Origin of the sequence: Delftia sp. JD2 (assembly GCF_001682645.1) — a bacterium.
GTDB classification, from domain to species: domain Bacteria; phylum Pseudomonadota; class Gammaproteobacteria; order Burkholderiales; family Burkholderiaceae_C; genus Comamonas; species Comamonas acidovorans.
In genome coordinates this window covers 57016-114130 of the sequence record NZ_LFJT01000015.1, presented here as the reverse complement: position 1 = coordinate 114130, position 57115 = coordinate 57016, and the positions used below count along the sequence as shown (strand labels likewise).

General features: G+C 67.2%; 49 protein-coding genes and 1 tRNA gene (2 of these 50 running past the window's edge). 27 read left to right on the top strand and 23 right to left on the bottom strand.

Going from position 1 to position 57115, the window contains the following annotated elements:
* The 3 genes from ACM14_RS10850 to ACM14_RS10840 form a co-directional block, all read left to right on the top strand.
* Positions 1-423 carry the 3' end of a M61 family metallopeptidase gene (locus ACM14_RS10850; RefSeq protein ID WP_065346138.1) on the top strand. 1509 nt of this gene lie to the left of the window's left edge, so only the last 423 of its 1932 coding nucleotides appear in the window; the start codon falls outside the window, past its left edge; the stop codon is at positions 421-423.
* A gap of 74 nt (positions 424-497) precedes the next feature.
* Positions 498-1277 (top strand): enoyl-CoA hydratase, encoded by a 780-nt coding sequence (locus ACM14_RS10845; RefSeq protein ID WP_012203459.1) that lies wholly within the window; start codon positions 498-500, stop codon positions 1275-1277.
* Positions 1278-1407: 130 nt separating this feature from the next.
* A tRNA-Met gene (locus tag ACM14_RS10840) sits at positions 1408-1484 on the top strand.
* A 94-nt stretch (positions 1485-1578) separates the two neighbouring features.
* On the opposite strand, the gene ACM14_RS10835 is transcribed toward ACM14_RS10840, so the two are convergent.
* The 5 genes from ACM14_RS10835 to ACM14_RS10815 all read right to left on the bottom strand — a co-directional run bounded on the left by ACM14_RS10835 (position 1579) and on the right by ACM14_RS10815 (position 9080).
* Complete coding sequence (locus ACM14_RS10835) at positions 1579-2781, bottom strand: DUF1513 domain-containing protein (RefSeq protein ID WP_065346137.1); 1203 nt, start codon at positions 2779-2781, stop codon at positions 1579-1581.
* Complete coding sequence (locus tag ACM14_RS10830; protein WP_254662031.1) at positions 2765-3835, bottom strand: imelysin family protein; 1071 nt, start codon at positions 3833-3835, stop codon at positions 2765-2767. The genes ACM14_RS10835 and ACM14_RS10830 overlap by 17 nt, the downstream gene beginning before the upstream one ends.
* A gap of 14 nt (positions 3836-3849) precedes the next feature.
* Entirely contained in the window at positions 3850-5361 is a 1512-nt protein-coding gene (locus ACM14_RS10825) for a di-heme oxidoredictase family protein (protein ID WP_065346135.1), read from the bottom strand.
* A 104-nt stretch (positions 5362-5465) separates the two neighbouring features.
* Positions 5466-6662, bottom strand: coding sequence for an imelysin family protein (locus ACM14_RS10820; RefSeq protein WP_013804069.1), 1197 nt, complete (start codon positions 6660-6662; stop codon positions 5466-5468).
* A 249-nt stretch (positions 6663-6911) separates the two neighbouring features.
* On the bottom strand, positions 6912-9080 hold the full coding sequence (locus ACM14_RS10815) for a TonB-dependent siderophore receptor (RefSeq protein ID WP_065346134.1): 2169 nt from the start codon (positions 9078-9080) through the stop codon (positions 6912-6914).
* Between the two features lie 712 nt (positions 9081-9792).
* On the opposite strand from ACM14_RS10815, the gene ACM14_RS10810 reads away from it, so the two are divergent.
* Positions 9793-10977 (top strand): MFS transporter, encoded by a 1185-nt coding sequence (locus ACM14_RS10810; RefSeq protein ID WP_170962147.1) that lies wholly within the window; start codon positions 9793-9795, stop codon positions 10975-10977.
* A 94-nt stretch (positions 10978-11071) separates the two neighbouring features.
* Here the strand turns inward: ACM14_RS10810 and ACM14_RS10805 are convergent, their stop codons facing one another.
* The 3 genes from ACM14_RS10805 to ACM14_RS10795 all read right to left on the bottom strand — a co-directional run bounded on the left by ACM14_RS10805 (position 11072) and on the right by ACM14_RS10795 (position 12884).
* Positions 11072-11482, bottom strand: coding sequence for a hypothetical protein (locus ACM14_RS10805; RefSeq protein ID WP_065346145.1), 411 nt, complete (start codon positions 11480-11482; stop codon positions 11072-11074).
* A 99-nt stretch (positions 11483-11581) separates the two neighbouring features.
* The gene (locus ACM14_RS10800) at positions 11582-11857 is read right to left on the bottom strand and encodes a hypothetical protein (protein WP_013804073.1); all 276 of its coding nucleotides are present in this window, start codon (positions 11855-11857) and stop codon (positions 11582-11584) included.
* A gap of 199 nt (positions 11858-12056) precedes the next feature.
* Positions 12057-12884, bottom strand: coding sequence for a TOBE domain-containing protein (locus ACM14_RS10795; RefSeq protein WP_063327199.1), 828 nt, complete (start codon positions 12882-12884; stop codon positions 12057-12059).
* Between the two features lie 103 nt (positions 12885-12987).
* On the opposite strand from ACM14_RS10795, the gene modA reads away from it, so the two are divergent.
* The 9 genes from modA to ACM14_RS10750 all read left to right on the top strand — a co-directional run bounded on the left by modA (position 12988) and on the right by ACM14_RS10750 (position 23063).
* Positions 12988-13749 carry a molybdate ABC transporter substrate-binding protein gene (gene modA, locus ACM14_RS10790; protein ID WP_063327200.1) on the top strand — a complete coding sequence of 254 codons (762 nt, stop codon included), beginning with the start codon at positions 12988-12990 and terminating at the stop codon, positions 13747-13749.
* 151 nt (positions 13750-13900) lie between these two features.
* A complete protein-coding gene (gene modB, locus ACM14_RS10785; RefSeq protein WP_013804076.1) occupies positions 13901-14581 on the top strand; it encodes a molybdate ABC transporter permease subunit in 681 nt (226 codons plus the stop codon).
* Positions 14578-15708: a molybdenum ABC transporter ATP-binding protein gene (gene modC / locus ACM14_RS10780; protein WP_065346132.1), complete on the top strand. Its 1131-nt coding sequence runs from the start codon at positions 14578-14580 to the stop codon at positions 15706-15708. The genes modB and modC overlap by 4 nt, the downstream gene beginning before the upstream one ends.
* A 52-nt stretch (positions 15709-15760) precedes the next feature.
* Positions 15761-16693, top strand: coding sequence for a formate dehydrogenase accessory sulfurtransferase FdhD (gene fdhD, locus ACM14_RS10775; protein ID WP_065346131.1), 933 nt, complete (start codon positions 15761-15763; stop codon positions 16691-16693).
* A gap of 73 nt (positions 16694-16766) precedes the next feature.
* Entirely contained in the window at positions 16767-17165 is a 399-nt protein-coding gene (locus tag ACM14_RS10770) for a hypothetical protein (RefSeq protein WP_065346144.1), read from the top strand.
* A 144-nt stretch (positions 17166-17309) separates the two neighbouring features.
* Positions 17310-18638 carry a tRNA (N6-isopentenyl adenosine(37)-C2)-methylthiotransferase MiaB gene (miaB, locus tag ACM14_RS10765; RefSeq protein WP_012203445.1) on the top strand — a complete coding sequence of 443 codons (1329 nt, stop codon included), beginning with the start codon at positions 17310-17312 and terminating at the stop codon, positions 18636-18638.
* Between the two features lie 221 nt (positions 18639-18859).
* Positions 18860-21148: a tetratricopeptide repeat protein gene (locus ACM14_RS10760; protein ID WP_065346130.1), complete on the top strand. Its 2289-nt coding sequence runs from the start codon at positions 18860-18862 to the stop codon at positions 21146-21148.
* A complete protein-coding gene (locus ACM14_RS10755; RefSeq protein ID WP_084027348.1) occupies positions 21145-22392 on the top strand; it encodes a collagen alpha-1(I) chain in 1248 nt (415 codons plus the stop codon). Before ACM14_RS10760 ends, ACM14_RS10755 begins: the two co-directional genes overlap by 4 nt.
* The gene (locus tag ACM14_RS10750; RefSeq protein ID WP_012203442.1) at positions 22389-23063 is read left to right on the top strand and encodes a DUF1266 domain-containing protein; all 675 of its coding nucleotides are present in this window, start codon (positions 22389-22391) and stop codon (positions 23061-23063) included. Before ACM14_RS10755 ends, ACM14_RS10750 begins: the two co-directional genes overlap by 4 nt.
* Before the next feature lie 48 nt (positions 23064-23111).
* Here ACM14_RS10750 and ACM14_RS10745 read toward each other — a convergent pair whose 3' ends face one another.
* The 3 genes from ACM14_RS10745 to ffh all read right to left on the bottom strand — a co-directional run bounded on the left by ACM14_RS10745 (position 23112) and on the right by ffh (position 25634).
* Positions 23112-23516: a helix-turn-helix domain-containing protein gene (locus tag ACM14_RS10745; protein ID WP_065346129.1), complete on the bottom strand. Its 405-nt coding sequence runs from the start codon at positions 23514-23516 to the stop codon at positions 23112-23114.
* Positions 23517-23578: 62 nt separating this feature from the next.
* Positions 23579-24133, bottom strand: coding sequence for a C40 family peptidase (locus tag ACM14_RS10740; RefSeq protein ID WP_012203440.1), 555 nt, complete (start codon positions 24131-24133; stop codon positions 23579-23581).
* 106 nt (positions 24134-24239) lie between these two features.
* A complete protein-coding gene (gene ffh / locus ACM14_RS10735; protein WP_012203439.1) occupies positions 24240-25634 on the bottom strand; it encodes a signal recognition particle protein in 1395 nt (464 codons plus the stop codon).
* A 257-nt stretch (positions 25635-25891) separates the two neighbouring features.
* Between ffh and ACM14_RS10730 the strand changes: the two genes are divergently transcribed.
* From ACM14_RS10730 to ACM14_RS10685, 10 genes are all read left to right on the top strand, one after another.
* Complete coding sequence (locus ACM14_RS10730) at positions 25892-29797, top strand: response regulator (RefSeq protein ID WP_065346142.1); 3906 nt, start codon at positions 25892-25894, stop codon at positions 29795-29797.
* The gene (locus tag ACM14_RS10725; RefSeq protein ID WP_065346128.1) at positions 29790-30716 is read left to right on the top strand and encodes a diguanylate cyclase; all 927 of its coding nucleotides are present in this window, start codon (positions 29790-29792) and stop codon (positions 30714-30716) included. The genes ACM14_RS10730 and ACM14_RS10725 overlap by 8 nt, the downstream gene beginning before the upstream one ends.
* Before the next feature lie 83 nt (positions 30717-30799).
* Entirely contained in the window at positions 30800-31615 is an 816-nt protein-coding gene (gene ccsA, locus ACM14_RS10720; RefSeq protein ID WP_013804087.1) for an inner membrane protein YpjD, read from the top strand.
* Positions 31612-31863, top strand: a complete 252-nt coding sequence (locus ACM14_RS10715) for a PP0621 family protein (RefSeq protein WP_013804088.1) — start codon at positions 31612-31614, stop codon at positions 31861-31863. Before ccsA ends, ACM14_RS10715 begins: the two co-directional genes overlap by 4 nt.
* A 2-nt stretch (positions 31864-31865) precedes the next feature.
* On the top strand, positions 31866-33629 hold the full coding sequence (locus ACM14_RS10710) for a PAS domain-containing sensor histidine kinase (RefSeq protein WP_065346127.1): 1764 nt from the start codon (positions 31866-31868) through the stop codon (positions 33627-33629).
* Positions 33629-35185, top strand: a complete 1557-nt coding sequence (locus ACM14_RS10705) for a sigma-54 dependent transcriptional regulator (RefSeq protein ID WP_065346126.1) — start codon at positions 33629-33631, stop codon at positions 35183-35185. The genes ACM14_RS10710 and ACM14_RS10705 overlap by 1 nt, the downstream gene beginning before the upstream one ends.
* On the top strand, positions 35172-35807 hold the full coding sequence (gene ampD, locus ACM14_RS10700; RefSeq protein ID WP_013804091.1) for a 1,6-anhydro-N-acetylmuramyl-L-alanine amidase AmpD: 636 nt from the start codon (positions 35172-35174) through the stop codon (positions 35805-35807). The genes ACM14_RS10705 and ampD overlap by 14 nt, the downstream gene beginning before the upstream one ends.
* A 529-nt stretch (positions 35808-36336) precedes the next feature.
* Entirely contained in the window at positions 36337-39258 is a 2922-nt protein-coding gene (locus ACM14_RS10695; protein WP_065346125.1) for a ribonucleoside-diphosphate reductase subunit alpha, read from the top strand.
* Positions 39259-39464: 206 nt separating this feature from the next.
* The gene (locus ACM14_RS10690) at positions 39465-40556 is read left to right on the top strand and encodes a ribonucleotide-diphosphate reductase subunit beta (RefSeq protein ID WP_063328010.1); all 1092 of its coding nucleotides are present in this window, start codon (positions 39465-39467) and stop codon (positions 40554-40556) included.
* 177 nt (positions 40557-40733) lie between these two features.
* A complete protein-coding gene (locus ACM14_RS10685) occupies positions 40734-41420 on the top strand; it encodes a histone (protein WP_065346141.1) in 687 nt (228 codons plus the stop codon).
* Between the two features lie 97 nt (positions 41421-41517).
* Here ACM14_RS10685 and ACM14_RS10680 read toward each other — a convergent pair whose 3' ends face one another.
* The 7 genes from ACM14_RS10680 to ACM14_RS10650 all read right to left on the bottom strand — a co-directional run bounded on the left by ACM14_RS10680 (position 41518) and on the right by ACM14_RS10650 (position 48142).
* Positions 41518-42420, bottom strand: a complete 903-nt coding sequence (locus ACM14_RS10680; protein ID WP_012203428.1) for a carbohydrate kinase family protein — start codon at positions 42418-42420, stop codon at positions 41518-41520.
* Positions 42421-42455: 35 nt separating this feature from the next.
* Positions 42456-43829, bottom strand: coding sequence for a zinc-ribbon and DUF3426 domain-containing protein (locus ACM14_RS10675; RefSeq protein ID WP_065346124.1), 1374 nt, complete (start codon positions 43827-43829; stop codon positions 42456-42458).
* A gap of 75 nt (positions 43830-43904) precedes the next feature.
* Positions 43905-44795 (bottom strand): 50S ribosomal protein L11 methyltransferase, encoded by an 891-nt coding sequence (gene prmA, locus ACM14_RS10670; protein ID WP_012203426.1) that lies wholly within the window; start codon positions 44793-44795, stop codon positions 43905-43907.
* Between the two features lie 84 nt (positions 44796-44879).
* The gene (gene accC, locus ACM14_RS10665; protein ID WP_012203425.1) at positions 44880-46244 is read right to left on the bottom strand and encodes an acetyl-CoA carboxylase biotin carboxylase subunit; all 1365 of its coding nucleotides are present in this window, start codon (positions 46242-46244) and stop codon (positions 44880-44882) included.
* A 132-nt stretch (positions 46245-46376) separates the two neighbouring features.
* Positions 46377-46841: an acetyl-CoA carboxylase biotin carboxyl carrier protein gene (accB, locus tag ACM14_RS10660; protein WP_012203424.1), complete on the bottom strand. Its 465-nt coding sequence runs from the start codon at positions 46839-46841 to the stop codon at positions 46377-46379.
* A gap of 145 nt (positions 46842-46986) precedes the next feature.
* Positions 46987-47487 carry a TlpA disulfide reductase family protein gene (locus ACM14_RS10655; protein ID WP_013804095.1) on the bottom strand — a complete coding sequence of 167 codons (501 nt, stop codon included), beginning with the start codon at positions 47485-47487 and terminating at the stop codon, positions 46987-46989.
* A gap of 46 nt (positions 47488-47533) precedes the next feature.
* Positions 47534-48142: a hypothetical protein gene (locus tag ACM14_RS10650; protein ID WP_013804096.1), complete on the bottom strand. Its 609-nt coding sequence runs from the start codon at positions 48140-48142 to the stop codon at positions 47534-47536.
* A 244-nt stretch (positions 48143-48386) separates the two neighbouring features.
* Between ACM14_RS10650 and mpl the strand changes: the two genes are divergently transcribed.
* The gene (gene mpl / locus ACM14_RS10645; RefSeq protein ID WP_065346123.1) at positions 48387-49826 is read left to right on the top strand and encodes a UDP-N-acetylmuramate:L-alanyl-gamma-D-glutamyl-meso-diaminopimelate ligase; all 1440 of its coding nucleotides are present in this window, start codon (positions 48387-48389) and stop codon (positions 49824-49826) included.
* Between the two features lie 74 nt (positions 49827-49900).
* Here mpl and ACM14_RS10640 read toward each other — a convergent pair whose 3' ends face one another.
* Complete coding sequence (locus ACM14_RS10640) at positions 49901-50218, bottom strand: hypothetical protein (protein WP_012203420.1); 318 nt, start codon at positions 50216-50218, stop codon at positions 49901-49903.
* Positions 50219-50477: 259 nt separating this feature from the next.
* Here ACM14_RS10640 and ACM14_RS10635 point away from each other — a divergent pair, with 259 nt between their 5' ends.
* Complete coding sequence (locus tag ACM14_RS10635; protein ID WP_065346122.1) at positions 50478-50846, top strand: YqcC family protein; 369 nt, start codon at positions 50478-50480, stop codon at positions 50844-50846.
* Positions 50847-50904: 58 nt separating this feature from the next.
* On the opposite strand, the gene ACM14_RS10630 is transcribed toward ACM14_RS10635, so the two are convergent.
* The 4 genes from ACM14_RS10630 to rodA all read right to left on the bottom strand — a co-directional run bounded on the left by ACM14_RS10630 (position 50905) and on the right by rodA (position 56200).
* Positions 50905-52062: a 3-deoxy-7-phosphoheptulonate synthase gene (locus tag ACM14_RS10630; protein WP_012203418.1), complete on the bottom strand. Its 1158-nt coding sequence runs from the start codon at positions 52060-52062 to the stop codon at positions 50905-50907.
* A gap of 441 nt (positions 52063-52503) precedes the next feature.
* Positions 52504-53124 (bottom strand): hypothetical protein, encoded by a 621-nt coding sequence (locus ACM14_RS10625; protein ID WP_013804100.1) that lies wholly within the window; start codon positions 53122-53124, stop codon positions 52504-52506.
* 93 nt (positions 53125-53217) lie between these two features.
* A complete protein-coding gene (gene tldD, locus ACM14_RS10620) occupies positions 53218-54678 on the bottom strand; it encodes a metalloprotease TldD (RefSeq protein WP_012203417.1) in 1461 nt (486 codons plus the stop codon).
* A gap of 352 nt (positions 54679-55030) precedes the next feature.
* Positions 55031-56200 (bottom strand): rod shape-determining protein RodA, encoded by a 1170-nt coding sequence (rodA, locus tag ACM14_RS10615; RefSeq protein ID WP_013804102.1) that lies wholly within the window; start codon positions 56198-56200, stop codon positions 55031-55033.
* A 212-nt stretch (positions 56201-56412) separates the two neighbouring features.
* Between rodA and ACM14_RS10610 the strand changes: the two genes are divergently transcribed.
* Positions 56413-56997, top strand: coding sequence for a YqiA/YcfP family alpha/beta fold hydrolase (locus tag ACM14_RS10610; RefSeq protein WP_012203415.1), 585 nt, complete (start codon positions 56413-56415; stop codon positions 56995-56997).
* A 55-nt stretch (positions 56998-57052) separates the two neighbouring features.
* Positions 57053-57115, top strand: the 5' portion of a protein-coding gene (locus ACM14_RS10605) for a ribonuclease catalytic domain-containing protein (RefSeq protein WP_012203414.1). 2016 nt of this gene lie beyond the right edge of the window; the window shows 63 of its 2079 coding nt (coding positions 1-63); its start codon is at positions 57053-57055; its stop codon lies off the right edge, out of view.

The following is a 57115-nucleotide window of genomic DNA, read 5'->3' as shown; positions in this document are numbered from 1 at the left end:
CAGGGCATCACCATCAAGACCGTGCTGCGCGGCAGCCTGGCCGAGCGCGCCGGCTTCATGGCGGGCGACGAATGGCTGGCCATCGAGCTGCCCACCGGCGCCGAGGATTCACAGCCCGCGCGCTGGCGCATCACCCGGCTGGACGACGTGGCGCTTTATGCAGGCACGGCCCTGGACATCGTCGCCTGGGTGGCCCGCGACCGGCAGATCCTGGCCTTGACCCTGCCCTGGGGCTCGGGCCTGCTGTCCGAGGCCGCCGCCATGGTGGAGAAAACGGACAACGGCGATGCAAAAGCTGCCACATCCGGCACCCTGGCGGCGCCCGCCCCCAGCAATCTCGGACTGGAAATCACGGACGAGGAGACCGCTGGACGCTGGCTGGCCGGGCACACGGGCAGCGCGCAGGCGCCTGCCACACCCTGAACGGCGCATGCCGTCCCGCGCCGCCGGCCGGTTATTCTTGAGGATCACGACGACAACCCCAGCAGGAGACTCCCTTGGCCTACGAAATGATTGAAGTTCGCGTCGAAGCCGACAAGGTCGGCATCATCACGCTCAACCGCCCCAAGCAGCTCAACGCGCTCAATGACCAGCTCATGGACGAGCTGGGCCAGGCCCTGCAGGCCTTCGATGCCGATGAGGCCATCGGCTGCATGATCATCACCGGCAGCGAGAAAGCCTTTGCGGCCGGCGCCGACATCGGCGCCATGGCCAAGTACAGCTTTGCCGATGCCTACAAGGGCGACTACATCACGCGCAACTGGGAAGCCATCCGCTCCATCCGCAAGCCCGTGATCGCCGCCGTCAGCGGCTTTGCCCTCGGCGGCGGCTGCGAGCTGGCCATGATGTGCGACTTCATCATCGCCGCCGACAACGCGAAGTTCGGCCAGCCGGAAATCAAGCTGGGCGTGATCCCCGGCGCCGGCGGCACGCAGCGCCTGCCGCGCGCCGTGGGCAAGTCCAAGGCCATGGACATGGCCCTCACGGCCCGCATGATGGACGCCACCGAGGCCGAGCGCGCCGGCCTGGTCAGCCGTGTCGTGCCCTTCGACAAGCTCATGGACGAGGCGCTGGGCGCCGCCATCATCATCAGCGGCTTCTCGCAGATTGCCGTCATGGCGGCCAAGGAATCGGTGAACCGCGCCTTCGAGGGCTCGCTGGCCGACGGCGTCATGTTCGAGCGCCGCCTGTTCCACGCGCTGTTCGCCACCCAGGACCAGAAGGAAGGCATGGACGCCTTCGTCAACAAGCGTCCCGCCAGCTTCAAGCATCTCTGAGCCGGGCTGAAAGTCGCGCTACAATGCGCGTCTTCCGGCAAGGCGCAGCAAGCCTCTCGCAAAGAAATTTCGAGAAATTTGCACAACTTGCCGGAGGGGCCGAAAATTCTGCATATAATTTAGGTCTTACGGCGCTTTAGCTCAGTCGGTTAGAGCGATGGAATCATAATCCACAGGTCCGCGGTTCGAATCCGTGAAGCGCCACCAAACAAAGAAAAGGGTCTACGTGCAAACGTAGACCCTTTTTCCGTTGGTGCTGCACTCCGCCAGAGCGCGCCGTTTGCGGCGCCGCCTCCGGCTGCTAGCTGCCGCGCTCCAACGCAATCCAGTGGTTGTCCAGCGCCATGCCGGGAACCGGCACCGTGCGCAGCACCTGGCCGCCCTGGCGCAATTGGGCCTGGCGTGCGCCGCCCATCCACAGCGCAGGCTCGGCAGGCAGGGGCCGACCCTTGGCATCCAGCGAGACACTTGCGTTGGCCACGCAGTACACGCCCGGCATGGCATCGCCACGCAGCCAGCGGCCGCTGGCCTGGCTGCTGTCGGGCACCTGCCACCAGGTGACGGTGTTCACGCGCGGACAGCTGACGGCGAAGAGCTGGCCGTCGTAGCCTATGTCGCCGCCATAGCCGGCCAGGGGCTCGCGCCCTTCGGGCAGGGGCACGGCATGCAAACGGTGGCCATCGAACAGCGCGAGCACGGGCGCAGCGGCGCGCGCTTCGGTGTCGCGGTGCTCGGCCTGCAGCGCAATGCCCAGCCAGCGGCGCGCGGGCGCGTGGGCGACCTGCGGGCCCCAGGCCAGGTGGCGCAGGCTCAGGCGGTTGTCGTCCAGCTTCCACAGGCCGGCACGGGCGCCGCCTTCAGCCGGCAGCAGCCGCGCGATGGACGAATCCATGTGGTCCAGCTGCAGCTTGCGCCGGCCGGTTTCGGACTGCGTGGGAATGCCGCCGTTGGCGACCATCAGCGTGCCATCGGCGTCCAGCAGCAACTGGTGCGGGTCCATGCCGCTCGTGCGCCATTCGGCGATCTTCTCCAAGGTGATGGCATCGCGCACGCCGATCAGTCCCTGGGCATCTTCCAGGTCGGTCTCGGTGGTGTAGAGATGGCGGCCATCGGCGCTTTCGATGATATGGCCGTTGAAGAAGCGGTCGGGCTCGATCCACTGCCACTGCGCATCCTCGGCGGCCTGTCCCGGCTTCAGGCGCACCAGCCAGTCACCGGGGCGGCGGCTGGCGAAGACCACGGAGCCGTCGCGCAGCGCGGCCATACCATGGGCGCGCGTGGGCACATCCAGGGCCTGCAGCACCTGCAGCGGCCTGTCCACCTGCGCACTGGCCTGCACGATGCCGACACGCATCTGCTCGCCCTGCATCCAGGCCGCAGCCAGCGACCGTGCCGAGCCAGACGGCCTGGCCGCATGGGAGGTTGCCAGCGGCATGGCAGCCAGCAGCCCCATGCCCTGCAGCCAGCGGCGGCGATTCAGCGCCTGCTCAATCCCCGTCGGCATCCGAGAACCCGATGTTGACTTCCAGCGCAGGCGCCACCTCGCCTTCCATGAGGCGCTTGAGGCGCGACAGTGGCTTGGTCGCGGCATCGACGGCCTTGGCGCTCGGCTCGGTCAGGGCGCGCATGCCGGCATCGGCCTCGTTGATTGCCTTGAGCCAGCGGTCGGCCAGCGGGTTGAGGCCACGGCCGCGCAGGTAGGACTCGATGGGCACGATGTCCACGCCGGGCTGGGGCACCTTGCGGTCCACGCTCACGGCCAGCGTGCGCAGGCCCTGCCAGTGCGCGCGCCAGATCTCAACGGTGCTGCCGCTGGCCAGGTGCTCCCAGGCGGGGGGCTTGCTGCCTGCACTGCCCGCACTGCGCAAGGGCTTTTCCATGTCCGCCCAACGCAGGCGCTCCAGGCCGCCCACCCACTGGTTGATGAACTCGGCCATGGCTTCGGTGGTGGCATCGCCGTCCTCGGACCAATCCTGGGCCGCGAGCTTGGCAAAGCCGTTGCTGAGGATGCCCATCTCGGCGCCGATTTCTTCGGCCACCAGGGTGGCATAGGCGCAGGCCGGCGTCTGCGGCTCCACGGGCTGGGTCCACAGCAGGTTCTCGAGCGCCGGGTATCCCTTGGCGGGCGAGCCGATGCGCTCCATGGCAGCCAGATCGGCGGGGGCCGACTGTATGGCCTTCTTGAGCAGGGCCGGGCGCATGGGGCGGAAGTCCACCAGACGTGCCGAGCGGCGCTCCACCAGCGGCCCCAGGGCCACGGCCGAGAGGCTGCTCCACTGCCGCGACGATTGCACATAGGCCTGGCGCGCCGTCTGCAGCGTGGCGGCAGCCGATCCCGCAGGTGCCGCGCAGTGTGCGCGCAGCGCCTGGCTCAGCGCCTGGGCGGATGCCTGCGCGGCCTTGGCCTGTGGCGAGAACCATTGGCCGTACAGCCCCTGCACGGCGTGGGCCGTGTTGTAGAAGGGAATGGCCATGTTGGCATCCACTTCCTGGGCATGGACCGGGGCGGCGGCCAGCAGCGCCAGGGCGGCGGCACAAAGGATTTGGCGAGGGGTCATGCGCATGTCTTGCATCAGAGGGACTCCACAAATTTGACCAGGGCTTCACGGTCTTCGGCGCTGAACTGGCGCACCTGTTCGCGCGCGGCTTCGGCCTCGCCGCCGTGCCAGAGGATGGCTTCGAGCACGCCGCGCGCACGGCCGTCGTGCAGCAGGCGCTGGTGGTTGTTGACATCGGGCAGCAGGCCTATGCCCCACAGCGGCGGCGTGCGCCACTGGCGGCCTGAGGCCTTGAAGTCGGGCCGGCCATCGGCCAGCGCCTCGCCCATGTCGTGCAGCAGCAGGTCGGTGTAGGGCGCAATGGTCTGGCCCGACAACCCCTTGCTGCTGAGTGCCGGCGACAGCGCGGGAAACAGCTCCCCGCCGGTCTTGTACGAGGGCCGGTGGCACTGCGCGCACTGGGCCTGGTGGAACAGTGCCTCGCCACGGCGCACGGCCGGGTCGCTGGCGTTGCGCCGTGCAGGCGGCGCCAGCGTGGCCTGGTAGAAGATCACGTCGTCCAGCACGCGGTCCTCGATCTCCACGCCCTCGGCGCCGTTGCCGTTGGGCGCGGCCAGGCAGTCCTTTTGTGCGGGCGTGCAGGCCTGGTGCGGGAAACGCTTCGATGTGATGCCGATATCGCCCAGGAAGGCCGAGGCCGTCTGATGGGCAATGGAGGCCACGTTGGCCTTCCAGCCGAAGCGGCCCAGCATCATGCGTTCGCCGTAGGCATCCCAGACATAGTTGGGCTGGCCCTTGATGGGGCCGCCCAGGGCTGCCTGGGCGGCAGCGTTGGCCAGGATCTCGGACTCGGGGATGTGCTCCAGCAGGCCCAGGCCGATGACCTGGGGCGCAATGCGCGGGCTGGTCATCAGGTTGGAAGCCAGGGGGCCGTAGTTGAGCGCAGCCAGCTCGTAGACCGGCTTTTCCAGCGTGTAGGCCGTGCCGTCGGCAAAGCGGCCATGCACCTGTTCATAGCGGATGCGCAGCTGGCCCTCGCCCTTGACGCCCAGCACGCCCTCGGTATTGAACTGGTCGCCATAGACCGGGTCCGGCACCGGGCTGCCGTGCGGGCCTTCGCCCGGAATGGACAGCCGCATGAGCAGGCCCGCGAAGGGCTGGGGCTTGAGCGGGTTGTGGAAGTCGGGCGGCTGGGCGCGGCCGTCCTGCACATGGCAGCCGCCGCAGGAGCGCGCCAGGAAGTGCGGGCCCAGGCCATCGCGCGCCGTGGTGGAGGCCGGCGCCTGCACCCAGTTGCGCTTGAAGAAGGAGTTGCCGATGACGAAGCGCGTGCGCTCTGCATCCTCCAGGTTGGCGGCGGGCAGCGAGAAGGCGTTGCGGCCCGTGGCGTGGACCGTGGTCTGGCCGCCCGGGGGCAGGGGCTCGCCGGGTGCCGCGAACAAAAGAGCTGGATCGGAAGCTGGATCGGGAGCAGGCTGCGGTGCTGGCGCGCGCGCTGGAGCGGCAGCCACCGTGTCCTGCTGTTGGGCCGAGCAGCCCATCAGGACCAGGGAGGCAGCGACCAGCAGCGAGGGGGAGAGATTCATGGGTGGGGACGTCCCTGGAAAAGCCAGGGCCGCCGAACCCTTTCGGGGGCGGCGGCCTTGGCACATGGGCGCAGGAATGGATGGACGCTGGCGTGGATGTTCTTTTAGTTGGCCTTGGGGTCCACCAGGTTGAGCTGGGTGATGCCGACGGCATTGGCCGCCTCCACCAAGTCCTTGCTCTGCTGGACCAGGCTGTCGATGGTGGCCTGGATCTTGGCGCGCGAGGCCGAGTCGCGCGCGCCCTGTATGGCCTGGTCGAACGGCGCGGGAATGGCCTGGGCCGCCTGCACCGACTGCGTGATCTGGCGCGTGGTCCTGTCGGCCAGCGCGCTGTCCTTGGAGGCCACCCAGTCCTTGATGCCCGGGCCTTGCAGCTCGCTGCCATCCAGGCGCTTGTAGCTGCCCTGCCAGACGTTGAGGATGCCCTGGGCATTGGTCACCGCATCGCGGTGCGTGTTGTCCGAGAAGCAGGAGTGCTCGTCTTCCTGGTCGCGGCTGGCCAGGGCCACCTCCAGGCGCTCGCCGGCCAGCTCGCCGCGCGACAGCGAACCCAGGCCCACGAAGATGCGGCGCAGCGCATCGTCGGGCTTTTTCTCGAACTGGGCGCGGAAGTTCTTGGGCGAGCCGGGCTTCCACTGGTCGGCCACGGACTGCAGGTCCTCGATCAGCAGCGCGGTCACCACCTTCAGGTACTCGCGGCGGCGGTCGGCATTGGACTTCTTGCCATCGACAAAGTCGGTGTACGGACGCGCGCCCGGTCCCTTGTCGTTCAGGTCCTGGCCCCAGAGCATGAACTCGATGGCGTGCCAGCCGGTGGAAACGTTCTCCTCGCCGTCATGCTCGTTGAGCTCGGCCAGGCGCTTCTTGGTGATGGCTTCCTTGCGGTTGTTGATGATGCCGGCGTTGGGATTGCCTTCCACATAGTCCACATAGGACTCGTCCATGGGCCAGGCGTTGATCTGGCCTTCGGGTCCTTCATCGTTGTCGATGGGACCGGCGTAGAAGCGGAAGGCCTCGGTCTGGCCGTAGTACTCCCGGGCATCCAGCCAGGCCTTGCGTGCCTGGTTCAGGCCCTGCTCGCTGGGCGCCGCCAGAAAGGCCGCAATGGCTTTCTGCATGGTCTTGGCGGAGCTGATGGAGTCCGAGTAATTGGCGTGCACCAGGGTGCCGTAATGCTTGACCACCTCCGCAACGGAGAGGCTCTTCTTCACGGGCTGTTGAACGGTGCCGGCGGCTGCGGCCTGGCTCATCGGGGCGGCCGCGCCCAGGGCCAGGGCGGCTGCAATCAGGATGGGATGCATGGCAGAAAGGATCGGAGGTTGGAGAACTCGGAATGCCAAACTGTAATGAGAATTGTTTTTATTGGCAAAACCTGCGAGATATCGCCGCACTGCACCGCAAGGTCATAGACGGACCCGGGTGGCCAACGGGCAGTGAACGGACGGCAATGGGAGCGCTTGCGGCGCACGGGCCGCAGCGGGCGCCAGCCTAGCACGGCGCCCTTGGCGCCAGGGCCAAAGACCCCGCGCTGGCGCAGCGCCGGCCGGGCCTCAGAACTTGTAGTTCAGGCTGACATTCACCGAGCGCGGCTCGCCCCAGGTGTAGGTGCTGTAGTAGCTGAAGATGGTGTAGTACTTCTTGTCCAGCAGGTTGCGCACGTTGACGGTGGCCGACAGCTGTTTGCTGAACTCGTAGCGCGCCATCATGTCCAGCAGCCAGTAGCCCTTGACGGTGTGAACGGCCGTGCCGCCCGACGGCGTGGAGATGTCGCCCCAGGTCTTGTCCTGCCAGCGCGCGCCGCCGCCCACCGTCAGGCCGGAAAGCGGGCCGTCCAGCCTGTAGCTGGTGTGCAGGCTGAACTGGTTGGAGGGCGTGAGCGTGGCCACGCGCTTGCCTTGGTCGCGCGAAATGGCATGCGAGAAACCGGCCTGCAGTTGCCAGGCGGGCGTGATCTGGCCGGATATCTCCGCCTCGAAGCCGCGCGTCCTGACGCCATCGACGGCCCGGTAGGCCGTGGCGCCGCCGGGCGTCAGGCCGCCGGTCTCGATACCGAAGTTGTCTTGCTGAAGCTGGAACAGCGCCGCCGTTGCATTGAGGCGGCCGTCCATGAAGGCCGCCTTGACGCCTACCTCGGCGTTGTTGCCGCGCAGCGGGTCCAGCGCCTTGCCGCTCTCGTTTTGCTTGGACTGCGGGCTGAAGATGCTGGTGTAGCTGGCGTAGACCGAATAGTTGCCATTGAGGTCGTAGATCGCGCCCACATAGGGCACGAAAACGCCGGTCTCGCGCTGACCCTGCACCTGGTTGCGATAGTTGGACCAGCGCCCGCCCGTGATCAGCTTGAGGTCGGCCGACAGGTTCCAGCGCGCCGCCGTGTAGAAGCCCTGCTCCTTGGTCACTTCGCTGTTCACGTAGTCGGGTGAGGCGCCCCACACCGGCAGGCGCGAATCGCCATTCCAGTGGTAGTAGTCATTGACCGTGGACACATAGTCGGCGGGCAGTTGCCAGTAGCCATCGTTCTTCCAGTGGCGCCTTGCTACGCTGGCGCCCAGCACCAGTTCGTGCTCGCGCCCGCCCAGCGAGAAGGGCCCGCTGGCATAGGCATCGAGCGCATTGCTGGTGGTGCGGCCTATGTACTGGCCGCGCCACAGCGACACGCCGGAGCCGTCGGCCGGGTTGGGGAAGCCCGCAGCCGCCGCGCCCAGGTTGGCGTTGTAGCCGTTGATCTGGTGGTTGAACTGCGCCTTGGCCACCCAGCCGTTGCTGAAGCTGTGCTCCAGCGTGGCAAAGGCCGTGCGCGTGTACTGGTCCCAGCGGCTCCAGCGCGTGCCGTTGTTGTGCGAGCGCGGCATGTCATTGAATTGGCCATCGGCATTGAGCAGGGGAATGCCGCCCCAGGTGGAGTTGACCGGACGGTTGTTCTGCGCATCGCCGCCCAGCGTCAGCAAAGTGCGTGGCGTCAGGTCCATTTCCACAATGCCGTAGAGCGTCGCGGTCTTGCGCGAATAGCGGTCCATGAACGAGTCCTTGTCCTGGTAGGCCGCCACGCCACGCGCGCGCACGCTGCCGCTTGCATTGAGTGCGCCGCCCACATCCACCTCGGTGCGGTAGTTGCTCCAGCTGCCCGCAGAGATGGACGCATGCCCGCGGAAATCGCGCGTGGGCTTCTTGCGGATCAGGTTGATGGTCGCGCCCGGAGTGCCGCTGCCCGTGAGCAGGCCGGTTGCGCCCTTGAGCACCTCGACGCGGTCATAGATCGCCATGTCGCTGAGGGTGTTGCCGGCCGAGTACGCGGAGTCGCGCATCATCGGAATGCCGTCGTACTGGAAGTTCTGGATGGCGAAGCCGCGGGCGTAGTACTCGGTGCGCTCGCTGTCATAGGTGACGATGCTGATGCCGGGCGTGTGCTCCATCACCTGGTCGATGGAGGTGAGGTTGAAGTCATCCATCTTCTGGCGTGTGACCACGCTGATGGACTGCGGCGTCTCGCGCGGCGTCAGCACCATGCGCGTGGCTGTGGCAATGGTGCCCGGCGTATAGGAGCCCGAGCCTTCGGTCACCTCGCCCAACTGGTTGGAGATCACGGTGACCGTGGGCAGCGTGGCCGGGTTCTGCGCGTCCGGCAATGCCTGAGCCTGGGCGGACAGAGTGCCGATGGCAAGGGAGATGGCCAGCGCAAGAGGCGCAGGGCGATGGCGGGGTCGAAGGCGATGCAGTGGCATGAAAAGCTCCGGGAGAACAGCAATACGGCAATAAAAAAACTTCCTCGCCATGCCCTCCGATGGGTCGAAGGGCACGAAGAGAAAGCGAATGAGATTTGTTCTCATTATCGTTTCTTCAATTGCCTGGGCCATCGGCAGCACAGGGGCTGCTGCATCCGCGCAACACCCGAATCCGTCCCGAGCCCGCCGGGCAGTACCAGCCGTCCATGCCGTAGAAGCTGTCTGGCAAGCCAGCCCTACTTGCCTTGTCCGGCCACTTCCCTTACCATTGCGCCCGCTCGCATGGGCCGCCCTCTCCTCGCAGGGCCTGCCCACTGCCTCAAAGCCCTGATCGCCCAGCCGATTTCAGGGCTTTCGCTTTTTGCAGAAGCGGTCTTTTGGCGCTGCACCTTGCGCTCTGTCTTTGCGCGCAGCCCCTGCCATGCTCCGGCATGCCGGCCGCCCAGCTTGTTTTCCCACCAGGATTTCCCGTGCCCATCGCCACTCCAGGATGCCGCACACGCGCAGCGTGCCCGCACGCCGGCCCAGCCGGCGGCGCAGGCGTTTTGCGTGATGCCGCACCCCAGCGAGAGCGCGCGCCGTCCTGGCTTTCAAGGATTTTCACGTGACCATCACTTCCTCCGGGGCGCTCGCAGCCAATGCTGCCGGCGCCAGCACAGACACGCATGTCGGCACACATGCCACCCAGGTCAATGGCTACAGCTGGAAGGCCCTGGCCGGCTCGGCCGTGGGCTATGCCATGGACGGCTTCGACCTGCTGATCCTGGGCTTCATGCTGTCGGCCATTTCGGCCGACCTGCACCTCACGCCGGGCCAGGCCGGTTCGCTGGTGACCTGGACGCTGATCGGTGCCGTGTTCGGCGGCATCTTCTTCGGCCTGCTCAGCGACCGCTACGGGCGCATCCGCGTGCTGACCTGGACCATCATGCTGTTCGCAGTCTTCACGGGCCTGTGCGCCTTCGCGCAGGGCTACTGGGACCTGCTGGCCTACCGCACGATTGCGGGCATCGGCCTGGGCGGCGAGTTCGGCATCGGCATGGCACTGGCCGCCGAGGCCTGGCCTGCCCGCCACCGCGCCCGCGTCTCGTCCTACGTGGCCCTGGGCTGGCAAATGGGCGTGCTGGGCGCGGCGCTGCTGACGCCGCTGCTGCTGCCCCTCATCGGCTGGCGCGGCATGTTCCTGGTGGGCGTGATACCGGCCGTGGTGGCCTGGGTGATCCGCAACAAGCTGCACGAGCCCGAAGTCTTCGTGAAGCGCCAGCAGTCCGCCACGCCCTCGGCCCGCGTGCCGGTGCTGCAAAGCCTGAAGCTGCTGGTGAAGGACCGCGCCACGACCAAGGTCAGCCTGGGGGTGATCGTGCTGACCTCGGTCCAGAACTTCGGCTACTACGGCATCATGATCTGGATGCCCAGCTTCCTGTCCAAGCAACTGGGCTTCAGCCTGACCAAGTCCTCGATATGGACTGCCGTGACCGTGGTGGGAATGATGGTCGGCATCTGGGTCTTCGGCCAGCTGGCCGACCGCATCGGCCGCAAGCCCAGCTTCCTGATCTTCCAGCTGGGCTCGGTCATCATGGTCGTGCTCTATTCGCAGCTGTCCGACCCCACGGCCATGCTCTGGGCGGGGGCCCTCATGGGCCTGTTCGTCAACGGCATGATGGGCGGCTACGGCGCCGTGATGAGCGAGGCCTACCCCACCGAGGCGCGCGCCACCGCGCAGAACGTGCTGTTCAACATCGGCCGCGCCGTGGGCGGACTGGGCCCGGTGGTGATCGGTGCGCTGGCCATGAGCTATTCGTTCCAGGTGGCGATCGCCCTGCTGGCGGCCATCTATGTGCTGGACATGCTGGCCACGGCCTTCCTGATCCCCGAACTCAAGGGACGCGAGCTGTCCTGAGCGGCTCAGATTCTCCGGCTCAAAACGATGCCCCACAATGCAAAGAGCTGCCGATGGCAGCTCTTTTTTTGTCCGGCAACCGGCGTGCCCAGGCTCAGCCGCCTTCGCTGCACTCCAGGTTTTCGATGCGGTCTGCCGCCTCGCGGATGCCTTCCTGGAACATCTGGTCTCCCAGCATCACGGAGACCTGGCCCTCAAAGCCGCGCAGCTTGATCAGCGCGGCCTCGTAGCCGCCGCTGCCCATGCGCTTGAGGCCGCACAGCGCATAGAGCTTGGCCACGGGAGATCGGCGCGGATCGTCGATCACCGACAGCAGGACGGCATTGGCCTCGGGCCGCCTGAGCATGGCCTCCAGGTGCCGCTCCGCAGGCGAGATCTCGCCCGCGAACCCGACCAGCCCCAGGTTGAACTGCGAGGCATCCAGAGGAGCCGGGTCCAGCGGACGGGACATGGCCGGGGTGGACAGGAGCAGGCAGATCAGGGCGGCGGACAGGGTGGTCTTCATGGCAGTGGCAAGGCCGTGGATGGCCTGGTGAGGCAGTCGAAAAGGATCTTCGATGCAAAGCGTGGCGGCAGGTTCCCCCACCACCGCCTTCATCCGCCTTCATCCGCCAAACAGCCACCCTGCGGCCAGCGTGCCGGCATAAAACAGCAGCAGGGTCACAGGCACCAGATGCCAGCCCCAGACCCGGAACCACCAGTGATTGAACCAGGTCACCAGCGCACCGATGACGGCGCAGATGGCCAGCGCATCCAGCCGCTGCTGAAAACTGTCAGCAACACCTTCGGACGCGAAGAAGATGAACGCCGCGATGAAGGAACACAGCAGGGCGGTGTAGACCGCCACTTTCTCTTGCCTGCGCAATTTCAGGATGCTCATGGAGGGCCAGGGAGGTTTCGATGATTCGGTCGCCAGAAAAGCCCGCGCCGCCAGAGCGCGCAGGTTTCACAGCGGCGCAATTCTTCGTATACCGCCCTGAATGCGCCATCAGACCCGTCCGAATCTGCAGCCACTGCTGCGCATGCGCAACGCGCTGCTGCTCCTTCAACGCTCCATCCGCTCCACCCGCTCCATCCGCTCAATCGGCCACGGCCAGCACCACGGCGGCCTCCGGCACCGTCAGCCAGACCTTGCGCCCTGCGCGCAAGGTCCAGGACTCGCCCTCTGCCGGCTCGGCCGCGTAGCCCACGCCGCTACCGCCCCAAGGCAGTTGTGCCACTACTTCACGCGGCCCCGCCCTGTCGGCCCGGGCCACGCGCTGCACCTGGGCGGGCCAGGCATTGGCCTGGGCATGCACATCGGAGCGTGGCGCTGAAGGCAGCACCTGCACGGCTGCGGCCTTGCACAGCGCCATCAGGGGCAGGCCCGGCGCCAGGCCCAGCAACTGGGCGCTTTCTTCGGTGATGCGTGCGGCAATGCCTGATGCATCCCCGCCGCCATCGGGCAGCAGCCAGACGCGGACCTGGGCGCCCTGCGCCTGCAGGGCACCAACCCGGCAAGGCCACAGATTGCGCATGCTGGTGCGCAGGCCCAGCCCCAGCCCGGGAGGCGTCGAAGAAACGCCGGCGGGCCTGCCAAAGCGCTGCAGCACCTGCGCGCGCGCCTGCTCCAGCGCATCGGCCATGGCCAGCAGGGACTGCCCGGCCTCGGTGATGCGCGCGCCACCACCGCCGGCACCGCCCACCGAGCGCTCCACCAGGGCACGGCCCGCCAGATTGGTCAGCACATCCAGCGCCTGCCAGGCCGCCTTGTAGCTGACACCCGCCTCGCGCGCGGCCTGGGAAATCGAATGCCCTGCCGCGATATGCCGCAGGATGGCGATGCGCCGGTCGGCCAGGTCATGGCCCAGCGCGGGCACCAGGTCTGAGGGAGAAGCGGGGGTTGCGGCTGTCATGCGCAGCATCATGCCCGCCAAGCGTTATTTCCCGCCAAGCAAAACGCCTGCACCCTGCATGCGCATTTTCAGGTCGTTACACTGCGCTATTCACCAACGGAATAGCGAGAGACCCATGAACGTGAACCAGCCCCTGCGTGCCACCGCCTTCGCCGCCCTTGCCCTGTTCGGCTGGGCCGCCGCGCAGGCCGCCGAAGTGTCGGTGGCCGTCGCCGCCAACTTCACGGCGCCCATGCAGAAGATCGCCGCCGAGTTCGAGAAGGACACCGGCCACAAGGCCCTGCTGTCCTTCGGCGCCACGGGCAAGTTCTATGCGCAGATCGTCAACGGCGCGCCCTTCCAGATCCTGCTGGCCGCCGACGACACCACGCCCGAGAAGATCGCCAAGGAAGGCCGCGGCCTGCCCGATTCGCGCTTCACCTACGCCATCGGCCAGCTGGTGCTGTGGAGCCCCAAGGCCGGTTATGTGGACGACAAGGGCGAGGTCCTCAAGACCGGCGACTACAAGCACATCGCCGTGGCCAATCCCAAGCTGGCGCCCTACGGCACGGCCGCCATGGAAGTGCTGAACAAGCTGGGCATCACGGCCCAGGTGCAGCCGCGCATCGTCATGGGCGAGAACATTGCCCAGACCTACCAGTTCGCGGCCACGGGCAATGCCCAGCTGGGCTTCGTGGCCCTGTCGCAGGTGATGGAAAACGGCAAGCTGCGCGAAGGCTCGGCATGGCAGGTGCCCGGCTCCATGCACGAGCCCATCCGCCAGGACGCCATCGTGCTCAACAGCGGCAAGGACAACGAAGCCGCCGCCGAGCTGATGAAGTACCTGCGCGCCGACAAGGCCCGTGCCATCATCCGCTCCTACGGCTATAGCTTCTGACACCTGTTGAGGCGCGCTTGCGCGCCTTCCCTCTCTCCTGGGGAGGGGGCGGCCGGCATGGGCCCGTGCTCAGCGTCGCTGAGCCGGGCCGCGCCGGTTTCGTGCGTTGAGTGAGATCCAACAGCGCTGCGAACCACTGAATTCTTCCCGCATGATTCTTACCGCCGACGACTACGCCGCCATACGGCTGACGCTGAAACTTGCCAGCGTGACCACGGTGCTGCTGCTGACGCTGTGCACGCCGCTGGCCTGGTGGCTGGCGCATACGCGCTCGCGCTGGCGCGGCCCGATTGGCGCTGTGGTGGCGCTGCCCCTGGTGCTGCCGCCCACGGTGATCGGTTTTTACCTGCTGGTGACCATGGGTCCCAACGGCCCCGTGGGGCAGCTGACGCAGGCGCTGGGGCTGAGCACCCTGCCCTTCACTTTTCCGGGCCTGGTCATCGGTTCGCTGGTCTATTCCATGCCGTTCACGGTGCAGCCGCTGCAGCGCGCCTTCGAATCCCTGGGCACGCGGCCCATGGAGGCTGCGGCCAGCCTGGGCGCGGGGCCGCTGGACCGCTTCTTCACCGTGGCGCTGCCGCTGGCGCGGCCGGGCTTCATCACGGCGGCCGTGCTGACCTTTGCGCACACCGTGGGCGAGTTCGGCGTGGTGCTGATGCTGGGCGGCAATATTCCCGGCGTGACGCGCGTGGTCTCGGTACAGATCTACGACCATGTGGAGGCCATGGAGTACGCCCACGCCCACTGGCTGGCAGGCGGCATGGTGGTGTTCTCCTTCCTGGTTCTTCTGGCCCTGCATCTGTTGCAGCCGCGTGAGGAGCGCCGCGCATGATGACCGCCTTCTCTCCCTCCCTGATGTCCGACGCCGCGCACTCCCACCCCTCCTCGGAAATCATCGCAAACCTGGCGCTGGAACGTGCCGACTTCCGCCTTGACGTGCAGCTGCAGCTGCCCGGGCGCGGCGTCACCGCCCTGTTCGGCCCCTCGGGCTGCGGCAAGACCACCTGCCTGCGCGCCCTGGCAGGACTGGAGCGCGCGCGCGGCCGCGTCGCCGTCAACGGCGAGGTCTGGCAGGACGATGCGGCCAGCCAATGGCTGCCCACGCACCGCCGTGCGCTGGGCTATGTGTTCCAGGAGGCCAGCCTGTTCCCGCACCTGACCGTGCGGCGCAACATCGACTACGGCATGCGGCGCACGCCGGCCGCACGGCGCAAGGTGTCCCAGGACCAGGCCGTGTCCCTGCTGGGCATAGGCCACCTGATGGACCGCATGCCCTCCACCCTGTCGGGCGGCGAGCGCCAGCGCGTGGCCATTGCGCGGGCGCTGGCCACCAGCCCGCGGGTGCTGCTGATGGACGAGCCGCTGGCCGCGCTGGACGCCCAGCGCAAGGCCGAGGTCCTGCCCTACCTGGACCAGCTGCGCCGCGAACTCGACATTCCCGTCCTCTACGTCAGCCACTCCATCGACGAGGTCGCTCGCCTGGCCCAGCACCTGGTGCTGCTCAAGGCCGGTGGCCTGGTCGCCGCCGGCGCCACCAGCGAGCTGCTGGCACGGCTGGACCTGCCCCTGAGCATGGGCGACACGGCAGCGGCCATGGTCAGCGCACAGGTCCAGCAGCACGATCCCGATGCACACCTGAGTACGCTGTCCTTCGATGGCGGGCGCCTGCGCCTTGTCATGGCCTCCCCGCGCCCCATCGGCGAAACCGTGCAGTTGCGCGTGCAGGCACGCGATGTGAGCCTGAGCCTGCAGCACCCGCAAGACAGCAGCATCCTCAATATCCTGCCTGCCACCGTGCAGGAGCTGCGCGAGGACGGCCCGGGCCAGGTCATGGTCTCGCTGCAGCTGGGCCCGTCCCGCCTGCTGGCACGCATCACCCTGCATTCCGCCCGGCAGCTGGGCATTGCGCCGGGCATGCATGTCTTCGCCCAGATCAAGGGCATGGCATTGCTGGACTGAGCACGCGCGGCGGCGCCGATATCATGCGGAAGCCGCCTGCGCAGCCCACGCCATGAACGCCACCACCGAACACGCCCCCGCACCCGTCCCCGCCCCAGACGCAGGCCCCGGCGCAGCAGATGCTGCATGCGCCGCCCCGCCTGCCATTGCCGCGCTGCGCACGCATGCGGTGGCGCGCCACCGGCTCGGTGAAGGCGGCGCCGTCAGCATCCAGGCCGAACCACAGGTGCTGGCCAGCGAAGTCCCCATCGCCCTGGTGTTCAATGGCATCTCCCATGCCGTGATGATGGGCACGCCCTCGGACCTGGAAGACTTTGCGCTGGGCTTTGCGCTCACCGAAGGCATTCTGGACAGCGCTGCCGACTGCTACGGCATCGAGGTGCGCACCGTGGCTGCACAGGCCGCAGGCCTTCCGTCCGGCATGGACGGCATCGAGGTGCAGCTGGACGTGGCCTCGCGCTGCTTCGCCCGCCTCAAGGACCGGCGCCGCAGCATGAGCGGGCGCACGGGCTGCGGTGTCTGCGGCGTGGACAGCTTCGCGGCGCTGGACCTGTCCTTCGACCCCCTGCCCGCGCACGACTGGATCGCCCGTGTCGATGCCGACACCGTCTGCGCAGCCATCGCGGCACTGCCGCCGCTGCAGTTGCTCAACGCCGAAGCCGGCGCCGTGCATGCCGCAGGCTGGGCAGGGCTGGACGGGCAGCTGACGGATGTGCTCGAAGACGTGGGCCGCCACAACGCGCTGGACAAGCTGGTCGGCCGCCTCTCCCGCACGGGCCGCCTGGGCGAGGCCGGCTTTGTCGTGCTCTCCAGCCGCGGCAGCCATGAGCTGGTGCGCAAATGCGCCAAGGTCGGCATCGCCGCCCTGGCCACCATCTCCGCGCCCACGGCCATGGGCGTGCAGATGGCCGAACTGATCGGCCTGCGCTTCTGGGGCCTGTGCCGCCCGCCCAAGGCGGTGCTGTATGCGCCGGGCCGCACCTGAACCAATGCCCGAGTGCCGCGCCTGCGCAGCGGCAAGTTCGTAGAATTGCGGGTTCAGCCCCTGGATGTACACCATGAACCGCTGCAAGCCCCATTTCTCTACCGTCCGCCGCCTGTGTGCCGGCGCCCTGCTCGCCGGCCTGGCCTGCGCCAGCCTGGGCGCGGCCGCGCAGGGCCTGCCGTCCAACGAGACGCGCAATTTCCCGCCGCAGGCCCAGTTCGGCGAGCTGGTCGTGACCCAGTTCCCTGAGGTGGAGATCGACGGCAAGACCATTCGCACCAGTCCGGGCTTTCGCCTGTTCAGCCCTGAACGCACGCTGGTGCAGGCCATCAATTACCAGGGCAGCAAGCTCGTGGTGGGCTATGTGATCGAGCCGCAGACGCAGTGGCTGCACCAGGCCTGGATCCTGACCAAGGCCGAGGCCGACAAGCACTACAAGCCCAAGTCGATGCTGCAGCGCATCTTCAACTGAGCACAGCACGTACACGGCTGACGCGGCCCGCGCCTTGCGGGGCGCAGCGGCCCGGCCATGGGGCATGCCGCCGCCTGGCCGAGCCACCTTCATTTTTTGCAGACCGCCGCTTGCAGTGCGGCGGCTGCCTGACGGAACCCCACCATGTCCAAGAAAGTCTTTATCAAAACCTTCGGCTGCCAGATGAACGAGTACGACTCGGACAAGATGGCCGATGTGCTGGGCGCAGCCCAGGGCTACGAATCCACCGATGACCCGGAGCAGGCCGACCTGATCCTGTTCAACACCTGCTCTGTGCGCGAGAAGGCGCAGGAGAAGGTGTTCAGCGACCTGGGCCGCTACAAGCACCTGAAGGAACGCGGCGTGCTCATCGGCGTGGGCGGCTGCGTGGCCAGCCAGGAGGGCGAGGAAATCATCAAGCGCGCACCCTATGTGGACGTGGTCTTCGGCCCGCAGACCCTGCACCGCCTGCCCGAGCTGCTCAATGCACGCGCCGCCAAGCACAAGCCCCAGGTCGATATCAGCTTTCCCGAGATCGAGAAATTCGACCACCTGCCGCCCGCGCGCGTGGAAGGCTCCTCGGCCTTCGTCTCCATCATGGAAGGCTGCTCCAAGTACTGCAGCTACTGCGTCGTGCCCTATACGCGCGGCGAGGAAGTCAGCCGTCCGTTCGAGGACGTGCTGATCGAGGTCGCCGGCCTGGCCGACCAGGGCGTGAAGGAAGTCACGCTGCTGGGCCAGAACGTCAACGCCTACCTGGGCAAGATGGGTGACACGGCCGAGATCGCCGACTTTGCCCTGCTGCTGGAGTACGTGTCCGAGATCCCCGGCATCGAGCGCATCCGCTACACCACCAGCCACCCCAACGAGTTCACGCCACGCCTGATCGAGGCCTACGCTCGGCTGCCCAAGCTGGTCAGCCACCTGCACCTGCCCGTGCAGCACGGCAGCGACAAGATACTCATGGCCATGAAGCGCGGCTACACGGCCATGGAATACAAGAGCACCATCCGCAAGCTGCGCGCCATCCGGCCCGAAATGGCCATGAGCAGCGACTTCATCGTGGGCTTCCCCGGCGAGACGGAGGAAGACTTCCAGAAGATGATGAAGCTCATCCACGACGTGCGCTTCGACAACAGCTTCAGCTTCATCTTCAGCCCCCGCCCCGGCACGCCGGCCGCCAACCTGCACGACGACACGCCGCACGAGGTCAAGCTGCGCCGCCTGCAGGAGCTGCAGGCCGTGATCAACAACAACATCAAGGACATCAGCGACGAGCGCGTGGGCACGGTGCAGCGCCTGCTGGTGGAAGGCCTGTCCAAGCGCGATGGCAGCGAACTCATGGGCCGCACCGAGTGCAACCGCGTGGTCAACTTCCCGGGCAACGAGCGCCTGATCGGCCAGATGATCGATGTGAAGATCACCGAGGCCCGCACCTTCACGCTGCGCGGCGAAGTCGTGGTGCGCCACTGAGCCCAACCCGATCCCGGCGGCCCCGGTGGCCCCGGTGGCCCAGCGACCTCCTGCGTAACCCAAGCCCGGCAATGCCGGGCTTTTTTGCATGTAACAGGACGTGAAAACAGCCCGGCCACTCTGGCAGGGTGCCGGCTGGCCCGCTAGCATCGCGGGGTCGCCGCCCTGAGGTCCGTCGGCCTGCATGGCTTTTCCAGCTTCGCTTGCTTGCTATCGATTCCATGAACACCTCCCAGCCCGCCACCGCCCAGGCCGCCCTTGAGGGCGAAGCCCTGCATGCCTTCATGGACCAGGCGCACGACCTGCTGCAGCAGGAGGATGATGCCAGCCCCATCGCCCCGGCCGAACGCCAGGCGGCCGTCATGGAGCTGCTCTCCCAGCAGCGTTTCGCCCCGGCCACGGTGGGCGAGCTGGAGCGCCTGCACGATCTCTGGCTGGACCTGGAACGGCCCGAGACCGCCAACGCACTGCTGCGCGAACACCGCGCTGCCACGCTGCAGCCCTTGCAGGGCGACAACCACCTGCTGGCCACGGCCAGCCTGGCGCTCAGCGACATCCAGAGCCGGCTGCGCTTTGACCGTGAAGGCGGCGTGGCCCTGCTCGCGCCCGCTGCCGATCTCATGGGCCGGCTGCCGCATACCGGCGAGCCCTACCGCTACTGGAACGGCTGGCACTACCTGGCCCGCGAAGCCCAGGCCTGGGAGCTGGCCGAGCAAGGCGTGGACCTGCAGCGCAGCCACGAACGCAGCGACCCGGATGGCGAGGCCTCCCCCGCGCGCCGCGACGCGCGTGCCTGCCTGCGCAAGGCCGAGCTGGCCCGTCTGCGCGGCGATGTGCCCGCCACCGTGCACCAGGTGCAGGCTGCCACGGCGCTGCTGACCCAGGCCGATGCAGAGCAGAACGTGGACTTCGACGACTGGCTGCACCTCGCGCGCGAGGTCCTGCCGCTGGCCCCGCAAAGCGTTCCGGCCGTGCTCATGGCGGCGGAGCAGCACCTGGCCCGCACCGAAAGCCCTGCCGCATCGCAGGCGGTGCGCACGCACCGCAAGGTCCATGCGGCCCGGCTGCAGGCCATGGCCTGCCATGCCATGGGCCAGCCCGAGGCCGCGCTGCAGCTGGCCGCGCTGGGCCGCTTCGGCCTGGTGGATGACTCCGACGATGCCTTCAGCGGCCTGGTGCTGCGGTGGCTGGAAGAGGCGGGGCGCCTGGCCGATGCGGCGGACCTGGCGCTGGAAAGCGTGCTGCACAGCCGCCCCGGATCGGCCCGTCAGGGCTATGAACTGGCCTTGCGCAGAGTGGACAGCGACACCGCCCATGCACCGGCCTGGGCGCTGATCCTGGCCTGGGCGGGACTGGATTCCGACATGCAGGAGATCCTGGAAGACAGCCCGGCTGCTCCGCGCAGCGCCGACGACTACCTGGCCCTGGCGCGCACCCAGGCGCCCGGCCACCCTCTGCTGGACCTGATCGACGGCTGGCGCCTGGCCAAGGACCGCCAATGGGAGCAGGCCCTGCCTCTGCTGGAGCGCGGCGTGACCGACCAGCCCCGGCACGCCAACTCCGAGCTGCTGCCCATGCTCTGGGCCGCGCGCTTCGCCGTGCTGCCCGCCGCGCAGGCGCTGCAGCGCCCCTTTGCGCAGGGCCATGGCGCCCACTGGTGCTATGCAGCGGGCGTGACCCTGGACGACGAGGACGACCTGGCCGCCATCATGGGCGAAGGCCGGCAGGTGCCGGGCGACGAGGTGCGCGAGCCGCTGGTGCAGCGTTACTACGAAGAGGGCCTGGCCCGCTTCGAGGCCTTCTGGGCCAGCGGTCAGGGCCGGTACAAGGACGCGCACCTGCACGTCTACTCCATGCTCTGCAACAACCTGGCCATCAAGTACCGCTCGCAGCAGCGCTATGACGAGGCGGCGGCCCTGCACCACAAGGGCCTGTCCAGCAGCCCCTTTGCCGAACACCATGACGGCCTGCTGTGGTGCGCCATCCGCCGTGACGACCGCCCCGGCATCGTCACGGCGGCCGAGCAGCTGTGGCACTTCACCCAGGACTACGGCTACAGCCGCCACTGCCCCACGGACTACTTCCCCAGCGCGGCGCTGGCGCTCTACCAGCTGGGCCGCGCAGGCGAAATCGGCATCTGGCTGGAGCGCCTGGACCAGTGGTTCGAGGAACTGGACGAGGACGACCAGCGCGAACAGCGGCGCGACTACCTGGCCTCGCTGATGTCCCTGCTCGACTTCTTCTCCGAAAACCATGGCGAACTGGTGCGCCCGCGCCTGGACGCCCTGCTGCCCGAAGTGCGCGCCCTGGGCGAGTGCTACACGCTGCGCCGCCTGGCCTGCGCCATGGAAAGCTGCGGCCCCATCGACCAGGCCGTGGCCCTGCACCGCGAGGCCATCGCCAAGCTCACGCCCGACGACGGCGAGGCCGAGCACAGGATGGCAAAGGACGGCCTCAAGCGCTGCCTCAAGCTGCGCTCGGACAGCAAGCCCTGGTGGAAGCTGTGGTGAACCCGGGCGCCGGTGCCAACGCCGCCAGCGCCTATCGGCCGCGCGACGTGGTCAATGCGCCAGCCATCAAGCAGCGCATCCGCGAGCGCAGCGCCGCACGCGGCGACAGCGAGGAGATCGCCGCCTGGCTGGCCAACCACTTCTACCGCCATGTGATCGGCAACCTCAACGCCGATCCGCCTGCCGTGCAGCCCGTGTCCACGCAGGCCGAGCTGCTGCGCCTGCACCGGCGCCCCGAGCCCGCCGCCTGGGCACTGGAGCGCCTGCGTGAACATGCGGCCCGCCAGCCGCTGTCACCGGACAGGCCCGCGGCTGACGGCAACGCGCCGCTGTGGTGGGTGGAGCCCGACAGCGCACCCCTGCTGGCGCTGGAGAGCCGGCTGCTGGAGTTCCTGTCCACCCGGCGCGGCACCGCGCTGGAGGGCAAGCTGCAGCGCATCAACTGCCCGCAGGCGCTGGCGCGCTGGACGCTGGAGCACCTGGCCTTCGCCCGGAGAAGCGACAGCGGCTGGGCCGAGCACCGGCCCGGCGCCGTGCGCCCGCTGCTGCGTGGCCAGCTGGGTGTCTTCGTCGAATTCGATGCCCAAAGCCCGGACCTGCGCGCCGAAATGGCCTATGAAAGCCAGATGATGCGCCACTGCCTGGGCCAGTTCAGCGAGCGCGGCGCACTGCGCGGCGGCTATGGCGAGCACTATGCCGAAGCCTGCGAGCAGGGCCGGCTGCGGCTGTTCAGCTACCGCACGGGCACGGCCCAGCCGCGCATCACCGTCAGCGCCCAGGTGCGGGACGACGGGCGGCTGCGCATCGACCAGATCAAGGGCAAGCAGAACCGCCCGCCGATTGCGCGCTATCTGGCCGATGTGCTGGCCCTGCTCAATCACCTCGATACCGATGGCGAGGCGCCGGCGGACGCCCTGGCCATGGGCATCGTGCGCCGACCGGCACAGCTGCTGGCCACGGGCAGCGCGGCTGCCTGGTGTGCGGCCAGCGAGCTGCACACCGAGGCCGAGCAGCTGTGGCTGCTGCAGTCCCACCCGGCGCTGCTGGAGCAGCTGGACATCCGGTCGCCCCTGATGCAATGGCTGGTCGCGGCACGCCGCGACACCGTGCCCGTGCCCGCCTTCGAGCGCATGCCGCGCAGCGCGGCCCTGCAGCAGTCACTGGAGCTGGCGCGCCGCCGGGCGGGATCGCCCGGATCGCCGGGAACGCCGGGAACGCCGGGCAGGACAGGAAATCCGCGATGAACGCCTTCACCCTTGTTGTGCTGTCTGCATTGGTCTGGTGGGCAGTGCGCGCCGGCCTGCGGCGCATGCGTGCGTCGCGCCAACGCGGGGACTTCAGCAGCTACCGCAGCGGTGACGCGGCACTGGACTGGGCCCTGGCCCTGGCCCATCCCATGGCCTTTCACGCCATCCAGGGCGGCTTTGCGGACCGGCAGCTCAACGGCGCCGACTCCGCACTGACGACCCAGTTGCGCCCCATGGTGCTGCACCACCTGGGCCTGCGCACCGACCTGGACGATGCCCAGATCGCACGCCAGTTGCCCGACGGCCTGCGCCAGCGCTGGTTCACGCTGGACCTGCAGCGCCTGCAGGCCGGTGACGATCCCCATGCCGCCATGGCCTTTGCCTGCGCGCGCGTGGCCTTCCATGTGCGCTGCGCCTGGCTGCTGGGCTGGGTGGACGAGGCCCTGCACCAGCAGATCCTGCACCTGAACGCATGCCGCGCGCGGGACTGCTTTGACAGCTGGCAGGCCTTCGGCCAGGCCTACGCACGCGGCCGCAGCCAGTGGCTGGCCCGTGGCCGCGCCGACGTGCTGGGGTGCAGCGTGACGCCCGAGCAAGTGCAGCAGTGGGTGGCCGATCCGCGCCACCCCTGGCATGCCATGCCCTGGCAGCAGCAGGCCGTCCGGTGACTGCCGCCAGGCGGGAGCGCCGCCTGCCCTGCCTGCCCTGCCCGGTGCTCAGCCTTCGCCATGCACCTTGGCGAAGGTGAGGATCACCTCCCGCACCACCTGGCGCTGAGGCGCGGGCAGCTTCAGAAAGGCATCGAAGGTTTCTCGTTCGAGATAGCCCACGTCCGGCTCCTGGCATTCGAGCGGCGACGGCAGGGACGGCGGGGACCGCTGGGCCGACTCGCCATAGCGCAACACATCGGGCTCGACCTCGAGCAAACCCGCCAGCAGCACCAGCTTGTCCTGCTCGGGAACGGCCTCGCCGTTCAGCCAGCGCGAGACCGCCTGGAACGAGATCGGCCGCCCCCAGTAACTGGAATTGAACAGCTTCAGAAGCACGCTGGGCCGGGGCTCCAGTCCCGCAGCCTCGATGGCCTGGCGCAGGCGCAGTGCGAATTCGAGCTTGTTACGCATTCCGACACCCTGGATTTCCCTGGAATCTTGATTGAATCATCAGCCCGTCGCCCGGCCAGCGTTCAGGCGAAGATGCTGCGCGCCTCGGTGAAGCGCTTGGCGAAATAGGTGTTGTCCATGCGCACGCGCTGCACCGTGCCGCCGCTGGACGGTGCATGCACGAACTGGCCATTGCCGACAAAGATGCCCATGTGCGAATAGCGCGCGCCCAGGGTATTGAAGAACACGAAGTCGCCGCGCTGCAGGCTGCGGCTGCCCACGGGATTGCTGAACTGCGCCCACTGCGCCGTGGTGCGCGGCAGGCGGTTTTCGGTGATGCCGCCCACGGCCCACTGGATCAGGCCGCTGCAGTCGAAACCGCCTTCGGGCGAATTGCCGCCATAGGTATAGGGCGTGTTGACCACAAGCATGGTGCGCGCCAGCAGCGCCTCGCGCAATTCGCCGTCCAGATTGAGCGCCTGCGGCGAAGGCACCGGCGCCGGGCCCGAGCCCTTGCGCGGAGCGGACGAGCAGCCAGCCAGCAGCACGGCGGCCGCCAGCAGACCCCAGTCACGGCGCGAGAGCCGCGCCCCGGTCACCGGAGACACCGCAAGGGAAGTCGAAACACCAGCCTTCATGGCGCTGCATGTTCTCACAAAGCCCTCGCGGCCAAAAGAAAAGCCGCAGGCTGCGCTGCGGCTTGGCGGTAAAGAGCGCGCGGCCCGGCGGCTCAGGCGGTGCCCATCAGAACGGGAGCTTGGGCATGCCGCCGCCACCGCCCATCATCCCCTTCATGGCCTTCATGCCGCCCATGCGCTTCATCATCTTCATGAGGCCGCCGCCCTTCATCTTCTTCATCATCTCCTGCATCTGCTCGAACTCCTTGAGCAGGCGGTTGACTTCCTGGACCTGCACGCCCGCGCCATCGGCAATGCGCTTCTTGCGCGTGGCCTTGATGATCTCGGGCTTCTTGCGCTCCTTGGCGGTCATGGAGCAGATGATGCCTTCCTTGCGGCGGATCTCGCGCTCGGCCTTGTCCATGTCCACCTGGCCGGCCTTGGCCGTGAGCTGGGCCGGCAGCTTGTCCATGAGGTTGGACAGGCCGCCCATCTGCTTCATCTGCTGGATCTGGGCCAGGAAGTCGTTGAGGTCGAAGCCGTCGCCGCTCTTGACCTTCTCGGCCAGCTTCTGCGCGGCCTCCATGTCCACGCCCTTGGTGACCTGCTCGACCAGGGCCACGATGTCGCCCATGCCCAGCACGCGCTGCGCGTGGCGGTCGGCGTCGAACACCTCCAGCCCGTCGATCTTCTCGGACACGCCGGCGAACTTGATGGGGGCGCCCGTGATCTGCCGCACCGACAGCGCCGCGCCACCGCGCGAGTCGCCGTCGAGCTTGGTCAGCACGATGCCGGTCAGTGGCAGCGCTTCCTTGAAGGCCTTGGCCGTGTTGATCGCATCCTGGCCCTGCATGGCATCGACGACGAACAGGGTCTCGACCGGCTTGAGCGTGGCGTGCAGATCCTTGATCTCGGCCATCAGCAGCTCGTCGATGGCCAGGCGGCCGGCCGTATCGACCAGCAGCACGTCAAAGAAGTGGCGCTTGGCGTAGTCCAGCGCGGCCACGGCGATGTCGTGCGGCTTCTGGTCAGGCGTGGAGGGGAACCACTCGGCACCGGCCTGGGCGGTCACGGTCTTGAGCTGCTCGATGGCGGCGGGGCGGTACACGTCGCCCGACACGGTGAGCACCTTCTTTTTGCGCCGCTCGATCAGGTGCTTGGCCAGCTTGGCCGTGGTCGTGGTCTTGCCGGCGCCCTGCAGGCCGGCCATCAGGATGACGGCCGGCGGCTGGGCGTTGAGGTTGATGTCGGCCACGCCCTCGCCCATGGTGGCGGCGAGTTCCTTGTTGACGATGGACACCAGCAGCTGGCCCGGCTGCAGCGAGCCCAGCACCTCCTGGCCCAGCGCCTTTTCCTTGACGCGCGCAACGAAGTCGCGCACCACGGGCAGGGCCACGTCGGCCTCGAGCAGGGCCATGCGCACTTCGCGCAGCATGTCCTGCACGTTGGATTCGGTGATGCGGGCCTGGCCGCGCATCTCCTTGACGAGTCGCGAAAGTTTGTCGGTCAGAGCGGAGGCCATAAGCGGGGAGGAACTGGAGTCGTCGGAAAGGAAAAGGTGTGCTGCAGCGAGCCAGCCGGGGCCAGGTGGCCAAGTGGGGCCGGGTCGCGGCACGGACCCTGCAGATCCCGATGATTCTACCCGCTGCCCCTGCCGGGGTAAGTACCGGCCTTCCGTGCCCCACGGCAGGCACCGGCCAGCAGTAACATGCGAAATGTTTCCATAGTTTATGGCTATCACATTCCGCAATGCTGGCTTGCTACCGCCTGGGAGTCTTCATGCCTGATACGCCGTATCGCCAGTTCCTGGACCGTGTGCCCGACGGGTTTCTTCTGTTTGACGAGCAGGGCGGCCTGCTCGATGCCAATGCCCAGGCCTGCGCCAGCCTGGGCCATCACAAGGCCGCCATGCTGGGGCTGGGCATCATGGACCTATGGCTGGACCTGGATGGACGGCCGCGTGATTTCTGGCGGGACATGGTCGTGGACAGCCAGGCCCTTCTGCGAGGCCGGCTGATCCGCCGCGATGGCAGCAGCTTGCCCGCCGAGATCCATGTCCATTGCCTGTCACTGTCGGGCAGGCGGCTTTTCTTCACTACCTGGCACGACCTCAGCGAACGCACCGGCCAGGACGAGCCGATCGGCCAGCCCAATGCGCAGCTTGAGCCGCACCTGCAAAACCGCACCTGGCCGTGGCAGGACTCGACGCGCCTGCTGGAGACCGTGATGCGCGAGACGCCCGACCTGGTCTTCGCCAAGGACCGGCAGGGCCGCTACACCTTCGCCAACCCCGCCACAGCCCGCTTTGCCGGGCGCGCGCCCGAAGACATCGTGGGCAAGACCGACCAGGAGCTTTTCTCCGACAGCAGCTTCACCGACGGCGACCGCCGGGTGCTGGACAGCGATGCGCCCGTGGTGATGGACGATCATTTGCTGGTCGACGGGCAGCGCCGCATCTTCCAGTCCACCAAGATTCCCTATCGCGATGCCGAGGGCCGGACCGTGGGCGTACTGGGCATTGCGCGCGACATCACCCTCATGCGCCAGACCGAGTCCCAGCTGCAAAAAAGCTACGACGTGCTGCGCCAGGCCGAACAGCTGGCGCGCCTGGGCAGCTGGACATGGGAACTGGACACCGGGCACTTTCAGGCCTCGGAGATGATGTATGTGATGAACGGCCTGGACCCCCAGGGTCCGCCACTGACGCGCCAGGCCCTGCGCGCCATGCTCGGGCCGCAGGATCTTGCCCGGCTCACCGCTGCCGTGGATCTGTGCATCAGCACCGGCCAGTCCTACAGCCTCGATGTGGTCCAGCGCTGCCCGGACGGCCGGCAGTTCGCCGCCCGCCTCATGGGTCGGGCCCTGCGCGACGAGCAAGGCCGCATCGTCGCGCTCAGCGGCACGCTGCAGGACCTGTCCGAACGCGAGGACGCACGCATGCGCCTCGAAGCCCTGGCCGACAACCTGCCCAGCGGCGCCATCTACCGCCTGGAAGGCGGCTTGACACAACTGCGGCTCAGCTACATCAGCGCCGGCATAGAGAACCTGATCGGCGTGCCGGCCCACGCCATCATGGCCGATCGGCAGGTCTACCTGAATGCCATCCATCCCGAGGATCTGCCGCTCTACCAGGGGATGATGCAACGCTCGATCGATACGCTGCGGGTCTTCGATTGCCGCTTTCGCGTGATCAGGCCCGACGGAGAGATCCGCTGGCTGCGCTGCCGCTCGGCCCCCCGGCGCTGTCAGGAGGGCATGGTCTGGGACGGCATCATGCTGGACATCACCCGCGAGCGCGAGGCCGAGCAGGCGCTGCATCAGGCCAAGGAAGCCGCCGAAGCGGCCGAACGCGCCAAATCGGATTTCCTGGCCATCATGAGCCACGAAATCCGCACACCCATGAATACCGTCATCGGCATGACGCGCCTGGTGCAGCAGACCGCGCTGACATCACGCCAGCGCGGCTACCTGGAGAAGGTGGAGCGCTCGGCCAGCGCCCTGCTGGCCGTGATCAACGACATCCTCGATTTCTCCAAGATAGAGGCGGGCATGCTGGCACTGGAGGAAGTGGACTTCGCCCTTGACGATGTGCTGGAGACCGTGACGGCCTCCACGGCGCTGCGCGCAGAGGAAAAGGGGTTGGAAGTGGTCTATGCGCTGGACCCGCAGCTGCCGCCCCGTTTGCGCGGCGACCCAATGCGCCTGGGCCAGGTGCTGACCAACCTGGTCGGCAACGCCATCAAGTTCACCGAGCATGGCGAGCTGGTGATCTCCCTGCATCTGGAGCCGCCGCCGCTGGACGCGCCTGCGGATGCCGATGCGGACACCACGGCAGCGCCCCTGCACCACCTGTGCGTGAGCGTGCGCGACACCGGCATAGGCCTGGATGCATCGCGGGCCGAGCGGCTGTTCCAGCCCTTCACCCAGGCCGACATCCAGACCACGCGCCGCCACGGCGGCACCGGCCTGGGCCTGGCCATCTGCCACAGGCTGGTGCAGCTCATGGGCGGCGAGATCGGCGTGTGCAGCCAGCCCGGCCAGGGCAGCAACTTCCGCTTCACGGCCAAGGTCCGGCTTGCCACGGATGCGCTGATGGACGGCCACGACAACCTGGGCAGCACCGGAGTTCTCATCGTCGATGACAACGCCAGCGCGCGCGAGGCGCTGGCTGCCATGGTGCGCAGACTGGGCATGCGCTGCGATACGGCGGCGGACGGCATGCAGGCGCTGCGCATGCTGCAAGAGGCCGCACGCCAGGAATCCCCCTATGGCCTGGCCCTGCTGGACTGGCGCATGCCCGGCATGGACGGACTGGAGCTGGCACGCCGCATGCGCGAGCGACAGGACCTGGTCAAGACCCCGGCCGCGCTCATGGTCACGGCCTTCGGGCGCGACGAAGTGCAGCTGCGTGCCGCGCAGTTTGGCCTGCGGGGCCTGCGGGGCCTGCTGATCAAGCCCCTGACCGCATCGGCATTGCGGTCCTCCATCCGGGAGGCGCTGCAGGACCCCGAATCGACCCAGCCTGAAGACCCGGCGGCCGGCCCGTCGCCACAGCAGCGCTACCCGGGCCTGCCTGGGCGCAGGGTGCTGGTGGTGGATGACAACGTGCTCAACCGCGAGGTGGCCACCGAGCTGCTGGAGCAGGCCGGCATATCGGTACAGACTGCGCAAGACGGTCTGCAGGCGCTGCGGCTGCTCGACAGCCAGCCTTTCGATGCCGTGCTCATGGACGTGCACATGCCCAGCATGGACGGCCTCAGTGTCACGCGCGCCCTGCGCACGCGCAGCGCGCTGCGGCATCTTCCGGTGATCGCGCTGACTGCGCAGGCCTATGTCGAGGAGCGCGCCCGGATCGAGGCCGCAGGCATGAATGCCCATCTGACCAAACCCGTTGACGATGTGCTGCTGTACGAGACGCTACAGCGCTGCCTGCGCGCAGCCCCGCCGACAACGGCAGCGCCTGCGCCGGCCCCGCCCTCCCGGCCCACGCCGCCAACCCCTGCCCCGGCCTGGGATCCTGTGCAGCTGCGGCAATGCCTTGCCAGCCAATCGCCGCGCATGCTGCATGCGATCGAAGGCTTTGCCCAGGACTTTGCCGATGCGCCGCAACAGCTGCGCCGCGCCGCGCGCAGCGGCAACTGGGCAACCGTGGCGTCGCTGGCGCATACCTTCAAGGGCAGCCTGGGCTACCTGGGCGCGAATCTGCTGGAGCAATGGTCGGCCATGGCCGAGACCGGCGCGCATGCCTGCCTGTCAGGCGACGGCAATGGCGGGAATGCCCGGCCCAGCGGTGATCTGCCATCCCTGGTGCAGGCGCTGGCCGATGGGCTGCAGGGCCTGCTGGCGGAAATCGCCGTGCGGTCCAGGCATGCGGCCTTGCCCCCCCTGGCCACGGTGTCCAGCGCTGCGCCCTCGCAGCAGCCGCAGCGGCAGCCGATGACCGCAGAGGAAGTCTCATCCACGCTGGCTCGGCTGCGGCTGCAGATTGCCGACAGCGACTATGCCGCCGTGGCCGAACTGGAACGGCTGCGGCCCCTGGTCAGCGGGCGCCATGCGTCCGTGCTGCAGCGCATCCAGCGCTGCACCGAGTCCCTGGAAACCGAGGCGGCGCTGCAGGCGCTCGATCAGCTGGCGCGGAGCATGGCTGCGAACCGGATGGCCCTACAGGGAGCTGCAGATGCTTGACGCCCTGACCGGGTCGGAGCTGCCCACGGTCCTCATCGTGGACGACGAGCGGCTGAACCGCAGCATGCTGGCCGAGCTGCTGAGCCCCCACTACCGAGTGCTGCTGGCCAAGGACGGCCCTGGCGCCCTGGTGGTCGCCCACCGCGAAGCCCACCGCCTGCAGCTGATCCTTCTGGACCTGGCCATGCCCGGCATGAACGGCTACGAGGTGCTGGGTGCGCTGCGCGCGCAGGAGCGCACTGCCCATATCGCCGTCATCTTCATCACCGGACAGAGCAATGCCGAGGCCGAGGAATACGGCCTGCGCCTGGGCGCGGCCGACTATGTCTCCAAGCCCATACGCCCCGCCGTGGTCGAGGTGCGCGTGCGCAACCAGATACGGCTGGCCCTGCAGCGCCAGGCCCTGGAACGCCTGGCCATGGTGGACGGGCTGACCGGCCTGGCCAACCGGCGCCACTTCGACGACGTGCTGGAGCGCGCCTACCGCCGCAGCCTGCGCACCGGCGAGCCCGTGGGCCTGGCTCTCATTGATATAGACCACTTCAAGCAATACAACGACTGCTATGGCCATGTGCAGGGGGACGAGGCGCTCAAGGCCGTGGCCGCCGCGCTGCAGCGCCATGCGCGCCGGCCCTACGACCTGGCCGCACGCTTTGGCGGCGAGGAATTCGCGCTCATCCTCCCCGGCGAAAGCGATGCGCCGGCCATGGCCGAGCATTTCCGCCAGGAAGTGCTGCGCCTGTCCATCGCCCACGCCGCCTCTCCCACGGCGCCGCAGCTCACCGTCAGCTGCGGCGTACTCACCGTGCGGCAGCCGTCTGCCGCGCCTTTGGAAACCTGGCTGCAGAAGGCGGACGGCCTGCTCTACCAGGCCAAGGCCCAGGGGCGCAATCGCATCGAGGCAGCCGTGGAGCCTTGAAAATGCGCGCCGAACCACGGCATGGCACCCGGATTCTGAGCCTGCACAACCGGCGGCGGGAAAGCCACAGCTATCATTGAAAGATGCTCTCCGTCCCCCTGATTTCCGCCAACGTATCGCCCCTGGGCTGGATGCTGGCGCTTGCCGCAGCCGTGGCCTATGCCGTGCCAGCCGCCGGCGCCCGACGCATCAGCCAGGCCGGCGCCCGCGTTGCCCTGCGCCTGGCCTGGGTGCTCCACGCCCTGGCCCTGGCCTGGGGCCTGCTCGGGGAGCAGCCTCACTTCGGCTTTGCACCGGCCCTGTCCATGACGGCCTGGCTGGTGCTCACCGTCTATGGCGTCGAGCAGCAGCTGTTCCCCAAGATGCGCGCGCAGCTGGCGCTGTCCGCGCTGGGCACGGCCGCCGTGCTCATGGCCGCGCTGTTTCCGGGAACGCCCCTGCATGTCAACGCCTCGCCCTGGCTTCCGCTGCACCTGGCACTGGGCATTGCCTCCTACGGACTGTTCGCGGCCGCCGTGGTCCACGCCTCGCTGATGACACGCGCCGAGCAGCACATGCGGCTGGGCGGCGGTGGCCATGACAGCGGCCTGCCGCTTCTCACGCTGGAGCGCCTGACCTTCCGCTTCGTGTCCGCAGGCTTTGTGCTGCTCACGGCCACGCTGGCCGCAGGCTGGCTGTTCGGCGAACAGCTCTATGGCAAGGCCTGGGTCTGGAACCACAAGTCTGTGTTCTCGCTGCTGTCGTGGCTGACCTTTGCCGTGCTGCTGATCGGCCGTGCGCGCTTTGGCTGGCGTGGCCGCAGCGCCGTGCGCATGCTCTATGCAGGCGCCCTGCTGCTGCTGCTGGCCTATGCGGGATCGCGCTTCGTCATGGAAGTGCTGCTGGAGCGCACCACATGAAGTACCTGCTGGTCCTGATCGTCATCATCATTGCCGTCGGCGTCTGGCGCAGCCAGCGCCGTGCCGAGGCCCGCGAGCGGCGCCACGCCGCTGCGCCGCGCAACCCGACCAATGCGCCGCTGGCGGCTCCACAGGACATGGTCGAGTGCGCGCACTGCGGCCTGCACCTGCCGCGCAGCGAGGCCATCGAAGCGGCCGGCCGCAGCTACTGCAGCGCAGAGCACCGCACCCTGGCGCAACGGCGCTGAGCATGCAGGACGCGGCCCCCCCCCAGCCCCCCACCATCGACGAGGCCGCGGCGCAGTCGCCGCACGACGCCAACGCCCCCTTTGTCCGGCTATGGCAGGGCTTCCTGACCGGCCGCGTGCTCATCGCCACTGCGCTTTTGCTGCTGCAGCTGGCGCTGCTCAGCGTGCAGCCCGGCGGCAATTCCCTGGTCTGGCTGGTCTGCCTGGGCTACCTGGGGCTGACGCTGCTGCTGCGGCTGACGGCACGCGCCCAGCCGCCCTCGCCCCGCGCCGGCGTGCACTGGCTGCCCGTGATCGGCGTGGACATCGCAGTCATCTGCCTGCTGCAGATGCTGCAGACCGGGCCGCTGAACTACTCGGCCCTGCTGGCCATTCCCATCCTGATCTCGGCCGTGCTGGGCAATCTGACGCTGGCCCTGGCCACCACGGCCAGCGTCACGTTGCTGACCCTGGGCTGGGTGGCATGGCAGGACGTGGCAGGCCGCATAGAAAGCACCCAGGCCTACTACCAGGCCAGCTTTGCCTGCGCAGGCTATTTCGCGGTGGCCTATCTGACGCACGAACTGGCACGCCGCGTGCGGCGCGAGCGCCACCTGGCCCAGCACAGCAGCCGCAAGGCCCAGACGCAGGAACAGGTCAATGCCCTGGTGATCCGCCACCTGGGCGAAGGCGTGCTGGTGGTCGATCCCCAGTTCCGCGTGCAGCAGGCCAACCCGGCCGCGCTGCACCTGCTGGGGCTGGCCGACGCGCATGCCCTGCCCTTCGCCCTCAAGGAGCATTCCGGCTGGCAGCGGCTGCAGGACGCCGTGGCCCAGAGCTTTGCCCAGAACCTGCCCATCTCGGCCGCCATCCATCTGCAGTCCATCGGCCAGGAAGGCATGACGGGCCTGCACCTGCGCACCTGGCTGACCGAAGTCGCCACCCCATCCGACGCCGCCGACGCGGCCGAGCCCGCGCTGCTGCAGCAGCTGTGCGTGGTCTTTCTGCATGATCTGCGCGAGATGGAGGCGCGGCTGCGCACGGAGAAGCTGGCCTCCATGGGCCGCATGTCCGCCGCCGTGGCCCACGAGATCCGCAATCCGCTGGCCGCCATCACCCAGGCCAATGCCCTGCTGGCCGAGGATCTGGCGCAGGACCCGGCCCAGCAGCAGCTGTGCCGCATCGTGGGCCAGAATGCCGAGCGCCTGGCACGCATCGTCGAGGACGTACTCAACATCGCCCGGGCCCAGCAGCACATTGGCGAGGCGCATGCCGGCCTGCTGGCCCTGGACCAGCACGTGGCCCAGGTTTGCCAGGAATGGCAGGCCCAGGGCCAGCCAGTGCACAGCATCCAGCTCCTGCTCGACGCCCGGGAGAAGACCGTGGTGTTCGATGGCGAGCATCTGCGCCGCATCCTGGTGAACCTGCTGGACAACGCCCGGCGCTACCGCAGCAACGCCCACGAGCCACACACGCTGCAGGTGCTGACCGGCGCGCCGGCCGGCGGCCAGATCTGGCTACAGGTCTGGAGCGACGGCGCCGCGCTGGAGCCCACGGTGCAACGCCATCTGTTCGAGCCCTTCTTCTCTTCGGAAAGCCGCTCCAGCGGCCTGGGCCTGTATATCTGCCGCGAGCTGTGCCAGCGCTACGATGCCAGCATCAGCTACCAGCGGCTGTCGCGGCCCACGCCGCACGGCCCTGTCGAGGGCAATGCCTTCAGCATCGTGTTCCGTGCCGGCCCGGCCTCGGCCCTGCCGGCCTCCCTGTTTGATCAGATTGTGGTGTGATGCCTTTGAACTCCCTGCCCGCTGCCGCATCGATCCTTGTCGTGGACGACGAGCCGGATCTGCGCACCCTCTATGAACTGACCCTTCTGCGCGAAGGCTACCGCGTGGAAACCGCCGCCAGCGTGAGCGAGGCGCGCGAGCAGCTGCAGACCCAGCGCTTCGACGTGGTCATCACCGACATGCGCCTGCCCGACGGCATGGGCATGGAGCTGCTGCAGGACCTGCGCAGCCAGCAGCGACGCGAGCGCTGCGTGGTCATGACGGCCTACGGCTCCGCCGAGAACGCCGTCGAGGCCCTGCGCTCAGGCGCCTTCGACTACCTGACCAAGCCCGTGGACCTCAAGCAGTTCCGCCTGGTCGTGGCCTCGGCCGCCCAGGGCGTGGGCGGTGTGCCGGCCCCGGGCGTGATGCCGGCGCGCAGCCCTTCGGCCGCTCCCGCCGCCAGCCCGGTGCTCAACGGCAGCGGCGCACTGGACGCCATGGTCGGCGAGTCGCCCGCCATGCAGGCCGTCAAGCAGCGCATTGCCAAGGTGGCGCGCGGCATGGCGCCGGTGCTGGTGCATGGCGAGTCGGGCACAGGCAAGGAGCTGGTGGCCCGCGCGCTGCATGCCTGCAGCCAGCGCGCCCATGGCCCCATGGTGGCCGTGAACTGCGGCGCAATTCCCGAAAACCTGCTGGAAGCCGAGTTCTTCGGCGCGCGCAAGGGCTCCTATACCGGCGCCACCCAGGACCGCGACGGCTACTTCCAGGCGGCGCGCGGCGGCACCTTGTTTCTGGACGAGATCGGCGACCTGCCCCTGGCCATGCAGGCCAAGCTGCTGCGCGCCATCCAGGAGCGCCGCGTGCGCCCCCTGGGCTCCGCACAGGAGGAAGCGGCCGATGTACGCATCGTCAGCGCCACCCACCGCGACCTGGCTGCCGATGTGCAGCAGGGGCGCTTCCGGCAGGACCTGTACTACCGCCTCAATGTCATCGAGGTACTGCTGCCCCCGCTGCGCGAGCGCCGCGAAGACCTGCCTGCCCTGTGCCGCGCCCTGCTGGCACGGCTGTCGCAGGAATCCGGCCTGCCCATGCCCGAGATCGACGAGCGTTCAGTGCAGCAGATCGCCCGCCTGCCCCTGCCCGGCAATGTGCGTGAACTGGAGAACCTGCTGCACCGCGCCATCACGCTGGGCGAGGACGGGCCGCTGCGCATAGATCCCGAGATGCAGCTGCCCTGCGGCACGCCGCCCGCACCGCCTGCCCCGCCCGCACCGCCCGCATCCGCCTCGCCCTCTCCTTCGCTCTCGCCTTCGCGCCCCCTGCCGCCAGGTGGCCCGCTATCGCCAGAGCCAGCCGATGCCGACCTGCCCCGCGACCTGCAGGCCTGGCTGGACGAGCGCGAGCGCGGCATCCTGGTGCAGGCGCTGCAGGAAAACGGCTTCAACCGCACGGCCACCGCCGCGCGCCTGGGCCTGAGCCTGCGCCAGATCCGCTACCGCATCGACCGGCTGAACATCGCCCTGCCCGGCGATGCCAGCGCGGAGACGGACGGAGGCGGCCATGGCGAGTCCTGATCCACAGGCGCAAGCCACCCAGGCCCCGGCCTGGACCTGGCAAGGCGGCTGGCTGCAGCAGGCCCGCCACCTGCCCTCGCCCAACTTTGGCGAGCGCCCGGCCCAGGCGCTGGTCGATCTGGTCGTCGTGCACTCCATCAGTCTGCCCCCCGGCGAGTACGGCACGGGTGCGGTCCAGCAACTGTTCACCAACCAGCTCGACTGGGACGCCCATCCTTACTACCAGGGGATACGCGGCCTGGAGGTGTCGGCGCATTTCTTCATCACGCGCCAGGGCGAGGTCTGGCAGTTTGTGGACTGCGATGCGCGCGCCTGGCATGCAGGCGCTTCCTGCTGGCGGGGCCGCGACCGCTGCAACGACGACTCCATCGGCATAGAGCTCGAAGGCCTGGAGGGCCTGCGGTTCGAGCCGGCCCAGTACGCGGCGCTCGATGCCCTGTGCAACGCCATCGCGGCCCGCTACCCCGTCGCCCATCTCGCAGGCCATGAGCACATCGCGCCGGGCCGCAAATGCGATCCGGGCGCAGGCTTCGACTGGCACCGGCTGCGCGGGCTGCTGGCCCATCACCCCGCCACGGCGAACTGGCAGCTGCCGCCGGGCGCGGGCCAGCCCTCCACGTAAGCGCACACCCTCATCGCAGGCACCGCCAGGTCTTGCGAAAAATCCCGCTTGTCCACAGGCAGAGGACAAAGGCTGTGTCAATCCAGAAAGCAACCGATGTGGCGCGCCCGGCGCACGCAGCGGCTGCCTGATCATTTTTTACAAATTCACGCATGTGTCGCAGCCCCACTGTCCATGGGGCTTTCAGCGGTCCGACCGGCGCAGGGCCAAGGCTGCAGCGGCTTGCGGCGGACCATCGCCCGCAAGCCACGGCGCAGCGGGCCTTTGCTGCTATTGGCTTGTAGGTTGCGCACCCGTTTGGCGCAGCGCAAACAGCGGTTTTCCGGCTGTGAGTACCCCGTGTACATGAGACGGCGATACACTACAGGTAGTGCCCAGAAGCACGCTGGACACCATATCTAGTGTTCACAAGCTGTGCACACCCTGTGAAAACGGTGTGTACATCCGACCCCGATTCCATCTCCCAGCAAGCCTGCCCCAAGTGCAGGTCCGCGTCCGTTCTATCCACAAACACCCGTTGAGGAAACTCATGCAAGAAGCACTGAATTCTTTGGCTCCCGCTGCGCACGGTGATGCTGCCAATCCTTCCTCCGCCCATCACCTGTCCGTGCAGGACGGCTACCAGATCATCCGCCGCAGCGGCGATGTGGTGCCCTTCACGCCGCAAAAGATCGCCGTCGCGCTGACCAAGGCCTTCCTGGCCGTGCGCGGCGCCCAGGGCGCGGCCTCCGCCAGCGTGCGCGAGACCGTGGACGAGCTGACCCAGGCCGTGGTTCGCGCACTGCTGCGCTCGCGTCCGGGCGGCGGCACCTTCCATATTGAAGATGTGCAGGACCAGGTCGAACTGGGCCTGATGCGCGGCGGCCACCACGACGTGGCACGCGCCTACGTGCTGTACCGCGACCGCCGCAACCAGGAACGTGCCGAGCAAAAGAAGGCCGCCGAGGCCGCAGCGGTTGCCGCCGCCGCACCGGCGCCCGTGCTGCATGTGACCGACAACGGCCAGCGCGTGCCGCTGGACCAGGCTCGCCTGCTGGCGCTGATCGAGGCGTCCTGCCGCAACCTCAACGCCGATATCCAGGCCGCCCCCATCGTCGCCGAGACGCTGCGCAACCTGTACGACGGCGTGCCGATCGAAGAAGTCTTCAAGGCCTCCATCCTGGCCGCCCGCACGCTGATCGAGAAAGACCCCGACTACACCTACGTCACCGCCCGCCTGCTGCTGCACACGATCGTGCGCGAGGTCATGGGCCGTGACGTGCACCCGGCCGACATCCAGGCGGCCTACGCAGAGTACTTCCCCGGCTTCATCCGCAAGGGCGTGGACAACGAACTGCTCAACCCCGAGCTGCTGAACTACGACCTGCCCCGCCTGGCTGCCGCCATCAAGGCCGAGCGCGACGAGCAGTTCGACTACCTGGGCCTGCAGACCCTGTACGACCGCTACTTCCTGCACGTGCGCAAGACGCGCATCGAGCTGCCCCAGTCCTTCTTCATGCGCGTGGCCATGGGCCTGGCGCTGCAGGAAGAGGACCGCAATGCACGCGCCATCGAGTTCTACGAGCTGCTGTCGTCCTTCGACTTCATGAGCAGCACGCCCACGCTGTTCAACAGCGGTACGCTGCGCTCGCAGCTGTCTTCCTGCTACCTGACCACGGTGCCCGACGATCTGGACGGCATCTATGAGTCCATCAAGGAAAACGCCCTGCTGTCCAAGTTCGCCGGCGGACTGGGCAACGACTGGACGCGCGTGCGCGCCCTGGGTTCGCGCATCAAGGGCACGAACGGCGAGTCGCAGGGCGTGGTGCCCTTCCTCAAGGTGGTCAACGACACGGCCGTGGCCGTGAACCAGGGCGGCAAGCGCAAGGGCGCCGTCTGCACCTACCTGGAGACCTGGCACCTGGACATCGAGGAATTCCTCGAACTGCGCAAGAACACCGGCGACGACCGCCGCCGCACGCACGACATGAACACGGCGAACTGGATTCCCGACCTGTTCATGAAGCGCGTCATGGAAAAGGGCCACTGGACCCTGTTCTCGCCCTCCGATGTCGGCGACCTGCACGATCTCTTCGGCGCCGCCTTCGAGCACGCCTACACGGCCTACGAAACCAAGGCCGACAACGGCGAACTCAAGCTGTTCAAGCGCATCCCGGCCATGGACCTGTGGCGCAAGATGCTGTCCATGCTGTTCGAGACCGGCCACCCCTGGGTCACCTTCAAGGACCCCTGCAACGTGCGCTCGCCCCAGCAGCACGCCGGCGTGGTGCACTCGTCCAACCTGTGCACCGAGATCACGCTGAACACCAGCGACACCGAGACCGCCGTCTGCAACCTGGGCTCGGTCAACCTGGCGCGCCACATCGTCGATGGCGCCATCGACCACGGCAAGCTGCGCAAGACCATCACCACGGCCATGCGCATGCTGGACAACGTGATCGACATCAACTACTACGCCGTGCAGAAGGCCAAGGACTCCAACCTGCGCCACCGCCCCGTGGGCCTGGGCCTGATGGGCTTCCAGGATGCGCTCTATGAAATGCGCATCGCCTACGCCAGCGACGCGGCCGTCGAGTTCGCCGACCAGTCGATGGAAGCCATCTGCTACTACGCCTACTGGGCCTCCACCGAGCTGGCCAAGGAACGCGGCCAGTACTCCAGCTACAAGGGCTCGCTGTGGGACCAGGGCATCCTGCCGCTGGACACGCTGAACCTGCTGGAGAAGGCACGCGGCGGCTATGTGGAAGTGGACCGCTCCTCGCGCCTGGACTGGGATGCCCTGCGCGCCAAGATCGGCCAGCACGGCATGCGCAACTCCAACTGCGTGGCCATCGCGCCCACGGCGACCATCTCCAACATCGTCGGCGTCGATGCCTCCATCGAGCCCTCGTTCGGCAACCTGTCGGTCAAGTCCAACCTGTCCGGCGAGTTCACCGTCATCAACCAGTACCTGGTGCGTGACCTGAAGCGCCTGGGCCTGTGGGACGACGTGATGGTCATGGACCTCAAGCACTTCGACGGCTCGCTGCGCCCCATCGACCGCGTGCCCCAGGACGTCAAGAGCCTGTACGCCACCGCCTTCGAGGTCGAGCCCACCTGGCTGGTCGAGGCCGCTGCGCGCCGCCAGAAGTGGATCGACCAGGCCCAGAGCCTGAACATCTACATGGCCGGTGCATCGGGCAAGAAGCTGGACGACACCTACAAGCTGGCCTGGCTGCGCGGTCTGAAGACCACCTACTACCTGCGCACCACCAGCGCCACCAACATCGAGAAGTCCACGGTGCAAAGCCGCGTGCTCAACGCCGTGCCCTCGGCCGCCGCCGCACAGCCTGCCGCCGTGAACACCTCCAGCGCCCTGGAAGCCGCGGCAGCCGCCGCACGCGCCCAGGCACCGGCGACGGACATCAAGTTCTGCGCCATCGACGATCCCGGCTGCGAAGCCTGCCAGTAAGCCGCGCAGCGCGGGGCCTCGCCACGGCGCAGGCCCCGCGCCCTGCCCGCCAGCCAGCGCCATGCGCAGGATCTTCGCCATGGACCTTGGGCCTGCTCAACACGCCAGGCCACCCATGGTCCTACATTGACCGGAGCAGAAAGAGAGGACTCTTTCGCACCGAATGAACTGAACATATGCCCCAGGGCATGCCGGAGAAATTTGCAATGCTGACCTTTGACGACGACGCCACCCTCTCGAACACGCCCAGCGGCGCGGAGGCTGCGCCGAGCACCACACACAAGCGCGTGAATGCCGCCGACAAGCGCATCATCAATGCCAAGACCGACGTCAATCAGCTGGTGCCGTTCAAGTACAAGTGGGCCTGGGAAAAGTACCTGGCCACCTGCGCCAACCACTGGATGCCGCAGGAAGTGAACATGAACCGCGACATCGCCCTGTGGAAGGACCCTAACGGCCTGACCGAGGACGAGCGCCGCATCATCAAGCGCAACCTGGGCTTCTTCGTGACGGCCGATTCGCTGGCCGCCAACAACATCGTGCTGGGCACCTACCGCCACATCACGGCGCCCGAGTGCCGCCAGTTCCTGCTGCGCCAGGCCTTCGAGGAAGCCATCCACACCCACGCCTACCAGTACATCGTGGAGTCGCTGGGCCTGGATGAGGGCGAGATCTTCAACGCCTATCTCGAAGTCCCCTCCATCCGCGACAAGGACGAATTCCTGATCCCCTTCATCGAAGCGATCATGGACCCCGCCTTCAAGACCGGCACCTTCGAAACCGACCAGACCCTGCTCAAGTCGCTGATCGTTTTCGCCTGCCTGATGGAGGGCCTGTTCTTCTACGTGGGCTTCACGCAGATCCTTGCGCTGGGCCGCCAGAACAAGATGACCGGCGCCGCCGAGCAGTACCAATACATCCTGCGCGACGAGTCCATGCACTGCAACTTCGGCATCGACCTGATCAACCAGCTCAAGCTCGAAAATCCACAGCTGTGGACAGCCGAATTCAAGGAAGAAATCACGGCGCTTTTCGTCAAGGCCGTCGAGCTGGAATACCGCTACGCAGAGGACACCATGCCGCGCGGCGTGCTCGGAATGAACGCATCGATGTTCAAGGGCTACCTGCGCTACATCGCCAACCGCCGCGCCACGCAGATCGGCCTTGAGGCCCTGTTCCCCAACGAGGAAAACCCGTTCCCCTGGATGAGCGAGATGATCGATTTGAAGAAGGAACGTAACTTCTTTGAGACACGCGTCATCGAGTATCAAACCGGCGGCGCACTTTCCTGGGATTAATCGCTTCTCTGCAGGCACAATGCGAACCATGACGCGCTTCACGCTTTTGCAATACCGATGGTGTTGCGGCGTGGGGCGTCTCCGTGTTCATTGCGATGCGTCACTCCACATCGCTTTGGATCGCTTCGGAGCCCCGTACCCCGAAGTGTTTTGTGCAAATCAACGAAGGAGAAGATGATGGCAACTGCGAAGAAGACGGCCTCCACCAAGGCCCCCACCGACAAGAAAACCACTGCCAAAAAGGCGGCTGCTCCCAAGGCTGAAACCGTGAAGAAAACCACGGCCACTGCCAAGGCAGCACCCGTCAAGAAGGCTGCTGCACCTGCTGTGAAGAAGGCTGCAGCTCCTGCTGCCAAGAAGGCTGCCGCTCCTGCCAAGAAGGCTGCTGCTCCTGCTGCAAAGAAGGCTGCCGCTCCCGCCAAGAAGGCTGCTGCTCCTGCTGCAAAGAAGGCCGCCGCTCCCGCCAAGAAGGCTGCTGCACCTGCCGCAAAGAAGGCCGCTGCTCCTGCCAAGAAGGCTGCTGCTCCTGCTGCCAAGAAGGCCGCTGCTCCCGCTGCCACAAAGGCTGCTGCACCTGCCGCGAAGAAGGCCGCTGCTCCCGCCAAGAAGGCTGCCGCTCCTGCTGCTGCCAAGAAGCCCGCTGCAGCTGCCAAGCCTGCCGCAGCGCCCGCCAAGGCCGCAGCAGCTCCTGCCGCTCCCGCCAAGAAGGCTGCAGCCCCGAAGAAGGCCGCTGCCCCCAAGAAGGCCGCAGCAGCTCCCGCCGCTGCCGCGCCTGCAGCTCCTGCTGCCGCACCTGCGCCCATCGCGCAAACCCGCCTGGCTCCCCAAGCCGCATGGCCCTTCCCCACAGGCAACAAGCCCTGAGACTTTTCCGGTCTCAAAGCAAAAAGCCCGGCTCTTTGGAGTCGGGCTTTTTTCATTGTGAAGCCGGCGGCTGCGCCGCCGGCCGGTGATCCCGGCTTCAGGGCTGGGCGAAGTCCAGCACGTAGTTCTGCGGGCCACGGCTGGCAATCTTGAGCGCGCCCAGGCGGTTGCCCAGTTCGGCGCAACGCACCAGGTCCCAGCCACGCTCCAGGCCGAACAGCATGGCGCCACGCCATGCGTCGCCACATCCCGTGGGATCGACCACGGCGGCGGGCTGCACCGGCGCCACCAGGGTCTTGGCGCCTTGCACCCAGACCTCGCAGCCCTCTGCCCCCAGCGTCACCACCAGGCCTTGCACCTGCCCGGAAATCTGCTCCAGGCTCCAGCCCGTGCGCTCGCTGAGCATGCGGGCCTCGTAGTCGTTCACGGCCACCCAGTCAGCCTGCTCGATGAAGCTGCGCAGCTCCTGTCCATCGAACATGGGCAGGCCCTGGCCTGGATCGAACACAAAGGGAATGCCGGCCGCCTTGAACTGCTGGGCATGCTCGAGCATGGCCTGGCGGCCATCGGGCGCAATGATGCCCACGCGCACCTGCTCCTTGAGCTCTGGCGTGATGCGGTTGCCGTGGGCCTGCATCATGGCGCCCGGGTGGAAGGCCGTGATCTGGTTGTTGTCACGGTCCGTCATGATCATGCACTGGGCCGTGTGCGTGTCCTGCAGCTGGCCGATGTGCGCGGTCTGCACGCCCAGTTCGTCGAGGCGCTGCACATAGTCGGCGCCGTCGCTGCCCACCATGGCCATGGGCCAGGCATCACCGCCCAGCAAGCGCAGGGCGTAGGCGATGTTGCCGGCGCAGCCGCCGAAATCGCGGCGCAGTGTGGGCACCAGGAAGGACACATTGAGGATGTGCAACTGGTCAGGCAGGATCTGGTCGGCAAACCTTCCCTCGAAGGTCATGATGTTGTCGAACGCAAGCGATCCGCAGATGAGAGCGGCCATGGTGTGTCTCGGCTTTCTTGAAAAGTCAGGGGGATTCAGGGATAAAAAACCAGGGCGCGATAGCCGGCCACGGCCGCCTCCAGGCCTTGCACTTCGACCGGGGCTGTCACGCTCCACTCGCCATGGCCCTCGATCTGCGCGGGCGCGCCGAACTGGTCAAGCCGGATCACGCGCCGCAGCAGCAGCTTGTCCTGGGCATCGGTGAGCGTGAGTTCGACAGCGGGCATGGCCACGGGGAAGTCGGAACGGTTCTCCAGGCTCAGGCTCCACTGGTACTGGCCGCTGCGCGGCAACTGCCGAAAGCCCGAACTGCCGATCACCACATCGCCGATCTGGCGGCGTGGCTGCAGCTCGCAGCCCGCCATGGCGCACAGGGCCTGCAGCGCGGGCGCCAGCGAAGGATGCTGCACGGCCAGCGCATCGCGCTGGCCCCACATGACCTGGCCTGCCAAGGCGCCCACGCCCAGCAGGCTGCCCATCACAAGCGCCACGCGCACGGCAGGCCGGCGCCAGAAGGCCTTGCGCCGCGCCTGGCGCACAAAGCCGGGCTCGGCCTCGGGCAGCGCGGCCGCAGCCTCACCGCTGCCTTCGCCATCGCTGTCGGGCCAGCGGGAGAACTCCGGCGAAGGCACGGAGGCCTGCGCCTGCGGCTCCGATTCCCGGAGCAGGCCGGTTGGCACGGACGGCGCAGGCGCATCGGACGACTTGTCGGATGGCTTGTCAGATGGCTTATGGGGCCGTGTGAACGGCACGCCTTCCTCATCCTTTGCCGGTGCGGGCACAGGAGCCGCAGTGTCAGGCTCGGGTCCGAGCAGGCCGTCAACGGCCTGCTCGGCCTGGGCAGCGGGCGGGGACTTCGGCGCTGCCCGGGACGCAGCCAGGATCTCGTCCACCAGCGACGCTCCAGGCAGCGCGCTGCCCGACTCTTCGGCGGCGCTGGCGGAGGGGTCCTTCGCGGTCACAGGGTACGAAGGCGGGGCCTCTGGAGTCGGCATCTCGGCCGGCGGCATGGACGGCGAAGGCTCGGCCCTGGCGGCCGCAGCCGTGGTTGCGGTGGATACCGCAGGTGCGGCAGGCACAGAGGGTGCAACAGGTGCAGCAGGCCCCGATGCGGCCCGCCCCGGCAATCCGCTCGGCGCCGTCGGCAGCCACATGGATTCCCTGAATTCGCGGATGTCATCGTCCTCGAATTCGGCAGGGTTGTGCGATGCCCCGCCAGCCACCGGAGTGCCGGCCACCGAGGTGCCGGCCGCGTTCACAGGTGCCGTGGGCAGGGGCTGCAGATCCTCGGAGGCATCGAACACTTCATGGCAGACGCCGCAGCGCACCCACCCCTGCGAAATTCGCAGCTGGTCGGCCACCACTTTGAAGCGGGTTCCACAGGCAGGACAGCGGGTGACTTGGCTCATCAGCGATCGATTGTAGGCAGCTGCTCACGGCCCGCGCCACGAAGGCAGCGGCCGCGCGGGGACTCGGGCCGGAAATCAGGCCGCGCGACGCGCGGTCATCAGGATCCAGCCATCTTCGCTGTCGGCCACTTCCAGCGCCAGGTACGGCGCATAGGCCTCCTTGAGCTCGTCGGCCTGGCGCTCCAGGATACCGGCCAGCACCAGGCTTCCACCTGCTGCCACGCGGCCGCACAGCAGCGGCGCCAGCACCTTGAGCGGCGTGGCCAGGATGTTGGCCAGCACGGTGCGGTATTCGCCGTTGCCGGCATCGGGCAGGCCCGCCTTCAGTTGCACGGCGTTGGCATCGGCGTTGTAGCGCGTGGACTCCACGGCTGCCGGGTCGATGTCCACCGCGTCGATGTCGGTGGCACCGAACTTGGCAGCGCCAATGGCCAGGATGCCCGAGCCGCAGCCGTAGTCCAGCGTGCGGCCAAGACTGCCCTGCGGCTGGCGGGCGATCCAGCGCAGGCACATGCGCGTGGTCGGGTGCGTGCCCGTGCCAAAGGCCAGGCCCGGGTCCAGGCGGATGCTCACGCGCGCCTCGGGCGGCAACTCGTGCCAGGTGGGAACAATCCAGAATTCGGGCGTGATGTCCACCGGGGCGAACTGCGACTGCGTCAGGCGCACCCAGTCCTGCTCCGGCACCTGCTTGACGGCGATGATGCTGCAGCCCTCGAAGAAGTCCTGGGGCAGCAGCAGATCACGCGCCTCTTCGGCCGCTTGCTGCGAGGGGAACAGTGCCACCAGGCGGCTGCGCTGCCAGCCGTCCTTGGGCGGCGGCATGCCGGGCTCGCCAAACAGGGCTTGCTCGGCCTCGGTCTGCGCGTCGGCATCCTCCACCGATACGCTCAGGGCGTCCAGCGCATCCAGCGCATCGCTGACGGTCTCAACCCGGTCTTCCGGGCACAGCAGGCTCAACTCGAACATGGGCCCATCCTTTTCTATGCAATAAATGAAAATGCTGGCCGCCGTCGCCGGGGGCCAGCATGCAGGGTCAATCGGGCGACCTGCTCAACGCTTGTTGGCGTTGCGGTGCGCCAGCCACTCTTCCAGGTAATGGATGTTGGTGCCGCCTTCCATGAACTTGGCGTCCACCATCAGATCCTGATGCAGCGGGATATTGGTCTTGATGCCTTCGACCACGGTCTCCAGCAGCGCCGTGCGCATGCGCGCCAGCGCCTGCTCGCGCGTGTCGCCGTGGACGATGATCTTGCCGATCATGGAGTCGTAGTTCGGCGGCACGAAGTAGTTGTTGTAGACGTGCGAGTCCACGCGCACGCCGGGGCCACCGGGGGCATGCCACATGGTGATGCGGCCCGGCGACGGCATGAAGTTGTAGGGATCCTCGGCATTCACGCGGCACTCGATCGCATGGCCCTTGAGCTGGGCATTGATCTGGCGCTGGGTAAAGGGCAGCTTCTCGCCTGCGGCCACCATGATCTGGGTGCGCACGATGTCCACGCCCGTGATCAGTTCGGTCACCGGATGCTCCACCTGCACGCGGGTGTTCATCTCGATGAAGTAGAACTCGCCGTTTTCAAAGAGGAACTCGAAGGTGCCGGCGCCACGGTAGCCCAGCTTTTTGCAGGCAGCGGCGCAGCGCTCGCCGATCTTCTCGACCAGGCGGCGCGGAATGCCCGGAGCCGGTGCTTCCTCGATGACCTTCTGGTGGCGGCGCTGCATGGAGCAGTCGCGCTCGCCCAGGTAGACCGCGTTGCGGTGGTTGTCCGCCAGGATCTGGATTTCCACATGACGCGGGTTCTGCAGGAACTTTTCCATGTAGACGGCCGGATTGCCGAAGGCCGCACCGGCCTCGGCCTTGGTCATCTGCACGGCATTGATCAGCGCCGCCTCGGTATGCACCACGCGCATGCCACGGCCACCGCCGCCGCCTGCGGCCTTGATGATCACCGGATAGCCCACGGCCTTGGCGATGCGGCGGATCTGCACGGGATCGTCAGGCAGCTCGCCATCCGAGCCGGGCACGCAGGGGACGCCCGCCTTGATCATGGCCTGCTTGGCCGAGACCTTGTCACCCATGGTGCGGATGTTCTCGGGCGTTGGGCCGATGAAGGTGAAACCGCTCTTTTCCACGCGCTCGGCAAAGTCGGCGTTCTCGCTGAGAAAGCCGTAGCCGGGGTGGATGGCCTCGGCGTCGGTCACCTCGGCGGCCGAGATGATGGCCGGCATGTTGAGGTAGCTCAGCGGCGATGGCGCGGGGCCGATGCACACGGCCTCATCGGCCAGCTTGACGTACTTTGCGTCACGGTCGGCCTCGGAATACACCATCACCGCCTTGATGCCCAATTCACGGCAGGCGCGCTGGATGCGCAGGGCAATCTCGCCCCGGTTGGCAACCAAAATTTTCTTAAACATGAAGGTCCTCGCGACTTGGTGCCTGCGCCGGTACGCAGGCCGAAGCCGTCAGTTGAGCCAATTGCTCTGTCGCGCCGCGGCATGCGTTCGCGCCAGGGCGTCGTGCCGCTTGCGGCATCGCTCGCCTGCAGGTTACTCGATCACGAACAGGGGCTGGCCGTACTCTACCGCCTGGCCGTTTTCGCCCAGGATGCGCGTGATCGTGCCGCTCTTGTCGGCTTCGATCTCGTTGAGAATCTTCATCGCCTCGATGATGCAGATGGTCTCGCCTTCCTTGACCTGGTTGCCCACTTCCACGAAGGGCTTGCCGCCAGGGCTGGAGGCGCGGTAGAAGGTGCCGACCATGGGCGACTTCACCACGTGGCCGGAGACGGCTGCCTCGGCCGGTGCCGCCACGGGTGCTGCGGGGGCAGCGGCGACGGGTGCCGCCATCGGCGCGGCCATGGGAGCCTGCATGGGCGCTGCCACATAGTGCTGCACCACGGCGCCTTCGCTCTTGACGATCCGGACCTTGCCCTCTGCTTCGGTGATCTCCAGTTCCGACACGTTCGATTCGGACACCAGATCAATGAGGGTCTTGAGTTTTCGCAAATCCATGGGAGCTCCAGCGGCTAACAACTAAATAGGGCGCGAATTTACTCCAATTTCGCCCTTCTGCGTGCTTTGAGGCATATTTTTCATCAACGTCGCCATGGAATTCAGGGCATTTCCTGAGCTTTCACAGCTTCGATGATGCGAAAAATCAGCCTTTTGCGCTCCAGGAAGCCAGATCTTCGGTAGTAAGCTCACCTATTTTACGTTGCTGCACCATGCCATCTTCGCCGAGCAGCACGGTGAAGGGCAGTCCGCCCTGCAGATTGCCCAGCGAGCGGGTCAGGCCCAGACCGCCTTCCACCGCCAGCGCCACAGGGAAACGCAGGGGTGTGCGACCCAGGAAGCGCTGCACGGCCTCCGGCTTGTCCACAGCCAGGCCAATGACCTGAATACCATGCTGGTCTTGGCGTGCCGAGAAGGCATCAAGCATGGGCAGCTCGCGCACGCAGGGCGGGCACCAGGTGGCCCAGAAATTGACCAGCACCGGCTTGCCGCGCCAGCGCGACAGCGTCATGGCGGAGCCATCGGGCGTGATGAAGCGCTGTTGCCACAGCTGCTCTTCGGCACTGGCATCCATGGCGTGCGGCTGAAAACGCCACCACGCAAACCCTGCCCCACCCAGGCCCGCGGCGGCGGCAACGCCGCCCATCAGCCAACGGCGGCGGGAAGATGTGTTTTGCCCTGCATCCACTGAATCAGCCACGGTCGGCCTCCTCTTCATCCTGATCCAACAGCCTGCGCAGCGCCTCGGCGCTGCCGCGCGGGCTGCGCCCCTGGCCGTCGGGCTTGAGTGCGCCACGCAGATCATCATGGTCGTACACCAGCAGATGCACGCCCACGGACTCGTTCAAAGGGCGGCAGAAGGCGTGGATGCTCAAGGCCTCCACGGCCTGCCCCGTAAAGCCGGTGACGGTGCTGGGCTCGTACTCCACATGCTGGTTGATCAGCGCGATCTCGGCCGACTTGGGGTCGTCGCAGAACAGCTGCAGGTAAATATCGGACAGGCGGGTGGCTGTGCCGCGCCAGACGGCGCCGGCCAGATGGGGCCGGAACTCGGCCAGGCGGTCCATCCATTGCAGGGCCAGTTCGCGCAGGGCCTGCAGCTCCTGGGGCTGGGTGTCGGCGCAGAACAGGGCAATGTATTCGCGCACGGCCTCTTCCACCAAGTCGTTGCCCGGCAGCGCGGTGCGCGCGGGCAGCCCCAACTGGCGAAGTGCGCGGTGCTTGGCAGCCCCCCATTCCAGCCCTTCCTCGACCACGAGGCGGGCCGCGGTCTGGGCAATTTCGGCAGTGGCTTGGTCCATGGCTTTCCGATCCGCTGTATCCCTACATATATATAAGAGGCCTTCCCTGTGGATGGCCCCGGGCCATTGTGACCCAAGCCGCGGCACCGCCGGCCGCGGACGGGCTTTGCACGTTCCCGCCAGCGCCTTGCACCGGCGATTTCGCAACCTTGTGTTTCCGGGACCCGGTGCCTGCTGGGCCGCAAGCTCCTGTTTTTGCAGGACAGGCCTCCCGGACATGACGGCAACCGTAGAATGCCCGGCCATGCACATACATATTCTGGGCATCTGCGGCACCTTCATGGGCGGACTGGCCGCACTGGCGCGCGAGGCTGGGCACCGCGTCACAGGCTGCGACGCCGGCGTCTATCCGCCGATGAGCGATCAGTTGCGTGCACTGGGCATCGACCTGATCGAGGGCTACGGCGCCGACCAGATGGCCCTGCAACCCGACATGTATGTCGTGGGCAACGTGGTCAGCCGCGCGCGGCTGCCCGACGGCAGCCCCAAGTTCCCGCTGATGGAGGCGATTCTTGAAAGCGGCGCCCCCTACACCAGCGGTCCGCAATGGCTTTGCGAACAGGTGCTGCACCATCCGTCCTGCCCGCGCCATGTGCTGGCCGTGGCCGGCACCCACGGCAAGACGACCACAACGTCGATGCTGGCCTGGATTCTCGAATGCGCAGGCCTGACTCCGGGCTTTCTGGTCGGCGGCGTGCCACTGGACTTCGGCGTCTCGGCCCGCCTGGGCGCATCCAGCCGCCCGACGCCAGGCCAGGGGCCGGCCGGCGCGGAGCCCGTCTTCGTCATCGAGGCCGATGAATACGACACGGCCTTCTTCGACAAACGCAGCAAGTTCGTGCACTACCGCCCGCGCACGGCCGTGCTCAACAATCTGGAGTTCGACCACGCCGACATCTTCGAGGACCTCGGCGCCATCGAACGCCAGTTCCACCATCTCGTTCGCACCGTTCCCGCCTCCGGGCGGCTGGTGGTCAACGGCATAGAGGAAAGCATCACCCGCGTGCTGCACCAGGGCTGCTGGAGCGAGGTCTCCAGCTTCGGTGCGGTGGTCAGCGATTTCAGTGCCCAGGGTGATCCCAGCGCCTTCGACGTGCTGCACCGTGGCCACAAGGTCGCGCGCCTGGAATGGGCACTGACCGGGGAGCACAACCAGCTCAATGCGCTGGCTGCCATTGCAGCGGCCGAGCATGTGGGCGTGACGCCGGCCCAGGCCTGCGATGCGCTAGCGCGCTTTCAGAACGTCAAGCGACGCATGGAGCTGCGCGGCATGGCGGGTGGCGTGTCCGTGTACGACGACTTCGCCCACCATCCCACGGCCATCCGCACCACGCTGGACGGCCTGCGCCGCAAGCTCGGCAGCCAGGCACGCATCCTGGCGGTGTTCGAGCCGCGCAGCAACACCATGAAGCTGGGCACCATGAAGTCGCAACTGCCCTGGGCCCTGGAAAGCGCCGATCTGGTGTTCTGCCACACGGCCGGCCTGGACTGGGATGCTGCCGAGGCGCTGCGCCCCCTGGGCGTGGGAGCCGGCCACAAGGCGCAGGTGGCTGCAGACATCGATACGCTGATCGGGCAGATCCGCGCAGCCGCCCGCCCCGGTGACCACGTGGTGTGCATGAGCAATGGCGGCTTCGGTGGCATTCATCCCAAGCTGCTGGCGGCGCTGCAAGCCGCAGGCTGAACCGGGCCCAGCCCCCAATGAAAGAAGCCCGGGTCATGCCCAGGCTTCTTTGCTGTATCGCTATCTGTCTGTCGTCAGTAACTGATGGACATCGCCGGCACATCGACACGGATCAGCGGCTTGGACAGCACGGCCTGGGCGGCCACGGCATAGCTGTTGCGCCATTGCTCGTCGTCGAACAGCCCGGAGCGCGAACGCGCCGCACGCGCCACCACCACCAGCTTGTCGGCCAGCAGAACCTTGCCGCTGGCGCGCAGGGGTTCGCAGTCCATGGAGATGAACTGCTGGTCCAGCCAATGCCGTCCTTCATCGGAACTCATGGGGGTGAGCCCGCTGGTGTCCGTGCGGTACTCTTGTCCGGCATCCAACACCACAATCACTTCGCTGCGCATGGAACTCCTCTCTTCATTACGGGATACGGCCCTGTGCCTGCTCATGCAGACAGGGCTGTCACTCATGCCCTGAGCTTAACCGCAAGCGCCTTTTCCACACCCCGGGCAAGCTGACATGCCTCAAGTGCCAGAGACTGGCACCGGCGCTGGAGTCGGCACTGCCGCCAGCAGGTGTTTCAAGGCCTGCCAGCGCCTGCCCAAAGGTGCAAACGTACAATGGCCGACAGATTTGGCCCCGTTTTTTCATGGACCTCACCGCATGACAACCGACACCACGCACCAGAAACTGCTCGACCAGTTGCAGCAACTCGAAGACGAGTTGCGCAGCCAGAGCCTCTGGTCGGCCGTGGCGCCCAGCCCTGAGGCCATGGCATCGACCATGCCGTTCATGTACGACACGCTCAAGCTGCAGGAATGGCTGCAGTGGGTTTTCCTGCCCCGGCTGCGTGCCGTGGTCGATGCCCGCGGCCAATTGCCCTGCCAAAGCCACGTGCATCCACTGGCCGAGCATGAATGGAGCCAGCCCGTGGCATTCGACAAGCGCCGGTTGCTGGTCCTGCTGCTGGGCATAGACGACACGCTGAACCAGGGCGGACTGACCCCGCCGGACGCCACGCCGCCACACTGAACAAGCAAACCGGGACATGGAAAAAACGGGGCATGCATGCCCCGTTTTCTTTTCAAGCTCAGGCGGCAACCAGGGCCGCAGCCGGCTCGGGATGCTTGACGCGGCGCTGCTGCACGGCGTCGGACAGCTCGGCCAGCGTTGCCAGGGAATCATCCCAGCCCAGGCAGGCATCGGTGATGCTCTGGCCGTAGGTCAGGGCAGCCACTTCGTCCTTGCCGGGCGTGAACTTCTGGGCACCGCCCACGAGATGACCCTCGATCATCACGCCGAAGACGCTGCGCGAGCCGCCGCTGATCTGTCCGGCGATGTCACGTGCCACATCCTTTTGGCGCTCATGCTGCTTGGAGCTGTTGGCGTGGCTGCAGTCCACCATCAGCGTGGGAGGCAGGCCGGCCTTTTCCAGATCCTCGCAGGCAGCGGCCACGTTGGCCGCGTCGTAGTTGGGGGTCTTGCCGCCGCGCAGGATGACGTGGCAATCCTGGTTGCCCGCCGTGTTCACGATGGCAACCTGGCCATTCTTGTGCACGGACAGGAAGTGGTGGCCGCGGCTGGCCGACTGGATGGCGTCGGTGGCGATGCGGATGTTGCCGTCCGTGCCGTTCTTGAAGCCGATGGGCGCCGAGATGCCCGAGGCCAGTTCACGGTGGACCTGGCTTTCCGTGGTGCGCGCACCGATGGCGCCCCAGCTGATCAGATCGGCGATGTACTGGGGCGAGATCACGTCCAGGAACTCGCTGGCGGCCGGCACGCCCAGGCGGTTGATGTCGATCAGCAGTTGCCGCGCAATGCGCAGGCCTTCGTCGATGCGGTAGCTCTGGTCCAGGTAGGGATCGTTGATCAAACCCTTCCAGCCCACGGTGGTGCGCGGCTTTTCGAAGTACACGCGCATCACGATCTCCAGCGTGTCCTTGTACTGCTCGCGTATGGGCGCCAAGCGGCGTGCGTACTCGATGGCGGCCGCCGGATCGTGGATGGAGCAGGGGCCGACGATGACCAGCAGGCGGTCATCCTCGCCAGCCATGATGTTGTGGATGGTGCGGCGGGTGTCGCCGATCAGGGTTTCGACGGCCGTACCGCGGATGGGGAAGAAGCGAATGAGGTGCTCGGGAGGGGGCAACACGGTGATGTCCTTGATACGTGCGTCGTCGGTTTGGCCAGTCTTTTGGGAACCGCCGCGATACCAGGAATCGGCGAGGGAAGCTTGATGAGCAGTCATTGCTTGCTTTCGTGAGGAAAGATGGATCGTGGAAAACGGAGCGAAGAATCGGGAGGGGAAAAACAAAAAACCGCCGGGCTTTACAGCTTCGGCGGTTTTGAGGGAGGTTTGTTCGGGTGCGCGCGCTTACCTCTCTTCCGCCGGGGAGGAGAACCAAAAGTAAAAGTAGAAGGAGGCACGGGCTTGCATGGGGATCGAATGTAGCACAGTCATTTTTCGCAGTGCAACATGGACATGAAGGCGGGGAAGCTGCCGTTCACCGTGCCACAGAGAGAAAGCACAAAATCATTGACGCAGTAAAACTGCTTTTTTTTCAGTTTCACGCAAAAATTCTTCATGAACATGTAGAAAATCACGATGCCATGCAGTTTTATTGCCATCGGCCATGAAAACGTGCAAACCCCGGGAAATGATGCATCGGCGCGTCACGCAAGGGCCCGATCAACGCCGCAGCAATGCGTCACGCAGCCTGCGCAGGGCCCGGCGCACAGCGCTCAAGGGTTGCCATCGGCGCGCCTTGTAACCAGACAGGATGGAAGTCACATCGGCTTCGCCGGCCACGGCAGCGGATTCGGCAAACATGTCCGTCAGCAGGCAGGCATCGCCCAGCAGACGCCAGCCCAGGCGCTCGCAGCGGCGGAAGTGCTCGGGCTCCTGGGCATCGCCCACCAGCACGGACTGCTGCCATGCGTGGACGGCCTCCCTGAAGCCTTTGAGCAGACGCTGGTAGGCAGGAAATTCGTAGAGGGCATGCCAGCCCGTGGCCAGCGTGGTGAGAAAGTGCTGGTGGTCCAGCACCGCCAGGTCAAGCTGCTGTATGGCGTCTTCCACCGCGGGGCGCGGGCTGCCCGCATAGCGCACGCGCACGGACTCGTCCAGTGCGACGGCCAGCAAGGCCAGTTGCTGGTGCATGGGCTGCAGGTCGCCCACGATCAGCTCATGCTGCCAGAAGCGGCTCAGCCGCGACTCGCCGGCCCAGGCACGCCATTGCTTCGGCAGGCTGCGCAGGGGATGGACGGAGGTCCGCGGGCCTGGCCGGGAGGAAAAGGAAAGCTGGGTCATGGAATCGGCGCCGGGCGGCGCCCACCGAACGCGGCGGGCCGCGTCAGGCAGGACAGGGCCCGGCCTGCCGTGCAGGGCGCGGGCATGGGACCGTCAGGCCGTGCCGCCCACCGTCAGGCCGTCGATGCGCAGCGTGGGCTGGCCCACGCCCACAGGCACGCTCTGGCCTTCCTTGCCGCAGGTGCCCACGCCGCTGTCCAGGCGCATGTCGTTGCCGATCATGGTGATGTGCTTGAGCGATTCCGGGCCGCTGCCCACGATGGTCGCGCCCTTGACGGGGTACTGGATCTTGCCGTTCTCGACCCAATAGGCCTCGCTGGCGGAGAACACGAACTTGCCGCTGGTGATATCGACCTGGCCGCCGCCGAAGTTGGTGGCGTACAGGCCCTTCTTGATCGAGGCCACGATTTCCTGCGGCTCCCGGTCGCCACCGAGCATGTAGGTGTTGGTCATGCGCGGCATGGGAATGTGGGCATAGCTTTCGCGGCGGCCGTTGCCCGTGGGCTTGACACCCATCAGGCGGGCATTCATCGCGTCCTGGATGTAGCCCTTGAGGATGCCGTCCTCGATCAGCACATTGCTCTGGCTGGTGCAGCCTTCGTCATCGACGTTGAGCGAGCCGCGGCGATCGGCCAGCGTGCCGTCATCCAGCACGGTGACGCCCTTGGCAGCCACGCGCTGGCCGATGCGGCCGCTGAAGGCGCTGGCGCCCTTGCGGTTGAAGTCGCCTTCCAGACCGTGGCCCACGGCTTCGTGCAGCAGCACGCCGGGCCAGCCTGGGCCAAGTACCACGGTCATCTCGCCAGCCGGCGCGGGACGGGATTCCAGGTTGGTGAGGGCCGCGCTCACGGCCTCGTCCACGTACTGGGTGATCTGCTCGTCGCTGAAATAGGCCAGGCCGAAACGGCCACCGCCGCCGGCAGAGCCCACCTCACGCCGGCCCTTTTGCTCGGCGATCACGGTAACCGACAGGCGCACCAGCGGCCGCACGTCGGCCGCCAGCGTGCCATCGGCACGGGCCACCAGCACCACGTCGTACTCGCTGGCCAGGCCGGCCATGACCTGGACCACGCGCGGGTCCTTGGCGCGGGCCAGTTTCTCGACCTTGCCCAGCAGCTCGACCTTGGCCGTGCTGTCCAGCGTGGCGATGGGGTCCAGACCGGGATACAGCGAGCGGCTTTGCGCAATCTTGGGAGCATTGGCGCGCACGCGCTTGCTCTGGGCCGCGCCCGAGATGGAGCGCACGGTGCGCGCGGCATCCAGCAGCGAGGCTTCGGAAATATCGTCGGAATAGGCAAATGCCGTCTTCTCGCCACTGACCGCACGCACGCCCACGCCCTGGTCGATGCTGAAGCTGCCGGTCTTGACGATGCCCTCTTCCAGGCTCCAGCCTTCGGCGCGGGTGTACTGGAAGTAGAGGTCGGCGTCGTCGACCTGGTGGCTGCGGATCTCGGCCAGTGCGCGCGCGAGATGGGTTTCATCGAGCCCGAAGGGCTCAAGCAGCAACTGGCGCGCTGTGGCCAGGCGTTCAATGGTGGGTTCGCGGGAGATCATTCACGCATTGTAGAGAGCCGGCCATGCCCTCGCCGTGCAACGGCTGCGGCCAGCGGCTTGCCAACCCACAAAAAAGAACGGAATGCCGCTCCACCAGGCTGAGCGGCATTCCGTAGGCATGCATCCGCGTGGATGGCGAACATGCTGGCCCATGTCCGCACTTGCTTTGTAGCCTGCCCTGGCGGCGGTGGCAAGTGAGCAGACTCCCGCAGAAACTATCAAAAAAGGAGCAACCAGCGCTTTTGGAGTCTCAGTTTACAAGCCAAATCGCAGGAAGGAATGCGACGCCCGATAACGCAGGCATCCAGACTCTTTGACATTTGCGGGCGCCTTTGGCGCCGCAAAGTGCGATTCAGAGCGGCCCGCCGCCCTCGCCCGGCAGCTGCCGCTGCGAGCGCGCCACCGACATCAGCACGCCCAGCGCCAGCCCCAGCGTGACCATGGCCGTGCCGCCATAGCTGATGAAGGGCAGCGGCACGCCGACCACGGGCAGGATGCCGCTGACCATGCCCATGTTCACGAAGGCATAGGTGAAGAAGATCATGGCCACGGCTGCCGCCATGAGCCGCGCGAACAGCGAATTGGCCTGGATGGCGATGGCCAGCCCGCGCCAGACCAGCAGCAGGAAGGAGACGATGATGAACAGGTTGCCGACCAGTCCGAACTCCTCGGAATAGGCCGCGAAGATGAAGTCGGTCGTGCGCTCGGGGATGAACTCCAGGTGGGTCTGGGTGCCGGCCATGAAGCCCTTGCCCCAGACACCGCCCGAACCGATGGCGATCATCCCCTGGATGATGTGGAATCCCTTGCCCAGCGGATCGCGCGTGGGGTCCAGCAGGGTGCAGACACGGGTTTGCTGGTATTCATGCAGCACGGGCCAGCGCACGCCGTCGGCGCATAGCTGGGGCTCGTACAGCACGATAAGCGTGATGCCGATGGCGCCGGCCAGCACGGGCGGCACGATGAGTTTCCAGGGCAGGCCCGCGAAAAAGATCACGGACAGGCCTGCGGCCATCACCAGCAGCGAGGTGCCCAGGTCAGGCTGCTTCATGATCAGCCCCACGGGCACCAGGAGCAGGACCATGGCGATCACGAAGTCCGTGCCGCGCAGCTGGCCCTCGCGGCGCTGGAACCACCAGGCCAGCATCAGCGGCGTGGCGATCTTCAGCAGTTCGCTGGGCTGGATCACCACGCCCACGTTGACCCAGCGCTGCGCCCCCTTCTTGGTGATGCCGAACAGCGCCACCGCCACCAGCAACGCCACGCCCAGCATGTACAGCGGCACGGCCACCTTCATGAGCTGCTGCGGGGGAATCTGGGCCACGACGAAGAGGATGGCCGCCGCGATCAGCATGTTGCGCCCATGGTCGGTGAAGCGCGTGCCGTGGTCGAAGCCCGAGGAGTACATGGCGATCAGCCCCGCCGACGCCAGCATGCCCACGAACAGTAGCAACCAGAAGTCAAAGCCCCGCAGCAGCGGGGCAACACGTTGCCAGAGGGAGGGCTTGTCGAATTCGGTCACGGGGATGGTCGGTCGCGGGCACGGGCCGCCATTATCCCGTGGCGCATGCGGCCCAGCCCGGCGCAGGGTTGCCCACGGAGGCGGTTGTCATCCAGCTGTCGGCCCGGGCCTTCCCTGCTGGGCGCCGCCTGCCGCAGCGGCCACAATGGGCCATGAGCCGTCCGGGCCGCATCCCGCGCCCGGCCCCAGCAACGCAAAGGAGAGCGCCCGCCATGACCACTACCCATTTGCTGTACCTGCACGGCTTTCGCTCCTCTCCCCAATCCAACAAGGCCCGGCGCCTGGCCGAGCATGTGGCCACGCGCCATCCCCATGTGCGCTGGTGGAGCCCGCAACTGCCCCCTTCCCCGCGCGAGGCGGCTGCCTTGATTGCCGATGGCATCGGCAGCTGGCCGCGCGAGACCATGGCCGTGATCGGCTCCTCGCTGGGCGGCTACTACGCCAGCTGGGTGGCCCAGCTGGCGCGCTGCCGCAGCGTGATGATCAACCCGGCCGTCAACCCGGCGCGCGATCTTGAAAAGTACATCGGCGAGCAGACTTCCTGGCACAACCCGGAGGAGCGTTTCTTCTTCCGCCGTGAATACATCGAAGAGCTGCGCGCGCTGGACACGCGCCATATGACACCGGCCGCCCCCGAAATGCTGCTGGCGGCCGAGGGCGACGAGGTGCTGGACTGGCGCGAGATGAGCGCACGCTATCCGCATGCGCTGCAGATCATCCAGGAGGGCGGCGATCACGCGCTGAGCAACTTCGAGGAGTACTTGCCTCAGCTGGACGAGTTCCTGAATCTGGCCTGATGCCGCGCAAGACTGCGCGGCAGCTGCCAGCCGCAGCATGGGAGAATGTCGGGCTATGCACGCATTGTTTGAAGAATCCGGCAAGTTCCTGGCCGGCCGCATCCTCTCCGAAGCCGAC

Coding starts and splice junctions, on each gene's coding strand:
- accB (WP_012203424.1), bottom strand. CDS start 46,841: ATGGATTTGCGAAAACTCAAGACCCTCATTGATCTGGTGTCCGAATCG.
- ACM14_RS10745 (WP_065346129.1), bottom strand. CDS start 23,516: ATGCGTAACAAGCTCGAATTCGCACTGCGCCTGCGCCAGGCCATCGAG.
- ACM14_RS10695 (WP_065346125.1), top strand. CDS start 36,337: ATGCAAGAAGCACTGAATTCTTTGGCTCCCGCTGCGCACGGTGATGCT.
- modA (WP_063327200.1), top strand. CDS start 12,988: ATGAACGTGAACCAGCCCCTGCGTGCCACCGCCTTCGCCGCCCTTGCC.
- ACM14_RS10630 (WP_012203418.1), bottom strand. CDS start 52,062: ATGACTGCTCATCAAGCTTCCCTCGCCGATTCCTGGTATCGCGGCGGT.
- modB (WP_013804076.1), top strand. CDS start 13,901: ATGATTCTTACCGCCGACGACTACGCCGCCATACGGCTGACGCTGAAA.
- ACM14_RS10715 (WP_013804088.1), top strand. CDS start 31,612: ATGAAGTACCTGCTGGTCCTGATCGTCATCATCATTGCCGTCGGCGTC.
- ACM14_RS10640 (WP_012203420.1), bottom strand. CDS start 50,218: ATGCGCAGCGAAGTGATTGTGGTGTTGGATGCCGGACAAGAGTACCGC.
- ACM14_RS10730 (WP_065346142.1), top strand. CDS start 25,892: ATGCCTGATACGCCGTATCGCCAGTTCCTGGACCGTGTGCCCGACGGG.
- fdhD (WP_065346131.1), top strand. CDS start 15,761: ATGAACGCCACCACCGAACACGCCCCCGCACCCGTCCCCGCCCCAGAC.
- ACM14_RS10830 (WP_254662031.1), bottom strand. CDS start 3,835: ATGACCCCTCGCCAAATCCTTTGTGCCGCCGCCCTGGCGCTGCTGGCC.
- ACM14_RS10635 (WP_065346122.1), top strand. CDS start 50,478: ATGACAACCGACACCACGCACCAGAAACTGCTCGACCAGTTGCAGCAA.
- ACM14_RS10655 (WP_013804095.1), bottom strand. CDS start 47,487: ATGGGCGGCGTTGCCGCCGCCGCGGGCCTGGGTGGGGCAGGGTTTGCG.
- ACM14_RS10795 (WP_063327199.1), bottom strand. CDS start 12,884: ATGATGCTGCGCATGACAGCCGCAACCCCCGCTTCTCCCTCAGACCTG.
- ACM14_RS10820 (WP_013804069.1), bottom strand. CDS start 6,662: ATGCATCCCATCCTGATTGCAGCCGCCCTGGCCCTGGGCGCGGCCGCC.
- ACM14_RS10705 (WP_065346126.1), top strand. CDS start 33,629: ATGCCTTTGAACTCCCTGCCCGCTGCCGCATCGATCCTTGTCGTGGAC.
- ACM14_RS10800 (WP_013804073.1), bottom strand. CDS start 11,857: ATGAGCATCCTGAAATTGCGCAGGCAAGAGAAAGTGGCGGTCTACACC.
- ACM14_RS10760 (WP_065346130.1), top strand. CDS start 18,860: ATGAACACCTCCCAGCCCGCCACCGCCCAGGCCGCCCTTGAGGGCGAA.
- ACM14_RS10815 (WP_065346134.1), bottom strand. CDS start 9,080: ATGCCACTGCATCGCCTTCGACCCCGCCATCGCCCTGCGCCTCTTGCG.
- ACM14_RS10805 (WP_065346145.1), bottom strand. CDS start 11,482: ATGAAGACCACCCTGTCCGCCGCCCTGATCTGCCTGCTCCTGTCCACC.
- ACM14_RS10680 (WP_012203428.1), bottom strand. CDS start 42,420: ATGGCCGCTCTCATCTGCGGATCGCTTGCGTTCGACAACATCATGACC.
- ACM14_RS10740 (WP_012203440.1), bottom strand. CDS start 24,133: ATGAAGGCTGGTGTTTCGACTTCCCTTGCGGTGTCTCCGGTGACCGGG.
- ACM14_RS10835 (WP_065346137.1), bottom strand. CDS start 2,781: ATGCCGACGGGGATTGAGCAGGCGCTGAATCGCCGCCGCTGGCTGCAG.
- ACM14_RS10750 (WP_012203442.1), top strand. CDS start 22,389: ATGAACGCCTTCACCCTTGTTGTGCTGTCTGCATTGGTCTGGTGGGCA.
- tldD (WP_012203417.1), bottom strand. CDS start 54,678: ATGATCTCCCGCGAACCCACCATTGAACGCCTGGCCACAGCGCGCCAG.
- prmA (WP_012203426.1), bottom strand. CDS start 44,795: ATGTTCGAGTTGAGCCTGCTGTGCCCGGAAGACCGGGTTGAGACCGTC.
- miaB (WP_012203445.1), top strand. CDS start 17,310: ATGTCCAAGAAAGTCTTTATCAAAACCTTCGGCTGCCAGATGAACGAG.
- ampD (WP_013804091.1), top strand. CDS start 35,172: ATGGCGAGTCCTGATCCACAGGCGCAAGCCACCCAGGCCCCGGCCTGG.
- ACM14_RS10710 (WP_065346127.1), top strand. CDS start 31,866: ATGCAGGACGCGGCCCCCCCCCAGCCCCCCACCATCGACGAGGCCGCG.
- ACM14_RS10770 (WP_065346144.1), top strand. CDS start 16,767: ATGAACCGCTGCAAGCCCCATTTCTCTACCGTCCGCCGCCTGTGTGCC.
- ACM14_RS10650 (WP_013804096.1), bottom strand. CDS start 48,142: ATGGACCAAGCCACTGCCGAAATTGCCCAGACCGCGGCCCGCCTCGTG.
- ACM14_RS10675 (WP_065346124.1), bottom strand. CDS start 43,829: ATGAGCCAAGTCACCCGCTGTCCTGCCTGTGGAACCCGCTTCAAAGTG.
- modC (WP_065346132.1), top strand. CDS start 14,578: ATGATGACCGCCTTCTCTCCCTCCCTGATGTCCGACGCCGCGCACTCC.
- ACM14_RS10610 (WP_012203415.1), top strand. CDS start 56,413: ATGACCACTACCCATTTGCTGTACCTGCACGGCTTTCGCTCCTCTCCC.
- ffh (WP_012203439.1), bottom strand. CDS start 25,634: ATGGCCTCCGCTCTGACCGACAAACTTTCGCGACTCGTCAAGGAGATG.
- ACM14_RS10690 (WP_063328010.1), top strand. CDS start 39,465: ATGCTGACCTTTGACGACGACGCCACCCTCTCGAACACGCCCAGCGGC.
- ACM14_RS10725 (WP_065346128.1), top strand. CDS start 29,790: ATGCTTGACGCCCTGACCGGGTCGGAGCTGCCCACGGTCCTCATCGTG.
- ACM14_RS10625 (WP_013804100.1), bottom strand. CDS start 53,124: ATGACCCAGCTTTCCTTTTCCTCCCGGCCAGGCCCGCGGACCTCCGTC.
- mpl (WP_065346123.1), top strand. CDS start 48,387: ATGCACATACATATTCTGGGCATCTGCGGCACCTTCATGGGCGGACTG.
- accC (WP_012203425.1), bottom strand. CDS start 46,244: ATGTTTAAGAAAATTTTGGTTGCCAACCGGGGCGAGATTGCCCTGCGC.
- ccsA (WP_013804087.1), top strand. CDS start 30,800: ATGCTCTCCGTCCCCCTGATTTCCGCCAACGTATCGCCCCTGGGCTGG.
- ACM14_RS10825 (WP_065346135.1), bottom strand. CDS start 5,361: ATGAATCTCTCCCCCTCGCTGCTGGTCGCTGCCTCCCTGGTCCTGATG.
- ACM14_RS10685 (WP_065346141.1), top strand. CDS start 40,734: ATGGCAACTGCGAAGAAGACGGCCTCCACCAAGGCCCCCACCGACAAG.